General features: G+C 55.7%; 52 protein-coding genes (2 of these 52 cut by a window edge). 21 read left to right on the plus strand and 31 right to left on the minus strand.

From position 1 onward, the window contains the following. The 5 genes from lon to bolA form a co-directional block, all read right to left on the minus strand. On the minus strand, positions 1–184 hold the start of the coding sequence (lon, locus tag HVX72_RS15975) for an endopeptidase La (protein ID WP_042285905.1). Its footprint begins 2,171 nt before the window's first position; only the first 184 of its 2,355 coding nucleotides appear in the window; its start codon is at positions 182–184; its stop codon lies off the left edge, out of view. A 183-nt stretch (positions 185–367) separates the two neighbouring features. After that, on the minus strand, positions 368–1,642 hold the full coding sequence (clpX, locus tag HVX72_RS15980) for an ATP-dependent protease ATP-binding subunit ClpX (protein WP_042285907.1): 1,275 nt from the start codon (positions 1,640–1,642) through the stop codon (positions 368–370). Positions 1,643–1,824: 182 nt separating this feature from the next. Beyond that, positions 1,825–2,448: an ATP-dependent Clp endopeptidase proteolytic subunit ClpP gene (gene clpP, locus HVX72_RS15985; RefSeq protein ID WP_003021624.1), complete on the minus strand. Its 624-nt coding sequence runs from the start codon at positions 2,446–2,448 to the stop codon at positions 1,825–1,827. A gap of 243 nt (positions 2,449–2,691) precedes the next feature. After that, positions 2,692–3,990 (minus strand): trigger factor, encoded by a 1,299-nt coding sequence (tig, locus tag HVX72_RS15990; RefSeq protein ID WP_042285910.1) that lies wholly within the window; start codon positions 3,988–3,990, stop codon positions 2,692–2,694. A 340-nt stretch (positions 3,991–4,330) separates the two neighbouring features. After that, positions 4,331–4,648, minus strand: coding sequence for a transcriptional regulator BolA (bolA, locus tag HVX72_RS15995; RefSeq protein WP_042285914.1), 318 nt, complete (start codon positions 4,646–4,648; stop codon positions 4,331–4,333). Between the two features lie 305 nt (positions 4,649–4,953). On the opposite strand from bolA, the gene HVX72_RS16000 reads away from it, so the two are divergent. The 8 genes from HVX72_RS16000 (at position 4,954) to HVX72_RS16035 (ending at position 13,969) form a co-directional block, all read left to right on the plus strand. After that, positions 4,954–5,532: a lipoprotein gene (locus tag HVX72_RS16000; RefSeq protein WP_181821867.1), complete on the plus strand. Its 579-nt coding sequence runs from the start codon at positions 4,954–4,956 to the stop codon at positions 5,530–5,532. 47 nt (positions 5,533–5,579) lie between these two features. Then, positions 5,580–7,055: a muropeptide MFS transporter AmpG gene (gene ampG, locus HVX72_RS16005; RefSeq protein ID WP_181821868.1), complete on the plus strand. Its 1,476-nt coding sequence runs from the start codon at positions 5,580–5,582 to the stop codon at positions 7,053–7,055. Between the two features lie 459 nt (positions 7,056–7,514). Further along, on the plus strand, positions 7,515–8,462 hold the full coding sequence (gene cyoA / locus HVX72_RS16010) for a cytochrome o ubiquinol oxidase subunit II (protein WP_181821869.1): 948 nt from the start codon (positions 7,515–7,517) through the stop codon (positions 8,460–8,462). A 19-nt stretch (positions 8,463–8,481) separates the two neighbouring features. Beyond that, on the plus strand, positions 8,482–10,473 hold the full coding sequence (cyoB, locus tag HVX72_RS16015) for a cytochrome o ubiquinol oxidase subunit I (protein ID WP_042285926.1): 1,992 nt from the start codon (positions 8,482–8,484) through the stop codon (positions 10,471–10,473). Then, positions 10,463–11,077, plus strand: coding sequence for a cytochrome o ubiquinol oxidase subunit III (locus HVX72_RS16020; protein ID WP_042285929.1), 615 nt, complete (start codon positions 10,463–10,465; stop codon positions 11,075–11,077). The genes cyoB and HVX72_RS16020 overlap by 11 nt, the downstream gene beginning before the upstream one ends. Then, complete coding sequence (locus HVX72_RS16025; RefSeq protein WP_012904838.1) at positions 11,077–11,406, plus strand: cytochrome o ubiquinol oxidase subunit IV; 330 nt, start codon at positions 11,077–11,079, stop codon at positions 11,404–11,406. The genes HVX72_RS16020 and HVX72_RS16025 overlap by 1 nt, the downstream gene beginning before the upstream one ends. Before the next feature lie 11 nt (positions 11,407–11,417). Further along, the gene (gene cyoE, locus HVX72_RS16030; protein WP_082636756.1) at positions 11,418–12,308 is read left to right on the plus strand and encodes a heme o synthase; all 891 of its coding nucleotides are present in this window, start codon (positions 11,418–11,420) and stop codon (positions 12,306–12,308) included. A gap of 296 nt (positions 12,309–12,604) precedes the next feature. Next, positions 12,605–13,969 (plus strand): MFS transporter, encoded by a 1,365-nt coding sequence (locus HVX72_RS16035; RefSeq protein WP_181821870.1) that lies wholly within the window; start codon positions 12,605–12,607, stop codon positions 13,967–13,969. A gap of 46 nt (positions 13,970–14,015) precedes the next feature. Here the strand turns inward: HVX72_RS16035 and HVX72_RS16040 are convergent, their stop codons facing one another. Continuing rightward, complete coding sequence (locus tag HVX72_RS16040) at positions 14,016–14,507, minus strand: YajQ family cyclic di-GMP-binding protein (protein WP_042285941.1); 492 nt, start codon at positions 14,505–14,507, stop codon at positions 14,016–14,018. Between the two features lie 124 nt (positions 14,508–14,631). Here HVX72_RS16040 and panE point away from each other — a divergent pair, with 124 nt between their 5' ends. Beyond that, positions 14,632–15,543 carry a 2-dehydropantoate 2-reductase gene (panE, locus tag HVX72_RS16045; RefSeq protein WP_042285943.1) on the plus strand — a complete coding sequence of 304 codons (912 nt, stop codon included), beginning with the start codon at positions 14,632–14,634 and terminating at the stop codon, positions 15,541–15,543. Then, complete coding sequence (gene yajL, locus HVX72_RS16050; RefSeq protein WP_181821871.1) at positions 15,506–16,096, plus strand: protein deglycase YajL; 591 nt, start codon at positions 15,506–15,508, stop codon at positions 16,094–16,096. Before panE ends, yajL begins: the two co-directional genes overlap by 38 nt. Positions 16,097–16,189: 93 nt before the next feature. Here yajL and thiI read toward each other — a convergent pair whose 3' ends face one another. Further along, positions 16,190–17,638 carry a tRNA uracil 4-sulfurtransferase ThiI gene (gene thiI / locus HVX72_RS16055; RefSeq protein WP_181821872.1) on the minus strand — a complete coding sequence of 483 codons (1,449 nt, stop codon included), beginning with the start codon at positions 17,636–17,638 and terminating at the stop codon, positions 16,190–16,192. Positions 17,639–17,846: 208 nt separating this feature from the next. Between thiI and xseB the strand changes: the two genes are divergently transcribed. From xseB to HVX72_RS16075, 4 genes are read left to right on the plus strand one after another with little or no spacing between them, the layout of a single operon-like run. Then, positions 17,847–18,089: an exodeoxyribonuclease VII small subunit gene (gene xseB, locus HVX72_RS16060; protein ID WP_042285949.1), complete on the plus strand. Its 243-nt coding sequence runs from the start codon at positions 17,847–17,849 to the stop codon at positions 18,087–18,089. Beyond that, a complete protein-coding gene (gene ispA / locus HVX72_RS16065) occupies positions 18,090–18,989 on the plus strand; it encodes a (2E,6E)-farnesyl diphosphate synthase (protein WP_042285951.1) in 900 nt (299 codons plus the stop codon). Between the two features lie 23 nt (positions 18,990–19,012). Beyond that, positions 19,013–20,875: a 1-deoxy-D-xylulose-5-phosphate synthase gene (gene dxs, locus HVX72_RS16070; protein WP_042285953.1), complete on the plus strand. Its 1,863-nt coding sequence runs from the start codon at positions 19,013–19,015 to the stop codon at positions 20,873–20,875. A gap of 56 nt (positions 20,876–20,931) precedes the next feature. Further along, positions 20,932–21,906, plus strand: coding sequence for an aldo/keto reductase (locus HVX72_RS16075; RefSeq protein ID WP_181821873.1), 975 nt, complete (start codon positions 20,932–20,934; stop codon positions 21,904–21,906). Between the two features lie 55 nt (positions 21,907–21,961). Here the strand turns inward: HVX72_RS16075 and pgpA are convergent, their stop codons facing one another. The 6 genes from pgpA to nrdR all read right to left on the minus strand — a co-directional run bounded on the left by pgpA (position 21,962) and on the right by nrdR (position 26,065). Continuing rightward, positions 21,962–22,477 (minus strand): phosphatidylglycerophosphatase A, encoded by a 516-nt coding sequence (pgpA, locus tag HVX72_RS16080; RefSeq protein WP_042285958.1) that lies wholly within the window; start codon positions 22,475–22,477, stop codon positions 21,962–21,964. Beyond that, on the minus strand, positions 22,455–23,432 hold the full coding sequence (thiL, locus tag HVX72_RS16085; RefSeq protein WP_042285959.1) for a thiamine-phosphate kinase: 978 nt from the start codon (positions 23,430–23,432) through the stop codon (positions 22,455–22,457). The genes pgpA and thiL overlap by 23 nt, the downstream gene beginning before the upstream one ends. 77 nt (positions 23,433–23,509) lie before the next feature. Continuing rightward, the gene (gene nusB, locus HVX72_RS16090; protein WP_042285962.1) at positions 23,510–23,929 is read right to left on the minus strand and encodes a transcription antitermination factor NusB; all 420 of its coding nucleotides are present in this window, start codon (positions 23,927–23,929) and stop codon (positions 23,510–23,512) included. Between the two features lie 19 nt (positions 23,930–23,948). Further along, positions 23,949–24,419: a 6,7-dimethyl-8-ribityllumazine synthase gene (gene ribE, locus HVX72_RS16095; RefSeq protein ID WP_042285964.1), complete on the minus strand. Its 471-nt coding sequence runs from the start codon at positions 24,417–24,419 to the stop codon at positions 23,949–23,951. Positions 24,420–24,508: 89 nt separating this feature from the next. Next, entirely contained in the window at positions 24,509–25,612 is a 1,104-nt protein-coding gene (ribD, locus tag HVX72_RS16100) for a bifunctional diaminohydroxyphosphoribosylaminopyrimidine deaminase/5-amino-6-(5-phosphoribosylamino)uracil reductase RibD (RefSeq protein WP_181821874.1), read from the minus strand. Between the two features lie 3 nt (positions 25,613–25,615). After that, positions 25,616–26,065, minus strand: coding sequence for a transcriptional regulator NrdR (nrdR, locus tag HVX72_RS16105; RefSeq protein ID WP_012904816.1), 450 nt, complete (start codon positions 26,063–26,065; stop codon positions 25,616–25,618). A gap of 152 nt (positions 26,066–26,217) precedes the next feature. Here nrdR and HVX72_RS16110 point away from each other — a divergent pair, with 152 nt between their 5' ends. Further along, positions 26,218–26,757, plus strand: coding sequence for a DUF3251 domain-containing protein (locus HVX72_RS16110; RefSeq protein WP_181821875.1), 540 nt, complete (start codon positions 26,218–26,220; stop codon positions 26,755–26,757). Between the two features lie 299 nt (positions 26,758–27,056). Beyond that, complete coding sequence (locus HVX72_RS16115; RefSeq protein ID WP_042285970.1) at positions 27,057–27,911, plus strand: nucleoside-specific channel-forming protein Tsx; 855 nt, start codon at positions 27,057–27,059, stop codon at positions 27,909–27,911. A 25-nt stretch (positions 27,912–27,936) separates the two neighbouring features. Here HVX72_RS16115 and HVX72_RS16120 read toward each other — a convergent pair whose 3' ends face one another. The 7 genes from HVX72_RS16120 to queA form a co-directional block, all read right to left on the minus strand. Further along, positions 27,937–28,668: a YafY family protein gene (locus HVX72_RS16120; protein WP_042285971.1), complete on the minus strand. Its 732-nt coding sequence runs from the start codon at positions 28,666–28,668 to the stop codon at positions 27,937–27,939. A gap of 15 nt (positions 28,669–28,683) precedes the next feature. Continuing rightward, positions 28,684–29,055, minus strand: coding sequence for a VOC family protein (locus HVX72_RS16125; protein ID WP_181821876.1), 372 nt, complete (start codon positions 29,053–29,055; stop codon positions 28,684–28,686). A 152-nt stretch (positions 29,056–29,207) separates the two neighbouring features. Beyond that, the gene (secF, locus tag HVX72_RS16130; RefSeq protein WP_042285973.1) at positions 29,208–30,179 is read right to left on the minus strand and encodes a protein translocase subunit SecF; all 972 of its coding nucleotides are present in this window, start codon (positions 30,177–30,179) and stop codon (positions 29,208–29,210) included. Between the two features lie 10 nt (positions 30,180–30,189). Further along, entirely contained in the window at positions 30,190–32,037 is a 1,848-nt protein-coding gene (gene secD, locus HVX72_RS16135; RefSeq protein WP_072197058.1) for a protein translocase subunit SecD, read from the minus strand. Positions 32,038–32,063: 26 nt separating this feature from the next. Further along, the gene (gene yajC, locus HVX72_RS16140; protein WP_012904809.1) at positions 32,064–32,396 is read right to left on the minus strand and encodes a preprotein translocase subunit YajC; all 333 of its coding nucleotides are present in this window, start codon (positions 32,394–32,396) and stop codon (positions 32,064–32,066) included. Between the two features lie 22 nt (positions 32,397–32,418). After that, positions 32,419–33,546, minus strand: coding sequence for a tRNA guanosine(34) transglycosylase Tgt (gene tgt / locus HVX72_RS16145; RefSeq protein ID WP_042285978.1), 1,128 nt, complete (start codon positions 33,544–33,546; stop codon positions 32,419–32,421). Positions 33,547–33,598: 52 nt separating this feature from the next. Next, complete coding sequence (gene queA / locus HVX72_RS16150) at positions 33,599–34,669, minus strand: tRNA preQ1(34) S-adenosylmethionine ribosyltransferase-isomerase QueA (RefSeq protein WP_042285980.1); 1,071 nt, start codon at positions 34,667–34,669, stop codon at positions 33,599–33,601. A 92-nt stretch (positions 34,670–34,761) separates the two neighbouring features. On the opposite strand from queA, the gene acpH reads away from it, so the two are divergent. Together acpH and HVX72_RS16160 are read left to right on the plus strand one after the other, a co-directional pair. Continuing rightward, positions 34,762–35,343, plus strand: a complete 582-nt coding sequence (gene acpH / locus HVX72_RS16155; protein ID WP_042285982.1) for an ACP phosphodiesterase — start codon at positions 34,762–34,764, stop codon at positions 35,341–35,343. A 126-nt stretch (positions 35,344–35,469) separates the two neighbouring features. Beyond that, positions 35,470–36,072 (plus strand): peroxiredoxin, encoded by a 603-nt coding sequence (locus HVX72_RS16160; RefSeq protein WP_181821877.1) that lies wholly within the window; start codon positions 35,470–35,472, stop codon positions 36,070–36,072. A 50-nt stretch (positions 36,073–36,122) separates the two neighbouring features. Here HVX72_RS16160 and HVX72_RS16165 read toward each other — a convergent pair whose 3' ends face one another. The 10 genes from HVX72_RS16165 to phoB form a co-directional block, all read right to left on the minus strand. Next, the gene (locus HVX72_RS16165; protein WP_181821878.1) at positions 36,123–37,517 is read right to left on the minus strand and encodes a DUF3999 family protein; all 1,395 of its coding nucleotides are present in this window, start codon (positions 37,515–37,517) and stop codon (positions 36,123–36,125) included. Further along, complete coding sequence (locus tag HVX72_RS16170; protein ID WP_181821879.1) at positions 37,514–40,159, minus strand: DUF2339 domain-containing protein; 2,646 nt, start codon at positions 40,157–40,159, stop codon at positions 37,514–37,516. Before HVX72_RS16170 ends, HVX72_RS16165 begins: the two co-directional genes overlap by 4 nt. A 159-nt stretch (positions 40,160–40,318) precedes the next feature. Next, the gene (locus HVX72_RS16175) at positions 40,319–42,187 is read right to left on the minus strand and encodes an amidohydrolase (RefSeq protein ID WP_181821880.1); all 1,869 of its coding nucleotides are present in this window, start codon (positions 42,185–42,187) and stop codon (positions 40,319–40,321) included. 21 nt (positions 42,188–42,208) lie between these two features. Further along, on the minus strand, positions 42,209–42,754 hold the full coding sequence (locus HVX72_RS16180) for an antibiotic biosynthesis monooxygenase (RefSeq protein WP_060569069.1): 546 nt from the start codon (positions 42,752–42,754) through the stop codon (positions 42,209–42,211). 48 nt (positions 42,755–42,802) lie between these two features. Then, entirely contained in the window at positions 42,803–43,444 is a 642-nt protein-coding gene (locus tag HVX72_RS16185) for a hydrolase (protein WP_181821881.1), read from the minus strand. Between the two features lie 190 nt (positions 43,445–43,634). Continuing rightward, positions 43,635–45,452: a maltodextrin glucosidase gene (malZ, locus tag HVX72_RS16190; RefSeq protein WP_181821882.1), complete on the minus strand. Its 1,818-nt coding sequence runs from the start codon at positions 45,450–45,452 to the stop codon at positions 43,635–43,637. A 178-nt stretch (positions 45,453–45,630) separates the two neighbouring features. Beyond that, entirely contained in the window at positions 45,631–46,998 is a 1,368-nt protein-coding gene (gene proY / locus HVX72_RS16195) for a proline-specific permease ProY (protein ID WP_060569071.1), read from the minus strand. 81 nt (positions 46,999–47,079) lie between these two features. Then, the gene (gene brnQ, locus HVX72_RS16200; RefSeq protein ID WP_060569072.1) at positions 47,080–48,399 is read right to left on the minus strand and encodes a branched-chain amino acid transporter carrier protein BrnQ; all 1,320 of its coding nucleotides are present in this window, start codon (positions 48,397–48,399) and stop codon (positions 47,080–47,082) included. 408 nt (positions 48,400–48,807) lie between these two features. Then, positions 48,808–50,103 (minus strand): phosphate regulon sensor histidine kinase PhoR, encoded by a 1,296-nt coding sequence (gene phoR, locus HVX72_RS16205; RefSeq protein ID WP_060569073.1) that lies wholly within the window; start codon positions 50,101–50,103, stop codon positions 48,808–48,810. A 51-nt stretch (positions 50,104–50,154) separates the two neighbouring features. Continuing rightward, complete coding sequence (gene phoB, locus HVX72_RS16210; protein WP_042286011.1) at positions 50,155–50,844, minus strand: phosphate response regulator transcription factor PhoB; 690 nt, start codon at positions 50,842–50,844, stop codon at positions 50,155–50,157. A gap of 189 nt (positions 50,845–51,033) precedes the next feature. On the opposite strand from phoB, the gene sbcD reads away from it, so the two are divergent. The 3 genes from sbcD to araJ all read left to right on the plus strand — a co-directional run bounded on the left by sbcD (position 51,034) and on the right by araJ (position 56,765). Then, the gene (gene sbcD, locus HVX72_RS16215) at positions 51,034–52,236 is read left to right on the plus strand and encodes an exonuclease subunit SbcD (protein WP_042286014.1); all 1,203 of its coding nucleotides are present in this window, start codon (positions 51,034–51,036) and stop codon (positions 52,234–52,236) included. Then, on the plus strand, positions 52,233–55,379 hold the full coding sequence (gene sbcC, locus HVX72_RS16220; protein WP_181821883.1) for an exonuclease subunit SbcC: 3,147 nt from the start codon (positions 52,233–52,235) through the stop codon (positions 55,377–55,379). Before sbcD ends, sbcC begins: the two co-directional genes overlap by 4 nt. A gap of 207 nt (positions 55,380–55,586) precedes the next feature. Continuing rightward, positions 55,587–56,765, plus strand: coding sequence for an MFS transporter AraJ (gene araJ / locus HVX72_RS16225; RefSeq protein ID WP_181821884.1), 1,179 nt, complete (start codon positions 55,587–55,589; stop codon positions 56,763–56,765). Between the two features lie 36 nt (positions 56,766–56,801). On the opposite strand, the gene mak is transcribed toward araJ, so the two are convergent. Beyond that, positions 56,802–57,671, minus strand: partial view of a fructokinase gene (gene mak, locus HVX72_RS16230; protein WP_042286021.1) — the 3' portion only. 39 nt of this gene lie beyond the right edge of the window; the window shows 870 of its 909 coding nt (coding positions 40–909); its start codon lies beyond the right edge, outside the window; it ends in the stop codon at positions 56,802–56,804.

The raw sequence follows: 57,671 nt of genomic DNA on the forward strand, positions 1-57,671 counted from the left end.
CATCCGTTGATGCTTCTTTCTGGGCGACCAGCATGATTTTTTTATCATGGTCCATAGCCGCTTCCAGACAACGGATAGATTTTTCCCGCCCTACAAACAAGGGTATGACCATGTGCGGATAAACCACCACATCGCGCAACGGCAATACGGGGATTTCAATGCGTTCAGAACGCTCAGGATTCATAGAGCTCTCTCTTAGTTTAGTGTCCGCCAGGTAATCAGGTGACACGCTGTGCTTCATCTCACCTTTAACATGTATGTCAGTATATGGGGATGTTTCCCAGACATTCAACGGCAGGATTCAGGAAAAATAAAAGGGGAGATAAAATCCCCCCTTTTTGATTAACCAGTTGTATATTTTGGCTAATTATTCGCCAGATGCCTGCTGCGCTTCCGGCTTGCCGTAGATCAGTAACGGCTTGCTTTGACCGCCGATGACCGACTCGTCAATCACCACTTTCTCGACGTCTTCCATAGAAGGCAGATCGTACATGGTGTCGAGCAGCGCGGCTTCAACGATGGAACGCAGACCACGGGCGCCTGTTTTACGCGCCATCGCTTTCCTGGCGATAGCATCCAGCGCTTCGTCACGGAATTCCAGATCCACGCCTTCCAGGTTAAACAGCGCCTGATACTGTTTGGTCAGGGCATTTTTCGGCTCTTTGAGGATCTGAATCAGCGCTTCTTCGCTCAGTTCGCTCAGCGTTGCCACGACCGGCAGACGACCGATGAACTCCGGGATCAACCCGAACTTAATCAAATCTTCCGGTTCGACCTGAGAAAGCAGCTCACCTTCGCTGGCTTTGTCGGATTTGCCTTTCACCGTCGCGCCAAAACCAATACCAGAGCCGGTTTCAACACGGTTCGCGATCACTTTATCCAGACCCGCGAACGCGCCGCCGCAGATAAACAGGATTTTCGAGGTATCAACCTGCAGAAACTCCTGCTGAGGATGTTTGCGTCCGCCCTGCGGCGGAACCGCGGCGACGGTCCCTTCGATCAGCTTCAGCAGCGCCTGCTGCACGCCTTCGCCGGAAACGTCACGGGTGATGGACGGGTTGTCAGATTTACGAGAAATCTTGTCGATTTCATCGATATAGACGATACCCCGTTGAGCTTTCTGCACGTCGTAATCACACTTCTGCAGCAGCTTCTGAATAATGTTCTCAACGTCTTCACCCACATAACCGGCTTCGGTCAGGGTGGTGGCATCCGCCATGGTGAACGGAACATCCAGCAGGCGCGCCAGCGTTTCGGCCAGCAGCGTTTTACCGGAACCGGTGGGACCGATCAGCAGAATGTTACTTTTACCCAACTCGACGCCGTTACTGGTGTCGCCGTTGCGCAGACGTTTGTAGTGGTTGTAGACCGCAACCGCCAGCACTTTTTTCGCCTGTTCCTGGCCGATAACATAATCGTCAAGATGGTTGCGAATTTCATGCGGCGTCGGCAATGCGCTGCGTTCGCGGTGCGGCGCCACTTCTTTAATTTCTTCGCGAATGATGTCGTTACATAAATCGACGCATTCGTCGCAGATATACACCGATGGACCGGCTATAAGCTTACGCACTTCATGCTGGCTTTTGCCGCAAAAAGAGCAGTACAACAGTTTGCCCGAGCCATCTTTGCGTTTATCTGTCATGAGTTAAAACCTCTTTCTTTGTTCTTTGTGCCGCACACGACGACGCAAAATGCCATTCTCAGGCGCAAGTCGCTTAGTCGCGTTGTGCCGCCTTTCATTAGTATATACACAAAATCATTCACGCTACATGAGGCAAACGCCCGTAGAATGATGAGTGTCGCGGCACGCTTGCGCCCGGGGCATCAATTACGATGGGTCAAAATCGAGTCGACTAAGCCGTACTCTACCGCTTCGGAAGCAGAGAGGAAGCGGTCACGCTCTGTATCGCGTTCAATCTGCTCAAGAGATTGACCCGTATGGTGCGCCATAAGTTCATTCATGCGCCCTTTCACTTTTAAAATTTCACGAGCATGAATTTCGATGTCCGTCGCCTGGCCCTGATAGCCGCCCAGCGGCTGGTGGATCATGACGCGAGAATTCGGCAGACAGAAGCGTTTACCTTTCGCCCCTGCGGTCAGCAGGAACGCGCCCATAGATGCCGCCTGCCCCATACAAATGGTGCTAACGTCCGGCTTGATAAACTGCATAGTGTCGTAAATAGACATCCCTGCGGTAATCACGCCGCCTGGGGAGTTAATATACAGGTAGATATCTTTTTCCGGGTTTTCCGCTTCCAGGAACAGCATCTGCGCCACAATCAGGTTAGCCATATGGTCTTCGACCTGGCCGGTCAGAAAAATGACGCGTTCCTTAAGTAGACGAGAATAGATATCAAATGATCGCTCACCGCGTGAGGTCTGTTCAATGACCATCGGCACCAGCGCCATATGGGGTGCAAAGTTATCTCGTTCGCCGCTGTATGACATTTCCGTCTCCTGGATAAAATTTGAAAAAACCTGCTGTACCGATTGTAACCTTATGGACGGATTATCAGCTAGTCCCTCTGTTATGGGTACGGCATCGCTATAATTCAAGCATAACAATCTTTTGCTTTAACGCTAACACCGAAAAACGCTTTTTCGCCCTCTCGCTGCAAAAGGTCCGGCAAAAAAAAGACCCGCCACCAGAGGGTGACGGGTCCTGTGCGAATGTCACGCGATAGCGCGAAATTACGCCTGCTGGTTCATCAGCTCGTTGAACGTTGTGGCTTTTTCAGTCACTTTCGCTTTCGCCAGAACGGCTTCAACAGCCTGCTCTTCCAGCGCAACGTTACGCATGTTGTCCATCAGCTCTTTGTTTTTGCTGTAGAACTCGATCACTTCTTTCGGATCTTCGTACGCAGAAGCCATCTCTTCGATCAGACCTTTTACGCGCTCTTCGTCAGCTTTCAGCTCGTTAGTGCGAATCACTTCGCCCAGCAGCAGGCCAACAACGACGCGGCGTTTAGCCTGTTCTTCGAACAGTTCGCGCGGCAGTTCCAGCGCTTGTTTCTCGTTGCCGCCGAAACGCTGAGCAGCCTGGCGACGCAGTACGTCGATTTCGCTGTCGATCAGAGCGGAAGGAACGTCAATGTCGTTCGCTTTCACCAGACCTTCGATGGCCTGAGATTTAACACGGTTACGCACAGCGCCTTTCAGTTCGCGCTCCATGTTCTTGCGCACTTCGGTACGCAGACCAGCAACGGAACCATCTTCAACGCCGAAACGCTTGATGAATTCTTCAGTCAGTTCCGGCAGCTCGCGCTCTTCCACTTTCTTCAGGTTGATCGCGAACTTCGCGGCTTTACCTTTCAGGTTTTCAGCGTGGTATTCTTCCGGGAAGGTGACGTCGATGGTGAATTCTTCACCGGCTTTGTGACCTTTGATACCGTCTTCAAAGCCCGGGATCATACGTCCCTGGCCCATTGCCAGGACGAAGTCAGACGCTTTTCCGCCTTCGAATTCTTCGCCGTCTACAGAACCGGTGAAGTCGATGGTCACGCGATCTTCTGCATCAGCAGCGCCGTCTTTGTCTTTCCAGGTCGCCTGCTGCTTGCGCAGGGTGTCCAGCATGACATCAACGTCAGCGTCGGTCACTTCAACCACCGGTTTTTCAACTTCGATAGCGTCCAGACCTGTCAGTTCAACTTCCGGATAGACTTCAAATTCTACAGAATAGGTGAAGTCTTCACCCAGCTTGTATTCGCCCGGAACGTAGTTCGGCGCGCCAGCCGGATTGATTTTTTCTTTGATGATCGCATCAACGAAGTTGCGGCTCATCAGGTCGCCCAGAACATCCTGGCGAACAGACGCGCCATAACGCTGAGCAACAACATTCATAGGTACTTTGCCTTTACGGAAGCCGTCAATACGTACTTTCTTCGCTACGTTGACCAGCTCGCTTTTCACAGCGGTCTCGATGCTGTCAGCAGCGATAGTAATCGTTACACGGCGGCCAAGGCCTTGAGTGGTTTCAACTGAAACTTGCATCTTGTTACCTCAAAAAATCACAGTGCTCGGTCAACTCTACTCCGCAAGCACAGATTATTGGCTTCGCGGAACCGGGATGTTCTCATAATCAATCACATTCCCTGTCGTCAGAATCATCCCGAAGACATTCAAATAGACGCGGCATTATAGCGGCATCACTTTTATGAGTCGAGAACGGTGATTGCGCGTTGCTGCGGCTTTTTTCACAATTCCCGGCTAATTTTGGTCTGAAAACCGTCAAACCAGAACAAAATTCAGACAAAATAAAACGGCCCGCAGGCCGTTTTCACACAATCGTTAGCAACATACTGGAAAAGCGCCAGCGGTTGCAAATAGGTTTTCAGGCGATGCTTCCTGCTCCACGGCATGGCGGTGACGCAAAAATCGTATCCTGCAAGCCTTCCCATTCCTTAATGGTGTAGGTGTGCAGCGCCAGCGCGTGGACCGTCGTGGACAGTTCAGCCGTTAATGTGCCGTAGATCATCCGATGACGATTTAAAAACCGTTCGCCTGCGAAGCGATCGCTAACCAGAACCACTTTAAAGTGGCTTTCGGAACCTGCCGGGACATTGTGACGATAACTCTCATCCACAACTTCGAGGAACACGGGTTGGAACGCTGCCCTTAATTTTTCTTCTATTTGCTCACGTATCATCATGAAAGATCTCCTCAAACCACGCTGAGATGTCACCCATCCCTTTAAATATTAGCCGCTTTTACCGGTTCCATTACACCATTACAACAAATATTTAGCCTTCGTCTGATTTTCAGCGTCAAACTCGTGAAGTTTACTGATTTATACATTCCGAAGATTGCAAAAAGCCGAAGTTTGTTCTCCATGCAGTCATAAAACGGACAACGCGATGAATTTACATGCGTTACCCACTTCCCCTCGCCGTTAGCGGTGTTATGATGGCGGGAATTTTTCACTTTCTCTGCTGAAGATTTACTGAGAGTCCGAACATGTTAAAAAAAATCCTCTTTCCGTTAGTCGCTGTCTTTATGCTGGCAGGCTGCGCGACGCCGCCGACCACCATCGACGTGTCCCCGAAAATGACCCTGCCGCAGCAGGATCCAAGCCTGATGGGCGTGACCGTCAGTATTAACGGCGCCGACCAGCGTACGGATCAGGCGCTGGCGAAAGTCACCCGCGACAACCAGCTCGTCACCCTGACCGCCTCCCGCGATCTGCGCTTCCTGTTACAAGAAGTGCTGGAAAAACAGATGACCGCGCGCGGATATATGGTGGGTCCGAACGGTGCGGTTAACCTGCAAATCATTGTTAATCAGCTGTATGCCGACGTCTCCCAGGGCAACGTCCGCTATAACATCTCCACCAAAGCCGATATCGCCATCATCGCCACCGCGGCAAACGGCAACAAGATGACGAAAAACTATCGTGCCAGCTACTCCGTTGAAGGCGCCTTCACGGCGACCAACAAAAATATCGCTAACGCGGTTAACAGCGTGCTGACCGACACCATCGCGGATATGTCTCAGGACACCAGCGTCCACGACTTCATCAAGCAAAACGCACGTTAATATCTGCATCCTGACCCGGCCTCACGCCGGGTCAGTTTTCTGAGCCCATGTCCAGTCACTACTTACGTATTTTTCAGCAACCAAAATCAGCGATTTTGCTGATGCTAGGGTTCGCCTCCGGCTTACCGCTCGCGCTGACGTCCGGCACGCTTCAGGCGTGGATGACTGTCGAGAATATCGATCTTAAAACCATCGGTTTTTTCTCGCTTGTCGGTCAGGCTTACGTCTTTAAATTTCTCTGGTCGCCGGTCATGGACCGCTACACGCCGCCTTTTTTGGGCCGCCGTCGCGGTTGGCTGCTGACCACCCAGATCCTGCTTTTGATCTCCATCGCGGCAATGGGTTTCCTTGAGCCTGGCAGCCAGTTGCGCTGGATGGCGGCCCTCGCGGTCGTCATCGCCTTCTGTTCCGCCTCGCAGGACATTGTTTTCGACGCGTGGAAAACAGACGTCTTAGCCGCGGAAGAACGCGGCGCGGGTGCGGCGATCAGCGTGTTGGGGTATCGGTTGGGGATGTTAGTTTCGGGCGGACTTGCGCTGTGGATGGCCGACCGCTGGCTTGGCTGGCAGGGTATGTACTGGCTGATGGCGGCGCTGCTTATTCCCTGCATTATCTCAACGCTGCTGGCACCGGAGCCAACCGACGCCATTCCGGTGCCCAAAACCCTTGAACAGGCCGTCGCCGCCCCACTGCGCGACTTTTTTGGCCGTAACAACGCCTGGCTGATTTTGCTGCTCATCATCCTTTATAAACTGGGCGACGCGTTTGCCATGAGCCTGACGACGACCTTTTTGATTCGCGGCGTCGGATTTGACGCCGGTGAAGTGGGCGTGGTGAACAAAACGCTGGGGCTACTGGCGACCATCGTCGGCGCGCTGTACGGCGGCATATTAATGCAGCGACTGACCCTGTTCCGCGCGTTGCTGATCTTCGGCATCCTGCAAGGGGTTTCTAACGCGGGATACTGGCTGCTGTCGGTCACTGATAAGCACATGTTCAGCATGGCAACGGCAGTATTCTTCGAAAACCTGTGCGGGGGGATGGGGACATCCGCGTTTGTCGCCTTGTTGATGACGCTGTGCAATAAGTCCTTTTCCGCTACCCAATTTGCGCTTCTTTCCGCGCTTTCTGCTGTGGGTCGCGTGTATGTCGGCCCGGTTGCAGGTTGGTTTGTTGAAGCGCACGGCTGGTCGACTTTTTATCTCTTCTCCGTTGTCGCTGCGCTACCCGGTCTGCTTCTGCTGCTGATATGCAAACAAACGCTGGAGTACACGCGAGAGAGCGAAAGCTTCCTGCCGCGTACGGAATTCCGTTCTGCTTACCGTCTGGCGCTGAAAATACTGATGGCGGGCTGCGCGATGTTGGGCGTCTGGCTGTTACTGCTGACGATGAATGCGCTGAACTTGTCCAACTTCACCTTCCTCGCTGGGCTACTGGAAGTGGCGGTGATCGTGGCAATCATTGGCGTTGTCGTGGGCGGCGTGCTGGATTATCTGGCGCTGCGCAAAACCCGTCTGGTGTAAGTGGCAGACATTATTTAGCCGTTGTAATCACCCTGCGCGATTATAACGGTTAAATAATCAACACTTGAGAAAAATAATATTTGTTGTTTTGTGCGCAATAGAAACTGGAAATTATTGACGCCTTTAATGTATTTTATTTTCCTTACTCGATTCAGCCAGAGCGCATTTATTTTTTGTATTTTGTTTGTCTCTTTTTTGATAATTAATTGTTAACCAATTGTTTTATTTTTGCATTGGTTATACCAATTGCCCTCCCGCCCCTTCCTCTTAGTCCCCTTTCGTTATAACGCGATGTTGCAACAGGTTCTTAATGCTATACTGACATATCTTGCAACATATGTGACACGTGCGGCAGAACCCGGTAACACAGATCCAATGATGTTTACAGTAATGTAACCTTCCCGTAAAATGCCCACACACTTTAAACGCCACCAGGTCCCGTGGAATTGAGGTCGTTAAATGAGACTCAGGAAATACAATAAAAGTTTGGGATGGTTGTCATTAATTGCAGGCACTGCATTACTCAGTGGCTGTAATTCTGCGCTGTTAGATCCCAAAGGACAGATTGGACTGGAGCAACGTTCACTGATACTGACGGCCTTTGGCCTGATGTTGATTGTCGTTATCCCTGCAATCTTGATGGCAATTGGTTTCGCCTGGAAGTATCGTGCGAGCAATAAAGATGCGAAGTACAGCCCGAACTGGTCACACTCCAATAAAGTGGAAGCTGTGGTCTGGACGGTGCCGATTCTGATCATCATTTTCCTTGCGGTACTTACCTGGAAAACCACTCACTCTCTTGAGCCAAGCAAACCGCTGGTGCATGACGAGAAGCCTATTACCATCGAAGTGGTTTCCATGGACTGGAAATGGTTCTTCATCTACCCGGAACAGGGCATTGCTACCGTGAATGAAATCGCCTTCCCGGTGAACACTCCGGTTTACTTCAAAGTGACCTCCAACTCCGTGATGAACTCCTTCTTTATTCCGCGTCTGGGTAGCCAGATTTATGCCATGGCCGGTATGCAGACTCGTCTGCACCTGATCGCCAACGAAGCCGGTACCTATGACGGTATCTCCGCCAGCTATAGCGGTCCAGGCTTCTCCGGTATGAAGTTTAAAGCTATCGCCACACCAGACCGCGCCGCATTCGACCAATGGGTTGCTAAAGCGAAACAATCTCCGAACACCATGAGCGACATGGCTGCGTTCGAGAAAGTGGCTGCGCCAAGCGAATACAACCAGGTGGAATATTTCTCCAACGTGAAACCGGATTTGTTTAAAGACGTCATTAACAAATTTATGGCTCACGGCAAGAGCATGGACATGACCCAACCGGAAGGTGAGCACAGCTCGCACGAAGGGATGGAAGGCATGGACATGAGCCACGCGGAAGCCGCTCACTAAGGGGCCGAGGAAGAAAACGATGTTCGGAAAATTATCACTGGATGCAGTCCCGTACCATGAACCCATTATCATGGTCACGATTGCTGGCATTATCATCGGTGGTCTGGCCTTACTGGGCTTAATCACTTACTTCGGTAAGTGGACCTACCTGTGGAAAGAGTGGCTAACGTCAGTTGACCACAAACGTCTTGGCATCATGTATGTCATCGTCGCTATCGTAATGTTACTGCGTGGCTTTGCCGACGCCATCATGATGCGTAGCCAACAGGCGCTGGCCTCGGCGGGCGAAGCGGGTTTCCTGCCGCCGCACCACTACGACCAGATCTTTACGGCTCACGGCGTGATCATGATCTTCTTCGTGGCCATGCCATTCGTTATCGGTCTGATGAACCTGGTGGTTCCCCTGCAGATCGGCGCGCGTGACGTTGCGTTCCCGTTCCTCAACAACCTGAGCTTCTGGTTCACCGTTGTTGGCGTGATCCTGGTTAACCTTTCTCTGGGCGTTGGTGAATTCGCACAGACCGGTTGGCTGGCCTATCCGCCGCTTTCGGGAATAGAGTACAGTCCAAGCGTCGGGGTCGATTACTGGATATGGGCGCTGCAGCTCTCCGGTATTGGGACAACGTTAACCGGCATCAACTTCTTCGTGACCATTCTGAAGATGCGTGCGCCGGGCATGACGATGTTCAAGATGCCGGTATTTACCTGGGCTTCGCTGTGCGCCAACGTGCTGATTATCGCCTCGTTCCCTATTCTGACAGTGACCATCGCGCTGCTGACCCTGGATCGCTATCTGGGCACCCATTTCTTCACCAATGATATGGGCGGCAACATGATGATGTACATCAACCTGATTTGGGCCTGGGGCCATCCGGAAGTGTACATTTTGATCCTGCCGGTGTTTGGGGTGTTCTCCGAGATCGCCGCGACATTCTCCCGTAAGCGTCTGTTTGGTTACACCTCGCTGGTGTGGGCGACAGTGTGTATTACCGTTCTGTCGTTCATCGTTTGGCTGCACCACTTCTTTACTATGGGTGCAGGCGCGAACGTCAACGCCTTCTTCGGTATTACCACCATGATTATCGCCATCCCGACCGGGGTGAAGATCTTCAACTGGCTGTTCACCATGTATCAGGGCCGTATCGTCTTCCATTCAGCGATGCTGTGGACGATTGGCTTTATCGTGACCTTCTCGGTCGGCGGTATGACCGGTGTTCTGCTGGCGGTACCGGGCGCGGACTTCGTTCTGCATAACAGTCTGTTCCTGATTGCGCACTTCCATAACGTCATCATCGGCGGCGTGGTCTTCGGGTGCTTCGCCGGTATGACCTACTGGTGGCCGAAAGCGTTTGGCTTCAAGCTGAACGAAACCTGGGGTAAACGCGCGTTCTGGTTCTGGATCATCGGTTTCTTCGTGGCGTTCATGCCGCTGTACGTGCTGGGCTTCATGGGGATGACCCGTCGTCTCAGCCAGCAGATCGATCCGCAGTTCCACCCGATGCTGATGGTTGCGGCTGTCGGTGCGGCGCTGATTGCGATTGGTATTCTGTGCCTCGTTATTCAGATTTACGTTTCTATCCGCGACCGCGAGCAGAACCGTGACCTGACCGGTGACCCGTGGGGTGGCCGTACGCTGGAGTGGGCAACCTCTTCTCCGCCTCCGTTCTATAACTTTGCCGTTGTGCCGCACGTTCACGAGCGTGACGCCTTCTGGGAAATGAAAGAAAAAGGCGAAGCGTACAAACAGCCTGCGCAGTATGAAGAAATTCATATGCCGAAAAACAGCGGCGCGGGCATTGTGATTGCCGCCTTCGCAACCCTCTTCGGTTTCGCCATGATCTGGCATATCTGGTGGCTGGCAATCGCAAGCTTCGCAGGCATGATCATCAGCTGGATTGTGAAGAGCTTTGACGAGGACGTGGATTACTACGTACCAGTCCGTGAAGTCGAAAAACTGGAAAACCAGCATTTCGATGAGATTTCTAAGGCAGGGCTGAAAAATGGCAACTGATACTTTAACGCACGCGACTGCCCACGCGCACGATCACGGGCACCACGACGCAGGTCAGAACAAAATCTTCGGATTCTGGATCTACCTGATGAGCGACTGCATTCTGTTCTCGATTCTGTTCGCAACCTATGCCGTTCTGGTGAACGGCACCGCGGGTGGCCCGACGGGTAAGGACATTTTCGAACTGCCGTTCGTTCTGGTTGAAACTTTCCTGCTGTTATTCAGCTCCATCACCTACGGCATGGCGGCGATCGCCATGCACAAGAACAACAAGAGCCAGGTGGTTTCCTGGCTGGCGTTGACCTTCTTGTTTGGCGCCGGGTTCATCGGGATGGAAATCTATGAATTCCATCACCTGATTGTTAACGGTATGGGTCCGGATCGCAGCGGTTTCCTGTCGGCGTTCTTTGCGCTGGTCGGTACCCACGGCCTGCACGTAACCTCTGGACTGATCTGGATGGCGGTACTGATGGTGCAAATCGCCCGTCGCGGCCTGACCAGTACTAACCGTACCCGCATTATGTGCCTGAGCCTGTTCTGGCACTTCCTCGATGTGGTGTGGATCTGCGTGTTCACTGTTGTTTATCTGATGGGGGCGATGTAATGAGTCATTCTAACGATCACGGCGGCGCGTCCCATGGCAGCGTAAAGACCTACATGACAGGCTTTATCCTGTCGATCATCCTGACGGTGATCCCGTTCTGGATGGTGATGACGGGGGCGGCTTCTCCAGGCGTTATTCTGGGGACAATCCTGGCAATGGCAGTGGTGCAGATTTTAGTGCATCTGGTGTGCTTCCTGCACATGAACACGAAGTCTGATGAAGGCTGGAACATGACGGCTTTTGTCTTTACCGTGCTGATCATCGCCATCCTGGTTGTCGGTTCCATCTGGATCATGTGGAACCTCAACTACAACATGATGATGCACTAAGAGCGGCGGTTATGATGTTTAAGCAATACCTGCAAGTAACGAAACCAGGCATCATCTTTGGCAACCTGATCTCGGTGATCGGGGGGTTCCTGCTGGCCTCCAAGGGCAGCATTGATTATCCCCTGTTTATCTACACGTTGGTTGGGGTGTCACTGGTTGTGGCGTCGGGTTGTGTATTTAACAACTACATCGACAGGGATATCGACAGGAAGATGGAAAGGACCAAAAACCGGGTGCTGGTTAAGGGCCTGATTTCTCCTGCTGTCTCGCTGGTGTACGCCACCCTGCTGGGTATTGCTGGCTTCATGCTGCTGTGGTTTGGCGCGAATCCTCTGGCCTGCTGGCTGGGCGTGATGGGCTTTGTGGTCTATGTAGGCGTCTACAGCCTGTATATGAAGCGCCATTCAGTTTACGGTACGCTGATTGGTTCTCTCTCCGGCGCTGCGCCGCCGGTGATTGGCTACTGCGCCGTGACCGGCGATTTCGACAGCGGCGCGCTGATTCTGCTGGCGATTTTTAGCCTGTGGCAGATGCCGCACTCGTATGCCATCGCCATTTTCCGCTTTAAGGATTATCAGGCGGCAAACATCCCGGTTCTGCCGGTGGTGAAAGGTATTTCGGTGGCGAAAAACCACATTACGCTGTACATCATCGCCTTTGCGATCGCCACGCTGATGCTCTCACTGGGCGGTTACGCCGGGTATAAATACCTGGTGGTCGCGGCGGCGGTGAGCGTCTGGTGGTTAGGAATGGCGCTGCGCGGCTATAAAGTGGAAGACGATCGCGTCTGGGCGCGCAAGCTGTTCGGCTTTTCAATCATCGCCATTACCGCGCTTAGCGTAATGATGTCCGTCGACTTTATGGTGCCGGATTCGCACAGCCTGCTGACTTACGTCTGGTAAGACAGCCTTGCGCTAACTCACGTTGAAAAGGGTGCTTCGGCACCCTTTTTTTTCGGCGTATTCTCCCAGGGGAAATACGCTTTCCAGTTCACACACGATAAAACGACGAGAAAGCCTTTCTCTCTTTTGGTTCATGAGGATATCCGGGCGGAATAATAGCCATGCAATTATATTAAATAAATTAGTTACACAAGTAACAAACCCTTTTATGTCTCTTCACAATTCTACATATCGTAGTGGTTTACCCTGTTACCTCGCCGCTTTACACTAGGCGCGACATTAAGACAGAGGTGGGAATGAACGATTATAAAATGACGCCGGGCGAGTTGCGCGCCACCTGGGGTTTAGGGACCGTTTTTTCATTGCGCATGCTTGGCATGTTTATGGTCCTGCCGGTTCTGACCACATACGGCATGGCATTACAGGGCGCCAGTGAAGCGTTGATTGGTATCGCGATTGGTATTTACGGCCTCGCGCAGGCGATATTTCAAATTCCGTTTGGACTGCTTTCCGACCGTGTTGGCCGTAAACCACTCATTGTCGGCGGGTTGGCCATCTTTGTTTTAGGCAGCATTATCGCCGCCCTCTCCCACTCCATCTGGGGGATTATTTTAGGGCGGGCGCTTCAGGGCTCCGGAGCGATCGCCGCCGCCGTGATGGCGTTACTGTCCGATCTCACCCGCGAACAAAACCGCACCAAGGCGATGGCGTTTATCGGCGTCAGCTTTGGCATCACCTTCGCTATCGCCATGGTGCTTGGCCCGATAATTACCCACGCGCTGGGGCTGAACGCCCTGTTCTGGATGATCGCTGTTCTCGCCACTACCGGTATTGCGTTGACAATCTGGGTCGTGCCAAACAGCACTACCCATGTGCTAAACCGCGAGTCCGGCATGGTGAAAGGCAGCTTCCGGAAAGTGCTGGCTGAACCTAAACTGTTGAAACTTAACTTCGGTATTATGTGTCTGCACATTCTGCTGATGTCGACTTTTGTCGCCTTACCCGGTCAACTCGCAGACGCCGGGTTGCCTGCCGCCGGGCACTGGAAAGTCTATCTGGTCACGATGCTGATCTCTTTTGCCTCCGTGGTGCCCTTTATTATTTACGCCGAAGTGAAGCGCAAAATGAAGCGGGTATTCCTGCTCTGCGTGGCGTTGATTGTGATTGCGGAGATCGTACTGTGGGGCGCGGGAAATCATTTCTGGGAGCTGATTATTGGCGTCCAGATTTTCTTCCTTGCCTTTAATCTGATGGAAGCCCTTCTGCCTTCGCTCATCAGTAAAGAGTCACCAGCGGGCTATAAAGGCACAGCGATGGGCGTCTATTCCACCAGCCAGTTCCTCGGCGTGGCGATTGGCGGCTCTCTGGGTGGTTGGGTCGACGGCATGTTCGATGGACAAACCGTTTTCCTCGTCGGCGCGCTGTTAGCCGTTGTCTGGCTGGCGGTCGCCAGCACAATGAAAGAACCGCCTTATGTCAGCAGCCTGCGGGTAGAAATCCCGTCCGATATCGCCGCCGATGACACATTAAAGCAGCGTCTGTTGGCAACAGATGGCGTGAGCGAGGTGCTGATCGCGGAAAATGAGCATTCTGCGTATGTTAAGATCGACAGTAAAGTGACGAACCGTTTTGAGGTTGAGCAGGCTATCAGGCTAGCGTGATGGTTGCCGGATGGGGGTTATCGCCGATCCCATCCGGCATAAACGCTTAATCGCGGAAGTTTTTGAACTGGAACGGCTGACCTAAATCCCCGCCACGCACCAGCGCCATAACGGACTGAAGATCGTCGCGGGATTTACCGGTTACGCGAATTTCATCACCCTGAATCTGCGCCTGCACCTTCAGCTTGCTGTCTTTGATCAGCTTAACGATTTTTTTCTGCACCGCGCTTTCAATACCCTGCTTCAGCTTCGCTTCCACAAACCAGGTTTTGCCGCTGTGCACAAACTCTTCCGGCACATCCAGCGAAGCCCCTTCAATGCCGCGTTTCAGCAGTTTGGCACGCAAAATGTCCAGCAACTGGTTCACCTGGAAGTCGGACTCACTCAGCACTTTGATGGTTTTATTCGCGTCGTTCAGCTCAATACTGGCCTCTACGCCGCGAAAATCGAAACGCGACTCGACTTCACGAACCGCGTTATCTACGCCGTTACGCGCTTCCTGCAGATCAACCTCGGAAACAATATCGAAAGATGGCATCTTTTCTTCTCCCTTCATTTTCGTTGCGTTGCATAATACCTGCAACGAGGCTTAACGAGAAGCTTAGCTGATGGCGCTATACTTAGGCCATAACACCTGGCGCAGTTGCAGGTGAGGAGGAACAATGAAAGTAACAGTGCTTGGATGCGGCGCCCTGGGTCAACTCTGGCTTACAGCGTTGTGCAAACAGGGACATGACGTTCAGGGTTGGCTGCGTATTCCCCAGCCCTATTGCAGTGTGAATGTAATCGAGACCGACGGTTCGATTTTTAACGAATCTCTGACGGCGAACGACCCGGAGTTTCTTGCCGACAGCGATCTGCTGCTGGTTACCCTGAAAGCCTGGCAGGTTTCCGACGCCGTAAAAGCGTTGGCAGCCATGTTACCCGTCAGTACGCCTGTTCTGTTGATTCACAACGGTATGGGTACCATTGAAGAGCTGAAATCGCTCCGCCAGCCGCTGCTGATGGGCACCACCACCCACGCGGCGCGTCGCGATGGCAACGTCATCATCCACGTTGCCAGCGGCACCACGCATATTGGTCCAGCCCGGGAGCAGGATGGCGACTACAGTTATCTTGCGGATACATTGCAATGCGCGCTGCCTGACGTCGCCTGGCACAACACGATTCGCGCGGAGCTGTGGCGGAAGCTGGCGGTAAATTGCGTGATCAATCCGCTCACCGCGTTGTGGAACTGCCCAAACGGCGAGCTTCGCCATCATTCCGACGAGGTCGCGTTGATTTGTCGGGAAGTCGCCGCGGTGATTGAACGGGAAGGTCATCATACGTCAGAAGACGATTTACGCTATTATGTCGAACAAGTCATTGAGAGTACGGCAGAAAACATATCTTCCATGTTGCAGGATATCCGGGCGATGCGGCATACCGAAATTGATTACATCACCGGTTATCTGCTGAAACGCGCCCGAGCGCACGGCATCACTGTGCCGGAAAATAGCCGCCTGTTTGAATTAGTGAAACGAAAGGAGAGTGAGTATGAGCGCATCGGCACTGGTCTGCCTCGCCCCTGGTAGTGAAGAGACCGAAGCGGTCACTACCATCGACCTGTTAGTGCGTGGCGGTATTAACGTCACCACGGCGAGCGTCGCCAGCGATGGCAATCTCACGATTGTGTGTTCCCGTGGCGTTAAACTGCTGGCAGACGCGCCGCTGGTTGAAGTCGCCGACGGCGATTATGATGCGATCGTTTTACCCGGCGGCATTAAGGGTGCGGAATGCTTTCGCGACAGTCCGCTGCTGGTGGAAACAGTCAAACAGTTCCACCGCTCCGGGCGCATTGTCGCCGCTATTTGCGCGGCCGCTGCGACCGTGCTGGTTCCACATGATATTTTCCCCATCGGCAATATGACCGGCTTTCCGGCACTGAAAGATAACATCCCCGCCGAACAGTGGCAGGACAAGCGCGTCGTATGGGACGCACGTGTGAAGCTGTTAACCAGCCAGGGGCCGGGGACCGCCATCGACTTTGGGTTGAAAATTATTGATCTGCTGGTTGGACGTGAAAAAGCCCACGAAGTGGCGTCACAACTGGTGCTGGCGGCGGGCATTTACAACTACTACGAGTAAGCGGGTAAAAGCCGGGTGGCAGTTGTGCCTTACCCGGCCTAATAAGTGATCTGTATTATCGACCCGGTAAGCACTGCGCCACCGGGCAATCAATTACGGACGGTAAACCTTCACGTTCTCAAAGCCCTGCTCGCGCAGATAAAGCGCCTGCAGACGGCTCATCACGCCGCGCTCGCACCACAGCAGCCAGGTTTTGCTCTGATCGAGATCGCCGAATTTGGTGCTCAGCTTGTAGAACGGCAGGGAAACCACATCCACGCCTTCCACCTTCAGCGGTTTGTCGTCCTGCTCATCGATGGAGCGGATATCGAGAATCGCGTCGTTCGGGCCGAAGCCGCTGACGGTCTCCACTTCAACCACCTCCTGCTCGGTCTGTTGGGCGATCTCGCGGATATCGACGTTGCTGGCTTCCGCCACCACGTTATCAAGAATGCTGAAATCGAAGTTCTCTTCTTCCGCTTCAATTTTCGCCTTGATGGCTTTCACCGTCGGACTTTTTGAGATCACGCCGCAGTATTCCGGCATCGTGCGGGCGAAATCTTCGGTACCAATTTCGCGGGCGATATTGATGATGTGCTCTTTGTCGTATGCGATCAACGGACGAAGAATCAGGGTATCAGAGACATTATCAATCAAACGCAGGTTGGTCAGCGTCTGACTGGAAACCTGCCCCAGCGCTTCGCCCGTCACCAGCGCCTGCACACCATACCGCTCCGCCACTTTCGACGCTGCGCGCACCATCATGCGCTTAAGCACGACACCCATCTGGCCATCGTCGACCTTTTCGAGGATCTCACCGACCACCGGCTCAAAGTTAATGGCGACAAAGCGGACGCGGTGCGAACTGCCGTAACGGTTCCACAGGTAATGCGCCACCTGGCGAACACCGATTTCATGCGCCGCGCCGCCAAGATTAAAGAAGCAGTAATGTACGCGGCAGCCGCGACGCATCAACATGTAACTGGAAACGCCAGAGTCAAAACCGCCTGAAATCAACGACAGCACGTCTTCCTGGGTACCGATCGGGAAACCGCCAATCCCTTCATAGCGACCTTTGATGATCAGCAGACGGTCATCTTCAACTTCAAGATGCACCGTTACATCCGGGTTGGTCAGCTTCACGCGCGCAGATTCAATATGCTGATTTAATCCGCCGCCCACGTAACGTTCCACTTCGATGGAGCTAAACGCATGCTTACCGCGACGCTTCACACGTACGCAGAAGGATTTGCCTTCCAGACGGTCGCGGTACTCCACCAGCGCTTTCTCGAAGATATCGTGCAGGTCGGTGAACGGCACATCTTCCACTTCAAGGATATGGTGGATACCCGGAATGCGGGTCAGCGCATCGCGAATCACCAAGCGCTGGCTTTCATCCTTAGCGCGTACTTCGATGTTATCCCAGTGGCGAACGACAGCAAGGGTCTCATCATAGTGCTTTAAAACGTTACGAATGTTCCCGGTCAGAATTTTTATAAAGCGCAAACGCACAGATTGGCTTTTGATAGTGATTTCCGGGAACAATTTAATGATAAACTTCATGGCGGCAATGGTTCTTAAGCAAGCCATCAAAGGCTTGTATTGGAGAATAGTACAGCAGCCCAAACATGAAGCTGCATCCAGGCGCGGGAGTATACCATCAACCGGCCCGTCCTGTGCACATCCCCTTACCATTGTGCGTTATTTGCTTATCAGTGCGAGTCCGTTACCATAGTCTTGTGCTGCCATTACTGAGAGTCAGACATTCATTATGCCGAAGAAAAACGAGGCGCCCGTCAGCTTTGAAACATCGCTGAACGAGCTGGAGCAAATTGTAACCCGTCTGGAAAGTGGCGATCTGCCGCTTGACGAGGCGCTGAACGAATTTGAACGTGGCGTGCAGCTGGCGCGTCAGGGCCAGGTTAAGCTGCAGCAGGCTGAACAGCGCGTGCAGATCCTGCTGTCTGACAACGAAGACGCAGAGACGACGCCTTTTACACCGGATAACGCGTAAATGGATTTTACCCAGCAGCTACAGGCTTGCGTGGAGCAGGCCAATCAGGCGCTAAACCGTTTTATCGCTCCACTGCCCTTTCAGAACACTCCCGTGGTCGAAACCATGTTGTATGGCGCATTATTAGGGGGTAAACGCCTGCGCCCGTTTTTGGTTTACGCCACCGGCCAGATGTTTGGCGTCAGCAAGGGTACGCTGGACGCCCCGGCCGCCGCCGTTGAGTGCATTCACGCCTATTCGCTCATTCATGACGATTTACCGGCGATGGATGACGACGATTTGCGCCGCGGCCTGCCGACCTGCCACGTCAAATTTGGCGAAGCGAACGCCATTCTCGCTGGCGACGCCCTGCAAACGCTGGCGTTTTCCATCATCAGCGACGCGCCGATGCCGGAAGTGAGCGACCGCGATCGCATCGCGATGATTTCCGAACTGGCGAACGCCAGTGGGATTGCGGGGATGTGCGGCGGTCAGGCGCTCGATCTGGACGCTGAAGGTAAGCAGGTGCCGCTGGACGCGCTGGAGAAAATCCACCGCCATAAAACCGGCGCATTGATCCGCGCCGCAGTGCGCCTGGGCGCGTTAAGCGCGGGCGAAAAAGGGCGAAACGCCCTGCCGATACTCGACAAATACGCAGAAAGTATCGGCCTGGCCTTCCAGGTTCAGGATGACATTCTGGATGTGGTGGGCGATACTGCAACGTTGGGTAAACGCCAGGGTGCCGACCAGCAGCTTGGCAAAAGTACCTATCCTGCACTTCTGGGTCTTGAGCAAGCCCGGAATAAAGCCCGGGATTTAATCGAAGAGGCCCGTCAGTCATTAAACCAGCTGGCCGTTCAGTCTCTCGATACCTCGGCACTGGAAGCGCTAGCGGACTACATAATCCAGCGTGATAAATAAACAACCAATCCTATGGGCTTGCGATGAGTTTTGATATAGCCAAATACCCTACCCTGGCACTGGTCGACTCCACCCAGGAGTTACGCCTTTTACCCAAAGAGAGTCTGCCGAAACTCTGCGACGAACTGCGCCGCTATCTTCTCGACAGCGTCAGTCGTTCCAGCGGACACTTCGCCTCCGGGCTGGGCACGGTGGAACTCACCGTGGCGCTGCATTATGTCTATAACACGCCGTTTGACCAGCTTATCTGGGACGTGGGCCATCAGGCTTATCCGCACAAAATTCTCACGGGTCGCCGCGATAAAATCGGCACCATCCGCCAGAAAGGCGGCCTGCACCCATTCCCATGGCGCGGCGAGAGCGAATACGACGTCCTGAGCGTCGGTCACTCTTCGACGTCTATCAGCGCAGGAATTGGCATTGCCGTCGCCGCCGAAAAAGAGGGAAAAGATCGCCGCACCGTGTGCGTGATTGGCGACGGTGCGATCACCGCCGGTATGGCGTTTGAAGCAATGAACCACGCGGGCGATATCAAGCCGGACATGCTGGTGATCCTCAACGACAACGAAATGTCGATTTCCGAAAACGTCGGCGCGCTCAATAATCACCTGGCGCAGCTGCTTTCCGGCAAGCTCTACTCCTCGTTGCGTGAAGGCGGCAAGAAGGTCTTTTCTGGCGTACCGCCGATTAAAGAACTCCTGAAGCGCACAGAAGAACATATCAAAGGCATGGTGGTGCCGGGCACGCTGTTTGAAGAGCTGGGCTTTAACTATATCGGCCCTGTGGATGGTCACGACGTACTGGGACTTATCACGACGCTCAAGAATATGCGCGATCTGAAAGGTCCGCAGTTTTTGCACATCATGACCAAAAAAGGGCGTGGTTATGAGCCTGCCGAAAAAGATCCGATCACGTTCCATGCAGTGCCGAAATTCGATCCCTCCAGCGGCTGCCTGCCGAAAAGCAGCGGCGGCCTGCCGAGCTATTCGAAGATCTTTGGCGACTGGCTGTGCGAAACCGCAGCGAAAGACAGCAAGCTCATGGCGATTACCCCGGCCATGCGCGAAGGTTCCGGCATGGTCGAATTTTCGCGTAAATTCCCGGATCGCTATTTTGACGTCGCGATCGCCGAACAACATGCGGTAACCTTTGCCGCCGGTCTGGCGATTGGCGGCTACAAGCCGGTGGTGGCGATTTACTCCACCTTCCTGCAACGCGCCTACGATCAGGTTATTCATGACGTGGCGATCCAGAAGCTGCCAGTGATGTTTGCCATTGACCGCGCCGGGATTGTCGGCGCCGACGGGCAGACCCACCAGGGGGCGTTCGATCTCTCGTATCTGCGCTGCCTGCCGGATATGGTTATCATGACCCCCAGCGATGAAAACGAATGCCGCCAGATGCTGTTTACCGGCTATCACTACAGCGAAGGCCCGACCGCGGTCCGCTACCCGCGCGGCAACGCGCTGGGCGTTGAACTGACGCCGCTGGAGAAGCTGCCTATCGGCAAAGGCGTGGTGAAACGTCACGGAGAAAAACTGGCCATCCTGAACTTCGGTACGCTGATGCCGGAAGCGGCAAAGGCCGCGGAATCGCTTAACGCAACCCTGGTGGATATGCGTTTTGTGAAGCCGCTGGACGACGCGCTGATTCTGGAAATGGCTGCCCAGCACGACGTGTTGGTGACGCTGGAGGAAAACGCCATTATGGGCGGCGCGGGCAGCGGCGTGAACGAGGTGCTGATGGCGCATCGTAAGCCGGTGCCAGTGCTGAACATCGGCCTGCCGGACTTCTTTATCCCGCAGGGCACTCAGGATGAGGCGCGCGCCGAACTGGGGCTCGATGCCGCTGGCATTGAAGCCAAAATCAAGGCCTGGCTGGCATAATCGTCTATTTGCTCCTGCTATGCTTATCCCATAATCAGCATAACAGGAGCGAAACAATGCAATACAACGTCTTAGGAAAAACCGACCTTCGGGTCTCCCGCCTGTGTCTGGGCTGTATGACGTTTGGCGAACCGAGCCGCGGCAATCACGCCTGGACGCTTCCCGAAGAAAGCAGTCGTCCGATCATCAAACACGCCCTTGAGGGCGGCATCAACTTTTTCGACACCGCCAACAGTTATTCCGCAGGCAGCAGCGAAGAGATTGTCGGTCGCGCCCTGCGCGATTTTGCCCGTCGTGACGAGGTGGTGGTGGCGACCAAGGTCTTTCATCAGGTTGACGACCTGCCGGAAGGCTTATCCCGCGCGCAGATCCTGCGCTCTATCGACGACAGTCTGCGACGTCTGGGTATGGACCACGTTGATATCCTGCAAATTCACCGCTGGGACTACAACACGCCGATAGAAGAAACGCTGGAAGCGCTGAATGATGTCGTGAAAGCCGGGAAAGCACGTTACATCGGCGCATCCTCAATGCACGCCTCGCAATTTGCCCAGGCGCTGGCTCTGCAAAAACAGCACGGTTGGGCGCCGTTCATCAGTATGCAGGACCATTACAATCTGATCTATCGTGAGGAAGAGCGCGAGATGCTGCCGCTGTGCTATCAGGAGGGCATCGCGGTGATCCCGTGGAGTCCGCTGGCGCGGGGTCGTCTGACCCGTCCGTGGGGGGAAACCACCGCGCGCGTCGTCTCCGATGAGGTGGGTAAAAATCTGTACCGCGAAAGCGACGAAAACGATGCGCAGATCGCCGCCCGCCTGGCAGGCGTTAGTGAAGAGCTTGGCGCGACGCGCGCTCAGGTGGCGCTGGCGTGGCTGCTCAGCAAACCCGGTGTCGCCGCGCCGATTGTCGGCGCATCTCGGGAAGAACAACTGGATGAACTGCTGAACGCGGTGGATTTAACGCTGAAGCCGGAGCAGATAGCCGAACTGGAAACACCGTACAAACCGCATCCGGTGGTGGGATTCAAGTGAAGACAGCGCCCGATAGCACGACGCTATCGGGCCTCTCCCGCATTTCAGGAATCGGTTAAAACATACCGATCGGCCAGTGGTGGCCGATAAAATACAAAATACCGGCAGAAATCACCCCTGCAACGATATCGTCAACCATGATCCCCATCCCACCGTGGACGTTGCGGTCAAACCAACGGATCGGCCATGGCTTCCACATATCAAGAATGCGGAAAATAACGAACCCGGCTGCCACCCACTGCCAGTCGCGGGTCGGCAGCGCCATCAGGGTGATCCACATCCCGATGAATTCATCCCAGACAATACTGCCGTGATCATGGACGCCCATGTCTTTCGCCGTCTGATGGCAGAGATAGACCCCGATACAGATGCCCAGCATCACCACCAGTGAATAGAGCTGCCAGGGCAGAAAGGTCATCACATACCAGAACGGGATCGCCGCCAGTGACCCCATCGTGCCCGGAACCACCGGACTCAGACCACTGCCAAAACCGGTAGCCAACAAATGCCACGGGTTAGTCAGTTTCAGGCGGCTTTTCGCCGTATCTTTATGACGTGGCAAAATGGTCATATCCTTTCCAGTCGAAGGTGACAGGCTCGCCGTCACGCGTAAAACAGATCCCTTCCACATCCGCGCTCATTTGCCCGATGCAGGTAAACGGCACGCCGAGATGGCCGAGCGCGACATCCAGCGCCCCGCGATTCAGTTCCGGTACCGTAAAGCATAATTCATAGTCTTCGCCGCCGGAGAGCGCCCAGCGCAGCGCCTGTTCGCTTTCGACATGACGTTTGACCGCGTCGGAGAAAGGCAGCGTTTCAATGTCTATGCGCGCGCCGCAGGCGCTGGCTTTGACGATATGCCCAAGATCGGAAATCAGCCCATCCGACAGATCGATCGCCGCGCTCGCCTTGTCGCGCAGCGCCTGCCCTTGAAGAATACGCGGCGTCGGTCGCAGGTGGCGTTTTAGCAGATATTCCCGGTCAACCTCATCCGCAACCTGTAAACGGTGCTGTAAAATCGCCAGCCCTGCCGCGCTGTCGCCTGGCGTACCGGTAACGTAAATCCAGTCGCCCGGCTTCGCCCCTGAGCGTTTCAGGGCGCGGCCCGCAGGGACGTAGCCGTGGATACCCAGCGTCATGGAGAGCGGCCCACGCGTGGTATCGCCGCCAATCAGCTGCATATCGTAATAATTGAGTAGTTCGAACAGACTGTCGCTGAATATTTCCAGCCAGCGTTCATCGACCTCCGGCAGCGTTATCGCCAGCGTCAGCCACGCCGGATCGGCGCCCATTGCCGCCAGATCGCTTAAATTGACCGCCAGCGCTTTATACGCCAGGTCCGCCGGATCGATATCGGCCAGGAAGTGATTGCCCGCCACCAGCGTATCGGTACTGATCGCCAGGGTCTGTTTTTCAGGAATATTCAGGAGTGCGCAATCGTCGCCAATACCGGTTTCGACATCGAGACGAGAGCTTCTAACACGGTCAAAATAACGGGCAATCAGGGAGAACTCGCCGCATGCCATACGTTATGCCTCAGCAGAAATAAAGAAAAAGCCGCCAGCGGAGCGGAGGCGTCCCCGCGTCACTGACGGCCTGGTGATTACTTTTTGTTGGGGCGAATCGCAGGCGCTGCTTTATCCAGTACGCCATTGACGAACTTGTGGCTGTCTTCTGCGCCGAAGGTTTTCGCCAGTTCGATCGCTTCGTTGATGGCCACTTTATACGGCACATCGCTACGCTTAGACAGCTCAAACAGCGCAATGCGCAGGACCGCTTTTTCCACCTGACCCAGTTCTTCCAACAGGCGGGACAGGTAAGGCTTCATCAAACCGTCCAGGTACGCGCTGTTAGTCGCCACCCCGGACAGCAGTTCGCGGAAGTACATGACGTCAACATCTTTTACGTCCTGTTCTGCCAGGAACTGGTATTCAACATCAGCGATGTCGTTCTGGGACAACTGCCAGGAGTAGAGCGCCTGAACGGCACACTCACGAGCGCGGCGACGAGCAGCAGGTTTCACGGATTTCCCCTTACAAAAATCAGGCCTTGATGGCTTTCAATACATTAATCATTTCAAGCGCGGTCAGTGCAGCTTCCGCGCCTTTGTTACCGGCTTTGGTGCCAGCACGTTCAATCGCTTGTTCAATGCTTTCGGTGGTCAGTACGCCAAAGGCGACAGGAATTTCGCTGTCCTGAGCGACATGCGCCAGGCCATTGCTTGCCCCACCAGCAACATATTCAAAGTGCGCGGTGCCACCACGGATCACGGTGCCAAGCGCAATCACCGCGTCATATTTACCGGTTTTCGCCAATGCGCCAGCCGCCAGCGGCAGCTCGTATGCGCCTGGAACCCAAACGACGGTAATATTTTCATCTTTAACCTGGCCAATGCGTTTCAGTGCGTCAACCGCGCCGTCCAGCAGGCTGTCATTGATAAAGTTGTTGAAACGCGCAATGGTGATGGCGACGCGAGCGTCCGGAGTAGCAACGTTAGCTTCAATAATGTTCATATTCTTCCTTCGGGTTCGGTATAAGCCCCCGCAGGGGGGCGGATTTTATCATAAATATCGTCGCGCTGCTTCCTAAATTCAGGCAGCCATTACGCGGGAATCAAATGCAGGCAAACGTCCGGACCTACACGACGTATCTCATTGAATGTAAACTTCGGCGCCTGGCTAAGTTGTTCAAGCCCTGGCAGGACGCATAATCCGCGGGCGTCATTGCCTAACAGTGTAGGCGCAACATAAACGATTAGCTCGTCCACCACGCCAGCCTGCAGCAGCGCGCCCGCAAGGGTCGGCCCCGCCTCCACCCAGAGGCTGTTGACCTGCTGTTTGCCTAACAACATCATCAGCACCACCAGATCAAGATGGCCATTGTGTTCCGGCACCAGAAGCGTACGCACCGTTTCCGGCCACTGGCGGGAATCATCTTTGGTACGCGCAAACCAGGTTTCTCCCGGCTGCTGAACAATGCGGTGTTCCGGCGTCACGCGATTCTGACTGTCGATCACAATCCGCACCGGTTGGCGCAGCGTGTCCTGCGGGTATACCGCCTGCATCGCGTCGTCCAGTTCAGTCCAGCGTACGGTCAGTTGCGGATCGTCCGCCAGTACCGTTGCGCTACTGGTCAGGATGGCGTGGCTTTGCGCACGCAGACGCTGAACGTCGCGTCGCGCCTGCGGCGAGGTGATCCACTGGCTTTCACCGCTCGCCATCGCCGTACGCCCGTCCAGCGAGGCGCCGAGCTTAAGCTGAACATACGGAAAACCGGTGCGCATTCGCTTGAGAAAGCCTTTATTTAACGCTTCCACTTCGCGCATCATCAGACCGTGGCTGACGTCGATCCCTGCCTGTTGCAGACGGTACAGCCCACGACCGGCCACCTGTGGATTCGGATCCTGCATCGCCGCGACCACGCGTGATACTCCGGCAGCAATCAGCGCATCGCAGCACGGCGGGGTGCGGCCATGGTGGCTACAGGGTTCAAGGGTAACGTAAGCCGTCGCGCCTTTGGCTTTTTCGCCGGCCATCCGCAGCGCATGGACTTCGGCGTGGGGTTCCCCGGCGCGGTGATGGTAACCTTCGCCGACAATTTCGCCCTCTTTCACAATCACGCAACCGACGTTGGGATTGGGGTGAGTGGTGAACCGCCCGCGCGCAGCAAGCTTCAGCGCGCGCGCCATGTATATCTCATCCTGCATGGCTTAGTCCTGTAGGCGAGCGATCTCTTCGCCGAATTCTTTGATATCTTCGAAGCTACGGTAGACGGAGGCAAAACGGATATAGGCGACTTTGTCGAGTTTTTTCAGTTGTTCCATCACCAGATTGCCGATCATTTTACTCGGCACTTCACGCTCACCGGTGGCGCGCAGCTGCGACTTGATGTGGTTCAGCGCCATTTCGACGTCATCTGAACTGACCGGACGCTTTTCCAGCGCACGTAACATGCCGCTACGTAGTTTTTCTTCATTAAAAGGTTCGCGCACGTCGTTGCTTTTCACAACCCGTGGCATCACAAGTTCCGCGACTTCGAAAGTGGTGAAGCGTTCGTTACAAACCAGACACTGCCGACGGCGGCGTACTGACGATCCCTCGCCCACAAGACGAGAGTCAATTACTTTCGTGTCTACGGCGAAACAAAATGGGCAATGCATACGGCGTCCTGACCAGGTGGTTAACAGAAATCTATTTTACCCTGAACTGACGTGACAACAAAGGCGCAACGCTTTTGAGACAAAGGATCGGTGTCTTTACGCCGTTTACGCACTACCATTAGGTCAGTGCAATATTCCAGGAAAACCGCGATATGACAAAACGTTACCTAAAAATTCTCCTGGCGGGAAGCCTGTTTAGCCTTACCGCCTGCGCCCAGCAAAGCGAGGTTCGTCAGATGCATCAAAGCATCAGTACGTTAAATAAAGAGATGAATCAGCTTAATCAGGAAACGGTAAAAATTACGCAGCAGAACAGCCTGAACGTGAAATCCACCCGCGGCGTGTACCTGTTGCCGGGCTCAAATACGCCGGCGCGTCTGAACAGCCAGATTGGCACGCTGCGCATGTCGCTAAAAAATATCGCGCCGAATGCTGACGGCACACGCGTGACGCTACGGATTCAGGGTGAGTCCAACGATCCGTTACCGGCTTTCAGCGGCACCGTTGAATATGGGCAAATTCAGGGAACAACTGACAATTATCAGGAAGTCAATGTGCAGAATATGTTGATTAACGCCCCTGCCAGCCTCCTGGCGCCAGCCGATGTGGACATTCCGCTTCAACTTAATGGTGTTACACCCGAGCAGTTAGGCTTTATCCGTATTCATGATATCCAGCCTGTGACGCGCTAAACGCCTCTGCGGAACGTTTTGTGCGTTCCGCAACATCTCACCCGCCCTTTTTGTGACTCTACTGACATCACCGAAATTTTTGCTAATCCTTTGCAACATTCATCAAAGTCAGTACAATCGCCGCGCTAAAACACGCAAACGTGAACGCAATCGATTACGTGAATGATAGAAATGTGAAACATGACAGATTTTTGTGAGCAATGATTTTTATAATAGGCTCCGCAGAAACACGAAATATTTAGAAACCTAATTCGCGCCTTTTTCACTCCCGTTAGGGATTTTCAATCAGTGGCATAAATATGAAAAAAACATTACTTGCAGCCGGTGCAGTGCTCGCGCTTTCTACGTCTTTCACCGTGAACGCCGCCGACAACGACAAACCGCAGTATCTTTCCGACTGGTGGCACCAGAGCGTCAACGTTGTGGGTTCCTACCATACCCGCTTCGGACCGACACTGCGCAATGACACCTATCTGGAATACGAAGCTTTCGCCAAAAAAGACTGGTTTGATTTCTATGGCTACGTCGATGCGCCTCGCTTCTTCGGCGGCGACAGCAACTCCCGCGGGATCTGGAACCACGGTTCTCCGCTGTTTATGGAAATCGAACCACGCTTCTCGATCGATAAGCTGACCAACAGCGACCTGAGCTTTGGTCCGTTCAAAGAGTGGTATTTCGCGAATAACTATATCTACGATATGGGTCGTAACAGCGAAGGCCGCCAGAGCACCTGGTATATGGGTCTCGGTACCGACATCGACACAGGGTTGCCGATGAGCCTGTCCCTGAACGTCTATGCGAAATATCAGTGGCAGAACTACGGTGCGTCCAATGAAAACGAATGGGATGGCTACCGTTTCAAAGTGAAATACTTTGTGCCGATTACCGATCTGTGGGGCGGTAACCTGAGCTACATTGGCTTCACCAACTTCGACTGGGGCTCTGATCTGGGCGACGATCAGTACCGCACCAGCAACTCTATCGCGTCCAGCCACATTCTGGCGCTGAACTACGATCACTGGCACTACTCGGTGGTCGCCCGTTACTTCCATAACGGTGGTCAGTGGAAAGATGGCGATGAGCCGGTATGGCAGGCGGAACCGATCAAGTCTAACGGCTTCGGCTGGTACCTGGTGGTAGGTTACAACTTCTAAGTAGCGCAAATAGCCGGGTGGCAACTTATGCCTGACCCGGCCTCCGCGCGTCGCCCGCTGTTCCGCAAGCGGGCTTTTTATCGCTTACCTTGCGCAAAAAATCCGCCAACGAGCGCTCTGCACTCTCGCAAAAGCGCCGCTCCGTCATCGTGATCTGCAAACATCTGTCGAGCCGAAAGCAGCGATAATCATCCCGCCGTTCGCACCAGGCGACCAAAAGCCAGTATTCGCCCCAGAAATACATCCCCAGCGGCTGCACCTCCCGCCAGGAGAGCTGTCCGGCCTCGTCGCGATAATGCAGCGCCAGCACCTGTTGGCCGGAAATGGCGCGATGAATAAGGTCGAATGCGCTGCGTGAATGCGGCTGTGTCCCAAAGTCCGGGGCGAATATCCGCGCCTGCTCGGCTTTACGGCGGCTTTCTTCCGGCAGGATCGCCAGCACTTTCTCTTGTGCTGACGCCAGTTCGCGCGACAGGGAATCTCCGCCCCAGGTCGTCAACAGACGAATGGCCGCAATCAGCGCTTCGGATTCCCGGTGAGTCAACATTAGCGGCGGCAAATCAAATCCCGCCATCAGGCGATACCCACTGCCCGCCTCTCCTTCCACCGGTACTCCGGACAGCGACAGGTCGCGGATATCACGGTAGATCGTCCGTTCTGACACCTCCAGCCGCTCGGCAAGTAGCGCCGCCGTCGTCAGTCGCCTGCCGCGCAGGATCTGCACAATCTGAAACAAACGGTCGGCGCGACGCGTCATAGTGACTCTCTTACGTTAAGCGGGTTGATGTAATCCGACACGGTTACCTTCGCTGTCGGTAAACAGCGCCACGGTGCCAATCTCTTTGCCCAAATCGATCGGGCCGAACACGCATTCACCACCGGCGCTGGCGACGCGATCCAGCGTTGCCGCAAGATCGTCGGTGTGCAGATAAACGATTGCGCCCTGCGGCGAAGGCAAGACGCCGTCAATTTTCGCCAACGCGCCGCCGGTAGCCGGATCGTCATAGGGAAAGACCGCCAGATCGGCACAGTCCATTTTTTCGCGGCGCAGCGACAGCCCCAGCACCGGCTCATAAAACGCGATAGCGCGCGCCATATCGGTGACGGGAATTTCAAACCAGTTAATGATGCTTTTACTTTTCATCCTTCCTCCTGCCTGTGTGGTTGAGTTCAGAAGAAGAATAAAACAGGGCTCCTGACAGCATACTGTCAGTAATGATTGCGGAACAAGCCAGAAAGGAAAAAGAAAAATCCCGATCTTACGACCGGGATTTCATCAGGGAGCTGAAAACCAGATTACGGCAGAATTGACGGCTGATCCGCCCCTTCTTTTTCGACTTTCTGCTGCAGCATGTGCTCGCGCTTCATACCCAACTTCAGCGCCAGCGCCGACGCAACGTAGATGGAAGACGCGGTACCGATAGAGACACCGATCAGCATGGTCAGCGAGAAGCCTTCCAGCACCGGGCCGCCGAACAGGAACAGCATCAGAATCACCATCAACGTGGTACCGGAGGTGATCAACGTACGGTGTAGCGTCTGGGTCAACGACACGTTAAAGATTTCGTACGGCGTACCGCGACGAATCTTGCGGAAGTTCTCACGGATACGGTCAGATACCACAATGCTGTCGTTAAGTGAGTAACCGATAACGGACATCAGCGACGCCACGATTGTCAGGTCGATCTCAATATGGAACAGCGACAGGATCCCAAGCGTGATGATCACGTCATGCGCCAGCGCGATCACCACCCCGGCCGCCAGTCGCCACTCGAAGCGGAAACCGACGTAAACGAGGATAGAAATCAGCGCGGCTAACAGCGCCATCGCGCCGGTTTGCGCAAGGTCAGCACCCACGCTCGGTCCGACGAATTCAATTCGCTTCACCGCCGCGTTCTGGTTGGTGGACTCGTTAATCACACTCAACACTTTGCTGCCCAGCACCTGGCCGCCGTTCGCCCCTTCGGTCGGCGGCATACGAACCATGATGTCGTGACTGCTGCCGAAGTTCTGTAAAAGCGGATCAACAAAGCCCGCTTTTTCCAGCGCATCGCGCATCACATCCATCTCCGCAGGTTTTTCCAGGGTGATTTCGATAACCGTACCACCGGTAAAATCGAGCCCCCAGTTAAAGCCGCGTACGCCCATAATCACAATGGCCGCAATCAGCAGAGCGCCTGAGATGCCGAAAGCCCAGTAGTCCCAGCGCATAAAGTCCCAGACTTTACGGCCATGGTTCAATTGTTCAACAGTATATTCCTGTGCCACTTCGCACTCCTCAGATTGACAGCTTTTTGACGCGCTTGCCGCCATACAGCAGGTTTACGATGGCACGTGTACCGACAATTGCGGTAAACATTGACGTCGCTACACCGATACCGGTCGTAATCGCGAACCCTTTAATCGCCCCGGTGCCGACCGCGTACAGAATGATAACTTTGATCAGCGTGGTGATGTTCGCATCGAAAATAGAGCTGAACGCCCCCGCATAACCTTCGTTAATCGCCTGCTGCACCGAACGCCCGTTGCTCAACTCTTCTTTGATACGTTCGTTGATAAGCACGTTCGCATCGACGGCAACGGCAAGGGTTAAGACGATCCCTGCAATCCCAGGCATACTCAGCGTGGCCCCCGGCAGCAGCGACATCACGCCGACAATCAGCACCAGGTTTGCGATCAGCGCGCTGGTCGCAATCAGACCAAACTTCTTATAGAACAAGATCATGAACAGGATGGAGACCGCCAGACCCGCCAGACACGCTTCCAGACCCTGCTTAATGTTCTGCATACCCAGGGTTGGACCGATGGTCCGCTCTTCAACAATCTGAATCGGCGCAATCAGCGCGCCGGCACGCAGCAGCAGAGAGAGCTGACGCGCTTCGTTCGGGTTGTTGATGCCGGTAATACGGAAGCTGTTACCGAGACGAGACTGGATGTTGGCGATGTTAATCACCTCTTCCTGTTTCACCAGCACGGCACGACCGTTGGCGTCTTTCTTACCGCTGTCCTTATACTCCACAAACAGGGTCGCCATCGGCTTGCCGATATTGTCCTTGGTGAAGTTAGACATGATGTTGCCGCCTGCGCTATCGAGCGAAATGTTCACCTGCGGCTGGTTATACTCGTCCTGGCTGGACGTAGAGTCGGTGATATGGTCACCGGTCAGGATGACGCGTTTGTACAGCACAACCGGCTGGCCTTCACGCATCTGCTTCACTTCGGAGTCGCCCGGTACGCGTCCGGACGCTGCCGCAGCCTGGTCTACGTTGGTGTTAACCAGACGGAATTCCAGCGTCGCGGTCGCGCCAAGGATCTCTTTCGCGCGCGCCGTGTCCTGAATGCCAGGCAGTTCAACCACAATGCGGTCAGCGCCCTGGCGTTGCACCACCGGCTCGGCGACGCCCAACTGATTCACACGGTTACGCAGAATATTGATGTTCTGCTGAACCGCGTATTCACGCGCTTCGCTTAAGCGCGCATCGGTCATTACCGCACGCAGCGCGTTGCTTCCCTGGCTGGAGATCACCAGATCCGGGTGGCGTTTGCTGAGATACGCAATCGCGTCGTCACGCGCGCTGGCATCACGGAAATTGATGCTCAGACCGTAGTTGTCTTCTTTACGAACGGTAGTATACGGGATGCCTTTTTCACGCAGATCGCTGCGCAGGCTATCGATATTTTGTTCCTGCAATTTACCCAGCGCGGTGTCCATATCCACTTCCATCAGGAAGTGAACGCCGCCACGCAGATCAAGACCGAGTTTCATCGGTTCTGCTTTGATGGCAGCCAGCCAGCGCGGGGTAGCCGGAGCAAGGTTAAGCGCCACGACGTATTTATCACCCAGCACGCCCACCAGCGCTTCACGTGCGCGCAGTTGAGTGTCGGTGGTGTCGAAGCGCGCGAGAATAGCGCCCTCTTCCAGTGCCACAGACTTCGCGGTAATTTTTTCTTTTTGTAACGTATTCTGGACCTGGATCAGCGTTTGCTCACTGGCGGCGACACCGCGCGCGCCAGTGATTTGAACGGCCGGATCCTCACCATACAGGTTGGGAAGCGCATACAGCAGACCGACGACAATGACGACGATCAGCATGACATACTTCCACAAAGGATAACGGTTTAACACGGCAGTTCCCTTCGGGAAAGTTACTATTACAGCGCCTTCATGGTGCCTTTCGGCAGAACGGCAGCTACGAAGTCACGTTTGATAACCACTTCCGTGGTGTCATTCAGCGCGATAGCGATGTAGCCAGTTTCTGCTACTTTGGTCACACGACCCACCAGGCCGCCATTCGTCAGGACTTCATCACCTTTCGCGATAGAATCCATCAGCTTTTTGTGCTCTTTGGTGCGCTTCTGTTGTGGGCGCAGGATCATGAAATAGAAGATCAGGCCAAACACAACCAGCATCAGAATCAGAGACATCGGGCTGCCCTGCGCCGGAGCACCTGTTGCCGCTACCGCATCAGAAATAAAAAAGCTCATTCAAATTCCCTCATTATTAAAATTAATCAACGTTTAAAGGTGGAACAGGTCGACCCTGACGTTGGTAAAAATCGGTCACGAAGCTCTCTAATTTACCTTCTTCAATAGCCTTGCGTAAACCCGCCATCAAACGCTGGTAGTAACGCAGGTTATGAATGGTATTGAGTCGCGCGCCCAATATTTCGTTGCAACGATCGAGATGATGCAAGTAGGCGCGTGAATAATTGCGACAGGTATAGCAATCACACTCAGCGTCGAGTGGGCTGGTGTCGCTTTTATGCTTCGCGTTACGAATTTTCACCACGCCGTCGGTCACGAACAGGTGACCGTTACGGGCGTTGCGGGTTGGCATCACGCAGTCAAACATGTCAATACCGCGACGTACGCCTTCAACCAGATCTTCCGGTTTACCGACACCCATCAGGTAACGCGGTTTATCTGCCGGAATTTGTGGGCAGACGTGCTCCAGAATGCGGTGCATGTCCTCTTTCGGTTCACCCACAGCCAAGCCGCCGACAGCGTAGCCATCAAAGCCAATCTCTACCAGACCTTTCACGGAGATATCGCGTAAATCTTCGTAAACACTGCCCTGAATGATGCCAAAAAGCGCATTTTTGTTGCCGAGGCTATCGAAACGGTCACGGCTACGCTTCGCCCAACGCAATGACATCTCCATCGAACGTTTAGCATAGTCCCAGTCCGCTGGATACGGCGTGCATTCGTCAAAGATCATCACAATATCGGAACCGAGATCGTACTGAATCTCCATCGATTTTTCCGGATCGAGGAAAATCGGATCGCCGTTGATCGGGTTACGGAAATGGACACCCTGCTCGGTGATCTTCCGAATGTCGCCCAGGCTGAACACCTGGAATCCCCCGGAGTCGGTGAGGATCGGGCCTTTCCACTGCATGAAGTCATGCAGATCGCCGTGGAGTTTCATGATCTCCTGGCCCGGACGCAGCCAGAGATGGAAAGTATTGCCGAGGATAATTTGCGCGCCGGTGGCTTCCACCTCTTCCGGCGTCATCCCTTTTACGGTGCCGTAGGTGCCCACAGGCATAAAAGCAGGCGTTTCCACTACGCCACGATCAAACACCAGGCGACCGCGACGCGCACGACCGTCGGTGGTATCAAGTTCGAACTTCATTATTTCTCCTGCATCAGAGAGACAGTCTGATGGTGATTACAGTGCCGCGGCCTTAGTCCCCGACACGCTCATTCAAAGCCTGCGGATTGTACGTGATAAACATCGCGTCCCCGTAGCTAAAAAAGCGATATTTTTGTTCTACCGCAGCCTTGTAGGCGTTCATTGTATGCTGATAACCGGCAAACGCGGAGACCAGCATGATAAGCGTAGATTCCGGCAGATGGAAATTGGTCACCAGCGCATCAATGACTTTGTACTGATAGCCGGGATAGATGAAGATCTGCGTATCGCCAAAAAACGGTTCGATGATGTCGTTTTTCGCCGCCTGCGCCGCGCTTTCAAGAGAACGCACCGAGGTGGTGCCGACCGCCACCACACGGTTGCCGCGCGCTTTCGCCGCCAGCACCGCATCAACCACCTCTTGCGGCACTTCGGCATACTCAGAGTGCATGATGTGATCTTCGATAGTGTCCACGCGTACCGGCTGGAACGTCCCCGCGCCGACATGCAGCGTGACAAACGCCATCTCAATACCTTTGGCGCGCAGTTTTTCCAGCAGCGGTTCGTCAAAGTGCAAACCGGCGGTTGGCGCCGCGACCGCGCCAGGCTTTTCGCTGTAAACCGTCTGGTACAGCTCGCGGTCGGCCTCTTCGTCCGGGCGCTCAATATACGGCGGCAGCGGCATATGGCCAATGGCGTTGAGGATATCAAGCACCGAGCGTTCGTCATGGAACGCCACTTCAAACAGCGCATCGTGGCGCGCGGTCATGGTTGCTTTAATGCTCTCGTCATCGCCCAGCAGCAGTTCTGCGCCCGGCTTCGGCGCTTTGGATGCGCGAATATGTGCCAGAATACGTTTATCATCAAGCATACGTTCGACCAGCACTTCAATCTTGCCGCCGCTGGCTTTACGGCCAAACAGGCGCGCCGGGATCACGCGGGTATTGTTAAAGACCAGCAGATCGCCAGGGTTGAGCTTGTCGAGCAGATCGGTGAAAGTACCGTGCGTCAGCGCGCCCGTTGGCCCGTCCAGTGACAGCAAGCGACAGCTGCTGCGCTCAGGCATGGGATAGTGAGCAATCAGGGATTCAGGTAGTTCAAAGGAGAAATCGGCGACGCGCATGACGTATACTCGTGACTTAAAAACAGGCGGCATAGTCTAGTGCTCACACCCTTTTGCTGCAACAACTAGCCGCCACCGGACAAATAAAACGCATGAATTTTCTCGCTCACCTGCATCTCGCGCACCTCGCGGACAGCTCCCTTTCCGGCAATTTGCTGGCCGATTTCGTGCGCGGCAACCCTGCCGATATCTACTCGTCAGAGGTTGTCGACGGGATTTTTATGCACCGCCGTATCGACGTGCTTACCGATAACCTGCCGGAAGTAACGGAAGCCAAAGCCTGGTTCCGTCCCGAAACGCGCCGTGTTGCGCCGATTACCCTTGACGTGATGTGGGATCATTTTTTGTCGCGCCACTGGGAACGGCTTTCGCCGGAGATGCCGTTGCCGGAGTTTGTGCGCTATGCCCATCAGCAGGTGTCGATCATTCTGCCAGACTCGCCGCCGCGTTTCGTTAATCTCAATAATTACCTGTGGTCGGAACGCTGGCTGGAGCGTTATCGCGAGATGAATTTCATTCAGAACGTACTCAACGGCATGGCCAGCCGCCGCCCGCGTCTGGATGCGCTGCGCGACTCCTGGTACGACCTGGACGAACATTACGACGCACTGGAAACACGTTTCTGGCAGTTCTACCCGCGCATGATGGCGCAGGCGAGAAATAAGCAGCTCTGACAGCATGATCAATGATAGGCAAAAGCTTGCTGAACGATTGTCGCCACCTCTTTGTCTTATTCGCGAACACTCTCTATACTGGCCCGCGTTGCGTTCCAAAAACCCTTAACTTTGCAGGAGAATAATATGGTACTGGTGACTCGTCCGGCTCCGGATTTTACAGCAGCTGCGGTACTCGGTAGCGGTGAAATCGTTGAAAACTTCAATTTCAAACAGCACACCAACGGTAAAGCGACCGTTCTGTTCTTCTGGCCAATGGATTTCACCTTCGTTTGCCCGTCCGAACTGATCGCGTTCGACAAACGTTATGAAGAATTCCAGAAGCGCGGCGTTGAAGTGGTTGGCGTTTCCTTCGACTCCGAATTCGTCCACAACGCATGGCGTAACACCCCTGTCGACAAAGGCGGCATCGGTGCGGTGAAATACGTAATGGTTGCTGACGTTAAGCGTGAAATTCAGAAAGCCTACGGCATCGAGCACCCGGAAGCGGGCGTTGCGCTGCGTGGTTCCTTCCTGATCGACGCAAACGGCATTGTTCGCCACCAGGTGGTTAACGACCTGCCGCTGGGCCGTAACATCGACGAAATGCTGCGTATGGTTGACGCGCTGCAGTTCCACGAAGAGCACGGCGAAGTCTGCCCGGCACAGTGGGAAAAAGGTAAAGAAGGTATGAACGCGTCTCCGGACGGCGTGGCGAAATACCTGACCGAAAACGTTTCCAGCCTGTAACCGGCACGAATCACGTAAAAAGGCTCGCATAGCGAGCCTTTTTTATTGCGTTACGTCGCGCCGTCTTTTTTTACTTCACGCCAGAGACGAAAGGCCAGCAGCGCCAACAGCGCGACGCCGACAATCAGCACGCCCCAGACCAGCAACTGTTTTGCCTGGCTTTCACGTTCCGTCGCTGAGGTCGCAGTTAACCGTGATTCCCCGCCCAGTTTGACCGCTTCGTTGACGGAGGCCGAGGGTAGCGTCGCCACATCATAGGTTGTTCGCAAATCGGCCGGAATAAGCATATCCACGCCAACGCTTGCCGGTTCCGCTGCGCCATTCCCCCAGGCCAGCAGATAGGGGGCTTTCCCTTGCGCGTTGAACACCAGATCATAACGATCGCGGTAGCCTGTCACCTGCGGCAGCGTTTCCGGTAAGCGCGCGTTAAGCGTGGTGATTTTTATCGCCTCCACCAAGGTTCCGGGCAGCGGGACGGGCGCCGATGCCCTCCCCTCCAGCTGATAGAGCACTTCTTTTTTCAGCACCTGCCAGTCACTCTTCGCCGTACTGCGCCAGGCAATCTCGACGGGAAGAACGCCATCGCTGTTCAGAGTGATATCCAGCGAACTGAGCGGCTGAGGACGCGTCCACTGCCATTGCGCCTCCGTTGCCGACAACCGCCGTCCCTCGCCCTGCATCGCCATTTGCTCCGCCACGACGTGCGCGGGGGCGCTGACAGCCTTAACGCCCGTTAGCGCGACGGTGGCGCGGGGCGCTTCCAGCACAAGCAGCAGATAACGAATGGCATGCGGGGATAACGTGATATCGACGTCAATCCTGTCGAGTTTCAGACGATCGTTGCCGCTGGCGATATCCATCAATGGCATCTCCTCGCGCAGCGAATGCCAACGCTTGAGATTGACGCTGTAATAGACCGATGCTTTCCCCTGCCACGGCGTCTGCGGTGTATCCCAGGCGAGCTGAAGTTGGGACAGCGAAACCGCTTCGCTCGCCTTTTCCGGCAACGTCAGCAAATAGTGCTGACCGACGGGTTTCGCTTTCTCCCCTTCCAGCACGATCTCTACGCCGCTTTTGGAACGCAGCAGGATTTTAGCGGTGTCGTCTTCCGTTGTCTGGCGTGACGTTACCGGCGAAGAGTCCAGCGGGAACAGCCGCAGCGCCGTCGGCTCAGACGCCGCCTGCTGGCGCGCCGCCTTTACCAGGCTAAACGGCACCGCTTCTCCCCTTTGGTTAAATACGCGCACATCCTGCAGTTCCGGTGAGGCGCTTTGCTGATAGACGTCCTGAGGCAGCGCGATTCGGTACCACTGCGAAGGGGTGGATGTGCCAAGCGTCACGCCAAAAGCGTAGTCCTGCGGCGATGCCACTGGCGTCTCGTTACCCAATACCGGGCCAGCCAGCGTTAGCAGCGTGGTACAGACCACGGCGTTTATCCATTTCATTTTTCTTCTCCTGCTTTGGGCGGTAACGGTGAGAAATAGCCAACGATCAGCACCAGAATCGCCACGCCGATAAAGGCTACCGCGCGCGCCAGACCGCCCCCGCCAGCGCTGTCCACCAACATCAGTTTAACAATCACCAGCCCCAGCAGCACCGCGCCGCAGAGCCATTCCCGCCGCGAGGCCTGACGAGTCGCATGCAGCATCATTACCAACGCGCTGAGCATCCAGAACAGGGCGAAACAGGTCTGAATAAGCCGCGAATGCCATAGTGATTCAAGCTCCCAGGCCACTTCGCCGTACCAGGCGAGCGCACGTAGCAGGACACCGTTCAGCCACCAGAATGCAAGCGCTATCAGCGCGACCACGGGCCAGGGCTGGCATAAAGAGAATGTCGCAGGAAAATAGCGCCGCGCGGCGCGGTACAACGCGACCAGCCCCAGCAACGCGAAGGCGGCGCCTTCCTCCAGCGGGTTAACCAGCGGCAGGTATGCCTGGCGGTACACTACGCCATCCTGTAAGTTTGCCAGCGCCAGCAAGCCTGCCAGCGCAACCGCTACCGGCACCATCGCCTGCACAGCATATAGCGCCGGCCAGACCTTAAACGGCCAGAACCGACGGCGCACCGCCGCGCCGATGAAAATAATCAGCAGCCCGCCTGTCGCCATCATCACGCCGCTTCCCCAGGCCGCCATGCCCCACGGCAAATCGCGGGCAAACCAGAACAATTCCGCGGCCAGCGCCAGTAAAAACATCCACAGGAGTGAAAGATGCAGCCCCTGGGAGAGTCGCGGCGGTAACGCGCGCTCGTCGCGGCGCAGCAACATCAGCGCGGCAGGCAGCGCCAGACACCATGCCAGATTCTGCCAGCCCTCGGCAAACAGTGACTGGCGGGAAATTTGCAGCAAAAGCGCCAGCAACATCACCGGCCACAACAGCCACTTACTGGCCTCCAGCGCGTGCCACGCCAGGCGTTTTCCGACGCTCCGCCAGCCCCAGACCGACACCGCCATCAGCGCCAGCACGCCGGACACCACCCAGGCATCTTTGTTGAAGATCAATTGCGAAGCGCCGGCCAGCGCGATAAGCCAGAACAGCACCCCGCCCGCCAGCAGTCCCCAGCTTCCCCGTATTGCGATCTGCCGCCATAACCACGCTGCTGCCAGCCAGCACAGGCTGAGCACCGCGAAAATCAGCATCAGGCTCAGCGCATCGCTTGCATCCGTCAACGCCCACAACGCGCTGCCGAGCGCCAGCACCAGCAGCGCTGTGCCGCTGTAGCTCATACGACGTTGCTGTTGTTGAACGCCCAGCCATAAAATACCCAGGCCTTCCAGCGCCCAGGCCATCGCCGTCCAGCGCGCCGACAGCGCCAACGGGATAGCCAGCGTCGCAAATGCGCCGCCCAACGCCAGCGCCGCCAGCACCAGAGGACGTCCCAGCGACGGATATCGACGCAGCGCCAGCCAGGCGAGACATAAGTAGACTCCGCCGTAGCCCAGCGCGCTGAGCGCCGGACCGTACTCCCAGTGACGGGTCATCGCGTACTGCATCCCAAAACCTATTAACGGCGGCGCAAACAGCAGCACGCCGTCGACAATCTGTCGACCTTTCTCCTGCGCCCGCAGCGACAGCGCCACGCTCAGCACGCCAAAAATCAGGATATTCGCCGCCAGGAAAAGTTGGCAGGGAAGGTAATACGCTGGCTGATAGTCGCTCAGCCCCCACAGTCCGCCGACGCCAAAGGTAAAGAGCAGGCCGAGCAGGTTAAGTTCGCGCCAGTGCTGCCAGATGCTGATCGCGAGAATGCCAACCGAAAGCAGTAAATAGAAGGAGAACAGCGCGACATAGTTGCCGCTGCCGGTAGACAGCAGCAGCGGAGCGAGATAGCCGCCGAGACTCGCCAGCATCGCCAGGCTGAGCGCCTTTTGCAATATCGCCAGCCCGACGCTCGCCGCACAGATCACCACCAGTAATCCAAAGGCCAGCGTCATCGGCAACATCTGCCAGAGACGAAAGGCGCCAAAGACCGTGAGATAGAGTACGCCCGTTGCGCCCCCCTGCAAAATCAACGCATAGACGGGCTGTCTATGCCGCAGCCGCCAGCCGACGGCGAGCAGGACAATGGCAAACAGCGCAGCCGCCACCAGGCGCAGTTCAAGCGGGAACAGGGCGTGCTCAACCGTATAGCGCAGCAGAAAAGACAGTCCAAGAAACAGCAGCAGAATACCGAGTTTCGCCAGCGGGTTGCCCTGCATAAACCAGCGCGCCAGCGAGGTTATCATGCCGCCAAAGGCGGAAGGCGGCTTTGCCACTGCAGGGGCCGGGTCGCGCGGCGGGACACCATCGTTGTTTGCCGCGCGCTGAGGACGCTGCGCTCGCCACGGGCTCGCCGGTTCAGACGCAACGTCGGGCACAGATTCGGTCGGGATGACCGTTTCAACCGGCTGCGCTGGCGTCGGCGTTGTCTGCGCAACCGTCGGCGCTGCGACAGCGCGCTGCTCGAGTTCTTCCACCCGGCGGCGCAGTCTGGCAAGCTCATCGCGGGTGGTCGCGCTTCGGTTAAACGCGACAATCGCCAGGATCGGCACCACCACCAGCGCGAAAAACACGATGATGCAGCCAAGGATTAAAAGGTCGTCCATGTTGTCACCTTCACTGTACGGGATCGTCTAAGATTGACACAAATTGTTGCATTTGCGCTATCTCTGAAGATGAAAATGCCGGATGGCGCGTCAGCATCTCATCCGGCAACAACGGGACTTTACCGTATCGGGCAGGCGCCAGCGCCCCCGCCCGTCAGGTTAAAAAGCGAAGCAGGAACAGCCCAGCGCTCCCCAGAATGCGCGATCGTCGGAAACCGCAATTCCGGATTTTCGGGCAATGTCGTGCTGATGACCGTGAACGCCGCAACTGCCGCAGCACTGATGCATTTGCACTACCGCCCCCACCTTCGCCGACGCTGGCGGCGCGGCGCGGTAATGCCCAGGCACATTCACCACCGGCGACCAGTCCGGCACCACCGGGATAGCAGGCGGCGCCAACGGCGTGAAAGGCCCGGCGGCATAGACCACTTTACCATCCACAACCGTCATCACTGACTCAATGCCTTTGATCTCCTCCTCCGCAACGCTGAAATAGTCTTTCGACAGCACCACCAAATCCGCCAGTTGATCTTTCACAATGCGGCCTTTTTTGCCCTGTTCGCTGGAGAACCACGCGCTACCCGCCGTCCACAGCTCAAGCGCCACGTCGCGCGGCAAACGGTTGTTCTCGTCATACATCGCCGTCCCGCCCACCGTACGCCCGGACACCAGCCAGTAAAGCGCTGTCCACGGGTTATAGCTGGCAACGCGGGTCGCATCCGTCCCCAGCCCGACCGGAACGTCGGCCGCCAACATTTTCGCGACTGGCGGCGTATGCTTCACCGCCTCTTTGCCGTAGCGGTCAATAAAATATTCGCCCTGAAACGCCATGCGGTGCTGTACCGCTATCCCGCCGCCGAGCGCCTTCACACGGTCGATGTTGCGTTCGCTGATGGTCTCGGCATGGTCGAAGAACCAGTGCAGGCCGTTAAACGGGATATCGCGATTCACCTTCTCAAACACATCCAGCATCCGGCCTATCGATTCGTCGTAAGTGGCGTGCAGGCGGAACGGCCAGCGGTGTTCGACCAGATGGCGCACCACGCGCTCCAGTTCATCCTCCATGCCTTCCGGCAGGTCCGGGCGCGGCTGAAGGAAATCCTCAAAATCCGCCGCCGAAAAGACCAGCATTTCTCCCGCCCCGTTCGCGCGATAAAAGTCGGTCCCCTGCCCCGGTTTGAGCATATCGGTCCAGCGCTCAAAATCTTCAAGCTCCTGCTGCGGACGCTGAGTAAACAGGTTGTAGGCAATGCGCACGGTCATCTGATCGTTTGCATGTAACTGCTCAATAATCTGATAATCTTCCGGGTAATTCTGGAAGCCGCCGCCCGCGTCGATGGCGCTGGTCAGCCCAAGACGATTCAGCTCGCGCATAAACTGGCGGGTCGAGTTGACCTGCATGTCCAGCGGCAGCTTCGGTCCCTTCGCCAGTGTCGAATAGAGGATCATGGCGTTTGGTTTGGCGATCAGCATTCCGGTTGGATTACCGTTACCGTCGCGAACAATTTCGCCGCCTACCGGGTCTGGCGTTGCTTTGGTGTAACCGACCGCGTTCAGCGCCGCACGGTTGAGCAGCGCGCGGTCGTACAAATGAAGCACAAACACCGGCGTATCCGGCGCAGCCTCGTTAAGCTCCTCCAGCGTCGGCATTCGGCGTTCGGCAAACTGGAACTCACTCCAGCCGCCCACCACGCGAACCCACTGCGGCGACGGCGTTCGGTCTGCCTGCGCCTTCAGCATACGCAGCGCGTCCGCCAGTGACGGCACGCCTTCCCAGCGTAGCTCAAGATTGTAGTTCAGCCCTCCGCGAATCAGGTGCAGGTGCGAATCGTTAAGACCGGGGATTACGGTATGGCCTTTCAGGTCGACAACCTGCGTACCGTCAGCGGCCAGACCCATCATCTGGTCGTGGCTTCCCGTGGCGAGGATTTTACCGTCTTTAATGGCAACCGCTTCCGCATGCGGGCATTGGCTATCGAGGGTGTGTATTTTTCCGTGAGTCAAAATTAATGAGGCAGTGTGAGACATAATATTCTCCTGATGAGTCGGTCAGGCTTTTTTCAGCCAGCCGGCAAACAGACGGGTGACGATGGGCATCCAGAACCAGACAACCAGCGCAACCACGCACGCATCGTTGATCAGATGCAACGCTAACGATCCCTTCAGGGTGGGCAGGATCATCCCGGTCAGCCAGGGCACCAGATTGGTGCTGGGAAAAATGACCAGCAGGGTGATAAGAAATTGCTTCCAGCGGCGTGGCTGCCGGACATGCGGCGCGGGTGGGGTGAACCAGAACGCGGCTTCCGTATGAATTTCCGTTTTATCGCCATCCGACAGCAGCGGAGCGATTTCGTCGACCAGAATCCGCCGGGTGTCCGACTGCGTCCAGTTGTAGAGATGCTCGAGCGTGTCGAAGCGGATGATGATATTCCAGTGATTTTGCCCATCGGTGGGGCGAATGACGTTTGCCCCCAAATGACCGGGGAACTCCGCCGCGACCGGCATAATTTTTCCAAGCCATAATTCATACCGCGCCGCCTGTTCAGGCCGGAGAGTGTGGGTAATCACCAACGTCACAGATTTATTCTGCGCCATGACAAATTCCTTACCGAAGGTCAATGGCGGGTTGCCCCGCCATGGGAATCAGGCTTTACGTTCAGGCGCGCCATGTACCAGGGTGTAAGCGTAATCCACCCCCATACCGTAGGCGCCGCTGTGTTCACGCACCAGATCCATAACCGCGTCATAGGTCTCTTTGCGCGACCAGTCGCGCTGGTACTCAAGCAGAACCTGCTGCCATGTCACCGGCACCGCCCCGGCCTGCACCATACGATCGATAGCGCGTTCGTGCGCATCAACCGACGTCCCGCCGGAAGTGTCGGTAACCACATAAATTTCGTAGCCAGCTTCCAGCGCCATCAGCGCCGGGAAGGTCAGGCACACTTCAGTCCACAGCGCAGAAATAATCAGTTTTTTACGCCCGGTAGCCTCAACGGCTTTGACAAACGCCGCATCTTCCCAGGAATTCATGGACGTGCGTTCGATGGGTTTGACATCCGGATGAACAGCGAGCAATTCCGGCCAGATATAGCCGCTGAAACTTTTCGTTTCTACTGAAGTATAGATAACCGGCACATTAAATATTTTGCCTGCTTTCGCCAACGCGACCGTATTATTCTTTAAAAGCTGTCTGTCTATATTTGCTACACCGAATGACATCTGCGGCTGATGATCAATAAAAATCAGGGCGGAATTAGACGGATCAATCAATTCACGGATAGACATAAATACACCTTACAATCAATAAGTTATAGGTAAACTTCTGTGTGTGCTATATACGTTCGGGCCCGGATTGATAAAGCAAATTGAGTATAGCGAGAATTGATTGTGAGGATATTAAAGAAATTTGTCCGCTCTGTTTAATTTAACCGAACAAGATAAAAAGGCAGGTTTTAATACCTGCCTTTAATAAGGGTTAATTACCTAACCAAATGGCAGCGGATATCGCCGGTAATGACAGTACGCAGTCCTGCATATCGGCTTTACCTTCTTTGATCTGCCAGGCGTTAACATTTAGCAGCGGCGACGCCGGTAAAACCACCTCGCAGGCTTCACCGCGGTTGATCGCGACCAGCACGCGCTGTTGGTTATAAACGCGTAAAAACACCACCACATTGTCTTGCGCATATATCACCTGACAGCCGCCATAGCGCAGCGCCTGGCTGCGCTGGCGCAGCTTCGCCAGACGCTGGTACAGCGCCAGCAGCGCGGCATCCTGCTTCTCCGCCTGCCAGGGGAAGGGTTTGCGGCAGAACGGGTCGTTGTTGCCATCCAGTCCCACCTCATCGCCGTAGTAAATGCAGGGGACGCCCGGCCAGCTAAACAGCCAGACAACCGCCAGCGGCAGACGCGCGACGTCTTTTCCAAGCAGCGATTTAAACCGCGCCGTATCGTGGCTGTCGAGCTGGTTGAACATCCGCAACTGCTGCTGGTGCGAGAGCCCCGCGCGGTAATTCTCCATCCACGCCATACAGGTCTGCGCATCAATCTGTTGCGGATCGTAAGAAATATCCGTGTTCGCGAGAAACCCCCACAGCGGGAAAGTAAAACCGCGGTAGTTCATCGCCGCGTCTTCGACGTCCGCCTGCAGCCACTGCCGCGCGTCACCAAAGTGCTCGCCGACAATATAGGCTTCCGGCTGCGTCTCTTTCGCCGCCTGCGTAATGCCCGCGACGTGCCGGAGGTTATGCCGCGCTCCGCCGTCTTCGCCAAGCATATGCACCACATCGAGCCGCCAGCCGTCCATATTCCACGGCGCTTTTAGCCAGTGGCGCACAATGCTGTCTTCACCGCGGTAAATTTCATTAACCAGACTTTCCGACCGGTAGTCCAGTTTTGGCAAACTGGGGTAGCCCAGCCAGTCCAGCGCGACGCCATCCTCTGAAAAGCTGTACCAGTCGCGCCAGGGAGACGCCGGATTATGGCACGCGCCGCCCGTCCCCCGGTTATGCCGGTCAAACCATGCATGGGAATCACCGCTGTGGTTAAACACGCCGTCCAGCACCAGCCGTATCCCCTGCTGCTGCGTCTTCTGCCGCAAACGCATCAGCGCCGGATCGCCGCCAAACTGCGGATCCACGTGACGATAATCTTCCGTATCATATTTATGCACGCTTGGCGCGGTGAAGACCGGATTCAGATACAGCGCGGTCACGCCGAGCTTTTTCAGATACGGCAGCTTCTCGCTGATCCCATCCAGATCGCCGCCATAAAAGGTCGATCCCCCGGCCTGCGCGGTCAGGGGATCGTCCCAGTCGCGCAAAACAATGTCCTGACCCGCCGCATGATGGAAATAGACGTTATCCTGCTGCGCCTCGCGCGGCTGGCTACGCGCAAAACGATCGGGGAAGATCTGATAAAAAATTTGATCGGCCACCCACTGCGGGCCGTTATCCGGCGCGTCAACGGCAAACTGCTCAAGGCGGGCCGGCGGGAAGCGGCTGAATCCCTGTGGCGTAAACCAGCGTTGGCGATCGTGCCAGAGCAGCTTAAAGCTGTAGCGGCGACGCGGCTGGCCGCGACTCAGGTCGATGACCGCGCGCCATGCGGTGACGCCGGGATGTGGCTGGCTGCGTAGTTTGTGCATTGCCAGCGACGTTTCTTCGTTGTCATTTTCCGCGCGCAGCGTCACGCGTTGAGGCAGGTTTTCCCCCGCCAGCCAAAGCGTAATGCTCAGTTGCGCTTTGTTTTGCTTAACAAATGGGGCAACCGGAAGGTGCCAGGCGTTCAACATCACGTATCCCCTTTGATGAAAATGCGCTCACCTTGCCACAGCAATTTACAGGATAACTCATCATCTGCAGGTTTATTGGGGGAGGAGTGTGGGGGAGGATATTTTGACGGCATTGCCGGGTGGCGACGCTGACGCGTTTTATCCGGCCTGCGAGCATTCGCAGACCGGACACACACCGTTACTGCGCCATCAGACGATCGCGACGGCGTTTGAACATCCAGCCAATCAGCAGCAGGACAATCCACGCAAAACCAACGTACAGCGAGATGCGGGTATCCGGGTGATAGCCAATCAGCCCAATGATAAAGACGAGAAAGATCAGCCCGGCGATAGTGGTCGCCACCCCGCCTGGCACTTTAAATTTCAGCGCGTTGACCTCGTCGGGCGGCAGACGGCGACGGAAGGCAATCTGCGACAGCAGGATCATAATCCACACCCACACCGTGGCGAAGGTCGCCAGCGAAGCGATAACCAGGAAGACGTTTTCCGGCATGATATAGTTCAGATAAACCGCAAACAGCAGCGCAACGGTCATCACCATCACGGTCACCCACGGAATGCCGCGGCGCGAAGTCCTGGCAAACACCTTCGGCGCGCTACCCTGCTCCGCCATGCCGTGCAGCATACGACCCACGCCAAAGACGTCAGAGTTAATCGCCGACAGCGAAGCGGTAAGCACCACGAAGTTCAGAATGCTGGCGGCAAACGTTATTCCCAAATGCTGGAAGGTCAGTACAAACGGGCTACCATTGGTTCCCACCTGGTTCCACGGGTAGATCGACATAATGACAAACAGCGTTCCCACGTAGAACACCAGAATACGCATCGGCACTGAGTTAATCGCGCGCGGGATCGATTTCTCCGGGTCTTTCGCCTCCCCGGCGGTGATACCGATGATCTCAATCCCGCCGTAGGCGAACATCACCATCTGGAGAGACATCACCATGCCCAGCCAGCCGTTGCTGAAAAAGCCGCCATTGCTCCACAGGTTATGAATACCGGTCGGCTGACCGCCGTTGCCAATCCCCCAGATGATAATGCCGAAACCGGCGGCAATCATGATGATAATGGTGGCGACTTTAAAGAAGGAGAACCAGAACTCCAGTTCACCGAAAACCTTCACGCTCATCAGGTTGATGGCGCAAATCAGCAGCACCACGCTAAGCACCCAGATCCAATGCGGCACCGCCGGGAACCAGACGCCCATATAGATACCGAACGCGGTCACGTCGGCGATGGCGACGATCAGTATTTCAAAACAGTAGGTCCAGCCGGTGATGTAGCCCGCCAGCGGGCCGAGGTTTTCTTGCGCATAGCGCGAAAAAGAACTGGCTGCGGGGTTGTGAACGGACATTTCGCCCAATGCGCGCATAATGATATACGCGGCAACCCCGCCAATAATGTACGCCAACAGTACGCTTGGCCCCGCCATTTTGATGGCGTCCGCCGAGCCGTAGAATAGCCCGGTGCCAATTGCTGAACCCAGTGCCATAAAGCGAATGTGCCGGGTGCTTAGCCCACGCTTTAGCTTGTTATTACTTTCCATCAATTCCTGACCCATCTACACAATAAAAAACCACGGGGTTAAGCAAGATAACCCCGTGGTCAAAACATACTGTCAGCAATCTTAGTGGGCGCTGGAGGTCACCTGCCGACCCGCTGCGCGATCCCAGATAATTGCCAGGACCACTATCACGACGGTGGGCATTAACCACGCCAGTCCCTGTTCCGCCAGCGGTAAACGCTGGGTCCAGGCCGGTAACACGTCGCCGATTGCCGATGCTTTAATCCCGTCAAGGATACCAAAAAGCAGGCTGATAAACATCGCCGGTGCGATAACGCGGGACGAATTATGCCACCATGAGCGGGTAAAACTTAATACAACCAGTGCGATACACGGCGGATAGATCGCCGTCAGCACCGGAATGGAGATCTGAATCAGGTGGCTCAGCCCCAGGTTGGAGACCACCATCGAGAAGCCGCCGAGGATAAACACCAGCGTGCGATACGAAAGCGGGACGTACTGCGCGAAGAACTCCGCACAGGCGCAGGTCAGGCCAACCGCGGTGACCAGACAGGCGATGAAGATCAGGGCCGCCAGCAGCAAGCTCCCCGCGCCGCCGAAGGTATGCTGAACGTATGCATGCAGGATCGCCGCGCCGTTAACGGACTGATCGACCAGCGTCGCGCTGTCTGACCCCAGACGGAACAGCGCCAGATACAACAGCGTCAGACCAATGCCCGCCATCAGGCCAGCCCAAACGGTATAGCGGGTCAGCAGACGCGCTTCGGTCACGCCGCGCGAGCGCGCCGCGTTCACAATCACGATACCAAATACCATCGCGCCCAGCGTATCCATGGTCAGATAGCCGTTCACAAAACCGTTAGAGAACGCCGCGTTTTCATAAGCGTCCATGGCAGTGCTGATAGGGCCAGCCGGCCAGATAATTGCCGCAACGGACAGGACGATCAGCGCGATAATTTTCAGCGGCGCCAGGAAATTCCCTACCGTATCCAGCAGTTTGCCAGGATAGAGCGACACCAGAATAACGAGGGCGAAATAGACCACGCTATAGATAAACAGCGGCATCGCCGAGTCGCCGGTCAGCGGCGCGATGCCCACTTCAAACGACACGGTCGCGGTGCGCGGGGTCGCAAACAGTGGTCCAACCGCCAGGTAACAGACGGTTGCCAGCAGGACGCCCGCCACTTTACCGATTGGGGTGCTCAGGCTGTCCACGCCGCCACCCACTTTCGCCAGCGCGATCACGGTCAACACCGGCAGACCCACGGCGGTAATCAGAAAGCCGAAAGCCGCAGTCCAGACGTGCTCGCCCGCCTGCAGACCAACCATTGGAGGAAAGATAATGTTTCCTGCGCCGACGAACAGCGCAAAAGTCATAAAGCCAAGGGCGATAATATCGCGCGATTTTAACTGATGGGTCATAAAGCTTACGGCCTGTGGATGTGGTGTTGATTAAATTAAAATTTTTTACCTTTCCCTACGGGAAGATACAGCGGATTTTTTAAGCAATTCCAGCGGGATATGCTCCTGGGCTGGCGCGGCGAAGAATAGTTTTTCGAATTACCGCCTGAATGCAGTCAGACCGCCAGCATCTGGGGCGCAATTTAAACGCTTATAACGTTTTAAAGCAAGGAGGGATCTAAAAACCGGAACATTATCGCGATATCGAATTCAGAGTTGGCATAAAACACCATTCTTAAGAAAAAGTCATGGCTTATCATGCGAACAAAAAACGACCAGACGTTGCGAAATTTAGTGGACTGTTCTTAACCGCAAACAAAATAAGCCAGCATTCGCTGGCTTATGGAAAGATAGCCTTACGATCGGGCATTAAGCCGATTTTTTGGCAATTAAACGTTCCGGCAGCACAAAACTAAAGCGCGTGCCTTTGCCCAGTTCACTGTCAATCGATAAGCGGCTTTCATGATGATTCACCGCATGTTTAACGATGGCCAGCCCGAGCCCACTGCCGCCAGTTTGCCGCGAACGGGCCTTGTCGACGCGGTAAAAACGCTCGGTCAGACGCGGCAAGTGTTCCGGCGCGATCCCCGGACCATTATCCTCCACGCTGAACGCCGCACCGTGCGGCACAGCGTGCCAACGCACAGTTATGTGGGTTCCTTCCGGCGTATGGTTTACCGCGTTATACACCAGGTTAGAAATCGCGCTACGCAACTGTTCTTCATTCCCCAGCACCTTAAGCTGATTATCGACCTCAAAGCTGAAGGTGTGCTTATTCTGGCTCAGCGTTTGCGCTTCGCGTTCCACCATGCGCAACATCATCGGCACATCGACCTGCTCATTGAGCAACAGCGTCGGCGAGGCTTCAATCTTCGACAGCGTCAGCAATTGTTTCACCAGTCCTTCCATCCGGAAAGTCTGTTCGCGCATCGTCAGCAACGCTTTCTCGCGCGTGGCCCCTTCCAGCGGCTGTTCGTGCATCATTTCCAGATACCCCTGCAGCACAGTGAGCGGCGTGCGTAGCTCGTGGCTGACGTTGGCAAAGAAGTTGCGTCGCGCCCCTTCAAGCTGATGCATCTGGGTCACGTCCCGGGCGACCATCAGCAACTGCTTGTCGGTATAAGGCATCACGCGAATCTCCAGATGCCGTCCGGTATTGAGCACCAGATTCAGCGGCCGGGTGAAATCACGCGTTTTGAGATAGTGAGTGAACTCAGGATAACGCAGCAAGTTCAGGATATTCTGCCCGTTATCGTCGGGCCAGCGTAGCCCCAGCACCTGTTGCGCCAGGCCGTTACACCAAAAAATTCCGCCCTCTTCGGTGGTTAATACCACCGCATCCGGTAGCGACTCCGCCCCGCTGCGAAAGCGTTTGATCAGGTTTCCCAGTTCACGCCGACGTTTTTTGTTACGCAGCTGCATCTGATGCAGCCCGTACAACAGCGGCTCCCAGCTTCCGCTGCCCGGCGGCGGCGTCATACTGCGGTCAACCCACAGCCACCATGACAGGCGTAACAAATTCCAGAAATGCCAGATGAGCAGTCCCGTTACCGACGCCAACAAAAACCACGGCAGGTAACCAAAAATAGCGCTGAGGATAAAGGCCGGGATACAGCAAAGTATCAGTTCCAGCACCAGCCTTTTCCATGACAGTCTTTCCAGCACGCGTCATACTCCGTTCTGAGCCAGGCCTGCGCCTGGCGCTTGTTTTACCCTTCAGAAGCGGGTTGAAAAACGATACCCTGTCCCACGTACCGTCTGAACCATCCGGTCATGACCGCTGGTTTCCAGCGCCTTGCGCAGACGTCGAATATGCACATCAACCGTGCGATCCTCAACGTAAACGTTAGTGCCCCAGACGTGGTTCAACAACTGTTCACGGCTGTAAACGCGTTCCGGGTGAGTCATAAAGAAGTGCAGTAACTTGAATTCCGTCGGCCCCATATCGAGAGGGTTTTCGCCGGTCATGACGCGGTGGGAGGTCGGGTCCAGGCTCAGCCCCTGCATCTCGATCACCTCTTCCACTGCCATAGGCGAAATGCGGCGCATAACGGCTTTGATACGCGCCACCAGTTCTTTCGGGGAAAACGGCTTGGTTATGTAGTCGTCTGCGCCGGTTTCCAGGCCGCGCACGCGGTCTTCTTCTTCGCCTCTGGCGGTGAGCATCATCACCGGAATATCCCGGGTCATCGCTTCGCGTTTGAGGTGTTTAATAAACTGGAGACCAGAACCGCCAGGCAACATCCAGTCAAGGAGGATCAGATCCGGCCAGGGTTCGTTAAGTTGGTTCACCGCACTGTCATAATCTTCGGCTTCGACAGGCTGAAAGCCATTTTGCTCGAGCACGAAGCAGACCATTTCGCGAATTGGAGCTTCATCTTCTACGACCAGAATACGTCTCGCCATGATTTGCCCTGTTTTAGATAAATTGCTAGTCATCAATGCGGCGTCATTATGCGTCACTTTTATGACAGATTTATGAAAAAGATAGCGCAGGCTGATGACAGGTTGTTGATTTATTACAAGCCATACAGGAGATATTACCGTCCGTGAAAAGGTATAATCCCCGCCACGCTTTTTTGCCATGGAACCGTTATGCGCATCTTACACACCTCTGACTGGCATCTTGGACAGAATTTTTACAGCAAAAGCCGCGCCGCTGAGCACCAGGCCTTTCTTGACTGGCTGCTGGCAACGGCGACCGAGCAGCAGGTGGATGCCATTATTGTCGCAGGTGACATTTTTGATACCGGCTCGCCGCCAAGCTACGCCCGCGAACTGTACAACCGTTTTGTCGTCAATTTACAGCAAACTGGCTGTCATCTGGTGGTGCTGGCGGGCAACCATGACTCCGTCGCCACGCTCAACGAGTCCCGCGAAATTCTCGCCTTTCTGAATACCACCGTTGTCGCCAGCGCCGGACACGGTCCACAGCTTCTGCATCGCCGCGACGGAACGCCCGGCGCGGTACTGTGCCCAATTCCCTTTTTACGCCCGCGCGACATCGTTACCAGTCAGGCCGGATTGAGTGGTCTGGAAAAACAGCAGCACCTGCTGAGCGCCATCACCGACTACTATCAGCAACAGTATCAGGCCGCCTGCGCCCTGCGCGGCGAACACACGCTGCCGATTATCGCCACCGGTCACCTGACTACCGTCGGCGCGAGTAAAAGTGACGCGGTGCGTGACATTTATATTGGCACCCTCGATGCGTTTCCCGCGCAAAATTTCCCTCCCGCCGATTATATCGCGCTGGGTCATATCCACCGTGCGCAGCAGATTGGCGGTACCGGGCACATCCGTTACTGCGGCTCCCCCATCGCCCTGAGCTTTGACGAGTGCGGTAAACATAAATGCGTCCATCTGGTGAGCTTTGAAAACGGCAAACTGGCGAGCGTCGACAACCTCACTGTGCCGGTAACACAGCCGCTGGCGGTACTGAAAGGCGATTTCGCCGCTATCACTGAGCAGCTTGAACAGTGGCGTGACGCGCCGCAAACGCCGCCGGTCTGGCTGGATATTGAGATCACCACCGACGAATACCTGCATGATATGCAGCGCAAGATCCAGGCGCTGACCGAAACGTTGCCCGTGGAAGTGCTGCTGGTGCGCCGCAGTCGCGAACAGCGCGAACGTATGCTGAGCAACGAACGACGGGAAACGCTGAGCGAGCTGAGCGTTGACGAGGTGTTTACCCGCCGTCTGGCCCTGGAGGCACTCGACGATCCTCAGCGCCAGCGCCTGATCTCGCTGTTTCACACCACCTTACAGACGCTGTCCGGGGAGGATGACGCATGAAGATTCTCAGCCTGCGCCTGAAAAATCTCAACTCGCTGAAAGGGGAATGGAAGGTAGATTTTACTGCTGAACCCTTCGCCAGTAACGGTCTGTTCGCCATCACCGGCCCCACGGGCGCCGGAAAAACGACGCTGCTGGACGCCATCTGTCTGGCGCTCTACCACGAGACGCCGCGTCTGAATACTGTTTCACAGTCGCAAAACGATCTGATGACCCGCGACACCGCTGAATGTCTGGCGGAAGTGGAATTTGAGGTAAAAGGCGAAGCCTACCGCGCATTCTGGAGCCAGAACCGCGCCCGCAACCAGCCTGACGGCAATTTACAAGCGCCGCGCGTGGAGCTGGCGCGCTGCGCCGACGGGAAAATTCTTGCCGATAAGGTGAAAGATAAGCTTGAGATGACCGCCGACCTGACCGGTCTGGACTACGGACGCTTTACCCGCTCAATGCTGCTCTCTCAGGGACAATTCGCCGCCTTCCTCAATGCTAAGCCGAAGGAGCGCGCAGAACTGCTGGAGGAGCTGACCGGGACGGAAATCTACGGACAAATTTCGGCGAAGGTATTTGATCAACACAAAACCGCGCGGGCCGATCTGGAGAAACTTCAGGCGCAGGCCAGCGGCGTCGCGCTGTTAGCGCCTGAGGCGCGACAGGCGCTGAATGAACGTTTGCAGGCGCTCACTGACGAAGAACAACAGCTTGCCGCGCGGCAGTCAACCCTGCAACAGCACCTGAACTGGCTGACGCGGCAGCACGAACTGCACGCGGAAACACAGCGTCGGCAGCAGGCGCTGGAAACAGCGCAAGCGGCATTACAGCAGGCCCAGCCGCAGCTTGCGCCGCTGAACCTGGCTCAGCCGGCCAGAGCGTTACGCCCACACTGGGAACGTATTCAGGAACAATCCGCTATCCTTTCCCGCACCCGCCAGCAGATTCAAGAAGTAAATGCTCGCTTACAAAGTACGCTTACGCTGCGCAGCCGTATTCGCCGCTATACGCAACAGCAGTCCGCGACGCTGGTAAACGCTCAGCAAACGCTGACGGCCTGGCTTAGCGAACACGATCGCTTCCGCATGTGGAGCAACGAACTGGGCGGCTGGCGGGCGCTGTTTGCCCAGCAGGCCAGCGACGCCGTCCAGCGGGAGAAATGGCGGCAACAGCTGGCGTCAGATACCCGCAAGCGGGAAGCATTGCCGACGCTGACCCTCGCCCTCACGCCAGATGAGGTTACCACAGCGCTGGCCCAGCATGCGCGACAGCGCCCGACTCGCCAGCGCCTGCTGGCGCTGCATGGTCAGCTCGCCCCCAACATTAAGCGTCTGGAGCAGCTTAAAATGCTGATTGCGCAGAATACGCGCACGCTGGCGGAGCAAACCGCGCAACTGGACGCCAGGCGCCAGCAGTATAAAGAGAAAAACCAGCATTACCTCGACGTCAAAACCCTCTGTGAACAGGAAGCGCGAATTAAAGATCTCGAAAGCCAGCGCGCGCTGTTGCAGTCCGGACAGCCCTGTCCGCTTTGCGGCTCGACCACGCATCCGGCGGTAGCGGCCTATCAGGCGCTCGAACTCAGCGTCAATCAGGCGCGACGTGACGCGCTGGAAAAAGAGGTCAACGCGCTGGCGGAACAAGGCGCCACGCTGCGCGGGCAGTGCGACGCCCTGAAGCAACAGGTGCAGCGCGACGAGAACGAAGCGCAGGCGCTGGCGAAAGATGAGCAAGCGCTCACTGTTGAATGGCAGGCATTAATTCGCGATCTCAATATCACGCTGCAGCCACAGGATGATATTCAACCCTGGCTAACGGCGCAGGACGATCATGAAAAACAGCTTTACCAGCTCAGCCAACGCCATGCTCTGGACGCGCAACTCGTCGCGCATCAACAGCAGATCACGCAGTTTAGTCAGCAGATTAACCAGCGTCAGGCGACGCTGACCGCGCAGCTCAGTCGCTACGCACTCTCCCTGCCGGACGAGGGGCACGAAGAGGCGTGGCTACACGCACGCGCTGCGGAGGCGCAGACGTGGCAACAAAAGCAGACCGAGCTTAACGAACTGCAGGCGCGTATCGCGCAGTTGACCCCACTACTCGAGACCCTGCCCCCAGCCGAGGCGGATTCAGAAGATCCTGCGCCGGTTTCGCTGGACCACTGGCGTCAGGTGCACGACGACTGTCTGTCGCTGCAAAGCCAGTTGCAAACATTAGAGCAACAGGCGGTGAACGAGAATCAGCGCGCCAGCGAAGCCCAAACGCAGTTTACGGCGGCGCTGGAAAGCAGCATGTTTGCCGATCAGGCGGCGTTTCTCGCCGCGTTGCTGGATGAGGAGACCCTCGCGCGCCTTGAACAACTCAGGCAGTCGCTGGAAAACCAGTTGCAGCAGGCCCGCACGTTAGCGGCACAGTCCACGCAGGCACTGGCGACGCATCAGCAACAGCCGCCTGCCGATCTGGATCCCACCTTATCGATTGCGCAGATCCAGGCGGATGCCGCGCAGCTCAACGGCCAGCTACGCGAAAACGCCACCCGGCAGGGAGAGATTCGCCAGCAGTTGAAGCAGGACGCCGACAATCGACAACAACAGCAAAGCCTGATGCTGGCGATCGCCAGCGCCAGCCAGCAGGTTGAGGACTGGGGCTATCTGAACGCGCTTATTGGCTCAAAAGAGGGTGATAAGTTCCGTAAATTCGCTCAGGGCCTGACGCTGGATAATCTGGTCTGGCTGGCGAATAACCAGCTCACGCGTTTGCATGGTCGCTATTTGCTTTCGCGAAAAGCCAGCGACGCGCTGGAGCTGGAGGTGGTGGATACCTGGCAGGCGGACGCCGTGCGTGATACCCGCACCCTTTCCGGCGGCGAGAGTTTCCTCGTCAGCCTCGCGCTGGCACTGGCGCTTTCGGATCTAGTGAGCCACAAAACGCGCATTGATTCGCTGTTTCTCGATGAAGGTTTCGGCACCCTTGATAGCGAAACGCTGGACACCGCGCTGGATGCGCTGGATGCGCTGAACGCCAGCGGCAAGACCATCGGCGTGATAAGCCATGTGGAGGCGATGAAAGAGCGGATCCCGGTGCAAATTAAGGTGAAGAAAATCAACGGGCTCGGTTATAGCAAACTTGACCCCCTGTTTGCGGTGACGAAGTAAATGGCATGCCGGGTGGCGTTTCGCTTATCCGGCCTGCTCAACAGTCACGCCGCCATCCGGCAAAGACCGATGCGTTAGCACGATCGTCAATACTCAGAGACGAATAAGGAATGGCATTCCGCCCGACTTAACCGCAAGCTATGACGCGATTGGCTGCGGCAATGCGCAGCCGTTGCGCTTAACCCGCGCACAATAATAGCAGGTGGTATGAACAAGGTTATTTTTTCTTTAGCGCTCGGGACGTTTGGGCTGGGCATGGCCGAATTCGGCATCATGGGGATATTAACGGAATTAGCCCGCGACGTTGGCATTTCGATTCCCGCCGCCGGACATATGATCTCGTACTACGCATTTGGCGTGGTGCTGGGCGCCCCCATTATCGCCCTTTTTTCCAGTCGCTTTTCGCTCAAGCATATTCTGCTGTTTCTGGTGACCCTGTGCGTCATCGGCAACGCGATATTTACCCTCTCCTCTTCTTACGCCATGCTGGCGGTCGGCAGGCTGGTCTCCGGCTTTCCGCACGGCGCTTTCTTTGGCGTGGGCGCGATAATTCTGTCTAAACTCGTCCGGCCGGGAAAAGTCACCGCCGCCGTGGCGGGGATGGTGGCCGGAATGACCGTCGCAAATCTGGTTGGCATCCCGCTCGGGACGTTTCTCAGCCATGAATTCAGCTGGCGCTATACCTTTTTGCTGATCGCCGTGTTTAACGTTGCGGTGATGGTCTCGATCGGTTTCTGGGTGCCTGATCTGCATGATGAAGCGAAAGGAAAGCTGCGTGAACAGTTTCATTTCCTGAAAAGCCCCGCGCCATGGCTGATATTTTCCGCCACCCTGTTCGGCAATGCCGGGGTTTTCGCCTGGTTCAGCTATATCAAACCGTACATGATTTACGTTTCCGGCTTCAGCGAGACGGTCATGACTTTCATCATGATGCTGGTCGGGCTGGGGATGGTACTGGGCAACCTGCTTAGCGGACGGTTATCGGGTCGCTTTTCTCCGCTTCGGATCGCGGCGACAACCGACTTTGTCATCGTCCTGTGTCTGCTGCTGCTCTTTTACGTGGGCGGGATAAAAGTCGCGTCGCTGACGTTTGCGTTTATCTGCTGCGCCGGACTGTTTGCCCTTTCCGCGCCGCTGCAGATCCTGCTGCTGGAAAATGCCAAAGGCGGCGAACTGCTGGGCGCGGCAGGGGGGCAAATCGCCTTTAATCTCGGGAGCGCTATTGGCGCATACTGCGGCGGAATGATGCTGACGCTGGGTTTTGCCTATCACTATGTGGCGCTGCCCGCCGCCCTGCTGTCGTTTACAGCAATGGCGTCATTGTTGACGTATGGACGCGTTAAGCGCCGACAGCACCCGGTGTCACCGGTGGCCGGAGGGCGCTGACGCGCGTCCGGCCTACACTTTCTGCCCGCAGGAATATTACCCTTGCGGCCACAGCCACGCGGCGCCGCGCACGCCGCTGGAGTCGCCGTGTAGCGCTTTACGGATTGGCGTTTCACACTCACCGCCAAAGACAAACTGTTTGATAAGCGTCGGAACGGTTTTATACAAACGATCGACATTGCTCATCCCGCCGCCCAGCACGATCGCATCCGGATCGAGTATGTTCACTACATGGGCAAGCGATTTCGCCAGCCGCAGCTCGTAGCGGCTTAACGCCAGCTCGGCCACCGGATCCTGCGCCGCCACACGCTGCATGATGTCGCTGCCCTGCAGCGGATGCCCGCTCAGGCGGTGGTAATCGGTCGCGAAGCCGGTGCCGGAGATAAACGTTTCAATACACCCCTGTTTGCCACAATAGCAGGGCACCTCCTCGCGATAGCGAAGTTCATCTTCATCCATCCACGGCAATGGATTATGCCCCCACTCGCCCGCCGTACCGTTCCCTCCGATGTGCGCCCGTCCGTTCAGCGCAACGCCTGCGCCGCAGCCGGTACCAATAATCACCGCAAACACCGTTTGCGCTCCGGCAGCCGCGCCGTCGACCGCTTCAGAAACCGCCAGACAGTTTGCGTCATTCGCCAGGCGCACCTCACGCTGCAAACGCGCGCACAGATCGCGGTCGAATGGCTGTCCGTTAAGCCAGGTCGAATTGGCGTTTTTCACCACGCCGGTGTAGGGCGACAGGGAACCGGGAATGCCTATTCCGACCGTTCCCGTCTGCCCGGTAGCGCGTTCGGCCATGGCGACCAACGTCGCAATGGTCTCAATAGTTTGCTGATAATCCTCACGCGGCGTCGGCAGGCGATGGCGGAACAATTGCTCCCCCGCCTCGCCGAGCGCAATCAC

Origin of the sequence: Citrobacter sp. RHB21-C05 (assembly GCF_013889015.1) — a bacterium.
In the GTDB taxonomy this organism is placed as follows: Bacteria; Pseudomonadota; Gammaproteobacteria; order Enterobacterales; family Enterobacteriaceae; genus Citrobacter_A; species Citrobacter_A sedlakii.

Excerpts from the sequence above, each read along its gene's own strand:
- clpX (WP_042285907.1), bottom strand. The coding sequence starts at position 1,642 with ATGACAGATAAACGCAAAGATGGCTCGGGCAAACTGTTGTACTGCTCT.
- clpP (WP_003021624.1), bottom strand. The coding sequence starts at position 2,448 with ATGTCATACAGCGGCGAACGAGATAACTTTGCACCCCATATGGCGCTG.
- tig (WP_042285910.1), bottom strand. The coding sequence starts at position 3,990 with ATGCAAGTTTCAGTTGAAACCACTCAAGGCCTTGGCCGCCGTGTAACG.
- bolA (WP_042285914.1), bottom strand. The coding sequence starts at position 4,648 with ATGATGATACGTGAGCAAATAGAAGAAAAATTAAGGGCAGCGTTCCAA.
- HVX72_RS16000 (WP_181821867.1), top strand. The coding sequence starts at position 4,954 with ATGTTAAAAAAAATCCTCTTTCCGTTAGTCGCTGTCTTTATGCTGGCA.
- ampG (WP_181821868.1), top strand. The coding sequence starts at position 5,580 with ATGTCCAGTCACTACTTACGTATTTTTCAGCAACCAAAATCAGCGATT.
- cyoA (WP_181821869.1), top strand. The coding sequence starts at position 7,515 with ATGAGACTCAGGAAATACAATAAAAGTTTGGGATGGTTGTCATTAATT.
- cyoB (WP_042285926.1), top strand. The coding sequence starts at position 8,482 with ATGTTCGGAAAATTATCACTGGATGCAGTCCCGTACCATGAACCCATT.
- HVX72_RS16020 (WP_042285929.1), top strand. The coding sequence starts at position 10,463 with ATGGCAACTGATACTTTAACGCACGCGACTGCCCACGCGCACGATCAC.
- HVX72_RS16025 (WP_012904838.1), top strand. The coding sequence starts at position 11,077 with ATGAGTCATTCTAACGATCACGGCGGCGCGTCCCATGGCAGCGTAAAG.
- cyoE (WP_082636756.1), top strand. The coding sequence starts at position 11,418 with ATGATGTTTAAGCAATACCTGCAAGTAACGAAACCAGGCATCATCTTT.
- HVX72_RS16035 (WP_181821870.1), top strand. The coding sequence starts at position 12,605 with ATGAACGATTATAAAATGACGCCGGGCGAGTTGCGCGCCACCTGGGGT.
- HVX72_RS16040 (WP_042285941.1), bottom strand. The coding sequence starts at position 14,507 with ATGCCATCTTTCGATATTGTTTCCGAGGTTGATCTGCAGGAAGCGCGT.
- panE (WP_042285943.1), top strand. The coding sequence starts at position 14,632 with ATGAAAGTAACAGTGCTTGGATGCGGCGCCCTGGGTCAACTCTGGCTT.
- yajL (WP_181821871.1), top strand. The coding sequence starts at position 15,506 with ATGAGCGCATCGGCACTGGTCTGCCTCGCCCCTGGTAGTGAAGAGACC.
- thiI (WP_181821872.1), bottom strand. The coding sequence starts at position 17,638 with ATGAAGTTTATCATTAAATTGTTCCCGGAAATCACTATCAAAAGCCAA.
- xseB (WP_042285949.1), top strand. The coding sequence starts at position 17,847 with ATGCCGAAGAAAAACGAGGCGCCCGTCAGCTTTGAAACATCGCTGAAC.
- ispA (WP_042285951.1), top strand. The coding sequence starts at position 18,090 with ATGGATTTTACCCAGCAGCTACAGGCTTGCGTGGAGCAGGCCAATCAG.
- dxs (WP_042285953.1), top strand. The coding sequence starts at position 19,013 with ATGAGTTTTGATATAGCCAAATACCCTACCCTGGCACTGGTCGACTCC.
- HVX72_RS16075 (WP_181821873.1), top strand. The coding sequence starts at position 20,932 with ATGCAATACAACGTCTTAGGAAAAACCGACCTTCGGGTCTCCCGCCTG.
- pgpA (WP_042285958.1), bottom strand. The coding sequence starts at position 22,477 with ATGACCATTTTGCCACGTCATAAAGATACGGCGAAAAGCCGCCTGAAA.
- thiL (WP_042285959.1), bottom strand. The coding sequence starts at position 23,432 with ATGGCATGCGGCGAGTTCTCCCTGATTGCCCGTTATTTTGACCGTGTT.
- ribE (WP_042285964.1), bottom strand. The coding sequence starts at position 24,419 with ATGAACATTATTGAAGCTAACGTTGCTACTCCGGACGCTCGCGTCGCC.
- ribD (WP_181821874.1), bottom strand. The coding sequence starts at position 25,612 with ATGCAGGATGAGATATACATGGCGCGCGCGCTGAAGCTTGCTGCGCGC.
- nrdR (WP_012904816.1), bottom strand. The coding sequence starts at position 26,065 with ATGCATTGCCCATTTTGTTTCGCCGTAGACACGAAAGTAATTGACTCT.
- HVX72_RS16110 (WP_181821875.1), top strand. The coding sequence starts at position 26,218 with ATGACAAAACGTTACCTAAAAATTCTCCTGGCGGGAAGCCTGTTTAGC.
- HVX72_RS16115 (WP_042285970.1), top strand. The coding sequence starts at position 27,057 with ATGAAAAAAACATTACTTGCAGCCGGTGCAGTGCTCGCGCTTTCTACG.
- HVX72_RS16120 (WP_042285971.1), bottom strand. The coding sequence starts at position 28,668 with ATGACGCGTCGCGCCGACCGTTTGTTTCAGATTGTGCAGATCCTGCGC.
- HVX72_RS16125 (WP_181821876.1), bottom strand. The coding sequence starts at position 29,055 with ATGAAAAGTAAAAGCATCATTAACTGGTTTGAAATTCCCGTCACCGAT.
- yajC (WP_012904809.1), bottom strand. The coding sequence starts at position 32,396 with ATGAGCTTTTTTATTTCTGATGCGGTAGCGGCAACAGGTGCTCCGGCG.
- tgt (WP_042285978.1), bottom strand. The coding sequence starts at position 33,546 with ATGAAGTTCGAACTTGATACCACCGACGGTCGTGCGCGTCGCGGTCGC.
- queA (WP_042285980.1), bottom strand. The coding sequence starts at position 34,669 with ATGCGCGTCGCCGATTTCTCCTTTGAACTACCTGAATCCCTGATTGCT.
- acpH (WP_042285982.1), top strand. The coding sequence starts at position 34,762 with ATGAATTTTCTCGCTCACCTGCATCTCGCGCACCTCGCGGACAGCTCC.
- HVX72_RS16160 (WP_181821877.1), top strand. The coding sequence starts at position 35,470 with ATGGTACTGGTGACTCGTCCGGCTCCGGATTTTACAGCAGCTGCGGTA.
- HVX72_RS16165 (WP_181821878.1), bottom strand. The coding sequence starts at position 37,517 with ATGAAATGGATAAACGCCGTGGTCTGTACCACGCTGCTAACGCTGGCT.
- HVX72_RS16170 (WP_181821879.1), bottom strand. The coding sequence starts at position 40,159 with ATGGACGACCTTTTAATCCTTGGCTGCATCATCGTGTTTTTCGCGCTG.
- HVX72_RS16175 (WP_181821880.1), bottom strand. The coding sequence starts at position 42,187 with ATGTCTCACACTGCCTCATTAATTTTGACTCACGGAAAAATACACACC.
- HVX72_RS16180 (WP_060569069.1), bottom strand. The coding sequence starts at position 42,754 with ATGGCGCAGAATAAATCTGTGACGTTGGTGATTACCCACACTCTCCGG.
- HVX72_RS16185 (WP_181821881.1), bottom strand. The coding sequence starts at position 43,444 with ATGTCTATCCGTGAATTGATTGATCCGTCTAATTCCGCCCTGATTTTT.
- malZ (WP_181821882.1), bottom strand. The coding sequence starts at position 45,452 with ATGTTGAACGCCTGGCACCTTCCGGTTGCCCCATTTGTTAAGCAAAAC.
- proY (WP_060569071.1), bottom strand. The coding sequence starts at position 46,998 with ATGGAAAGTAATAACAAGCTAAAGCGTGGGCTAAGCACCCGGCACATT.
- brnQ (WP_060569072.1), bottom strand. The coding sequence starts at position 48,399 with ATGACCCATCAGTTAAAATCGCGCGATATTATCGCCCTTGGCTTTATG.
- phoB (WP_042286011.1), bottom strand. The coding sequence starts at position 50,844 with ATGGCGAGACGTATTCTGGTCGTAGAAGATGAAGCTCCAATTCGCGAA.
- sbcD (WP_042286014.1), top strand. The coding sequence starts at position 51,034 with ATGCGCATCTTACACACCTCTGACTGGCATCTTGGACAGAATTTTTAC.
- sbcC (WP_181821883.1), top strand. The coding sequence starts at position 52,233 with ATGAAGATTCTCAGCCTGCGCCTGAAAAATCTCAACTCGCTGAAAGGG.
- araJ (WP_181821884.1), top strand. The coding sequence starts at position 55,587 with ATGAACAAGGTTATTTTTTCTTTAGCGCTCGGGACGTTTGGGCTGGGC.